The sequence below is a fragment of the Schaalia turicensis ACS-279-V-Col4 genome (genome assembly GCF_000296505.1).
In the GTDB taxonomy this organism is placed as follows: domain Bacteria; phylum Actinomycetota; class Actinomycetes; order Actinomycetales; family Actinomycetaceae; genus Pauljensenia; species Pauljensenia turicensis_A.
Map to the genome: position 1 here is coordinate 62,579 of NZ_JH815209.1, position 57,671 is coordinate 120,249.

The 57,671-nt window shown below is 55.1% G+C and carries 54 protein-coding genes, 1 tRNA gene and 1 riboswitch (2 of these 56 running past the window's edge); of the genes, 38 read left to right on the forward strand and 17 right to left on the reverse strand.

Features of this window, described 5'->3' with window-relative positions; genetic code table 11:
* The 29 genes from aroB to lnt form a co-directional block, all read left to right on the forward strand.
* Positions 1 to 746, forward strand: the end of a protein-coding gene (gene aroB, locus HMPREF9241_RS03960; protein WP_006680987.1) for a 3-dehydroquinate synthase. Its footprint begins 862 nt before the window's first position; 746 of the gene's 1,608 nt are visible here — the last part of the coding sequence; the start codon falls outside the window, past its left edge; its stop codon occupies positions 744 to 746.
* Positions 743 to 1,330, forward strand: coding sequence for a shikimate kinase (locus HMPREF9241_RS03965; RefSeq protein WP_006680988.1), 588 nt, complete (start codon positions 743 to 745; stop codon positions 1,328 to 1,330). The genes aroB and HMPREF9241_RS03965 overlap by 4 nt, the downstream gene beginning before the upstream one ends.
* Positions 1,331 to 1,352: 22 nt before the next feature.
* Positions 1,353 to 1,916 (forward strand): elongation factor P, encoded by a 564-nt coding sequence (gene efp / locus HMPREF9241_RS03970; protein WP_006680989.1) that lies wholly within the window; start codon positions 1,353 to 1,355, stop codon positions 1,914 to 1,916.
* Positions 1,916 to 2,515 carry a transcription antitermination factor NusB gene (nusB, locus tag HMPREF9241_RS03975; protein WP_006680990.1) on the forward strand — a complete coding sequence of 200 codons (600 nt, stop codon included), beginning with the start codon at positions 1,916 to 1,918 and terminating at the stop codon, positions 2,513 to 2,515. The genes efp and nusB overlap by 1 nt, the downstream gene beginning before the upstream one ends.
* Before the next feature lie 144 nt (positions 2,516 to 2,659).
* On the forward strand, positions 2,660 to 3,334 hold the full coding sequence (locus HMPREF9241_RS03980; RefSeq protein ID WP_006680991.1) for a GntR family transcriptional regulator: 675 nt from the start codon (positions 2,660 to 2,662) through the stop codon (positions 3,332 to 3,334).
* 132 nt (positions 3,335 to 3,466) lie between these two features.
* Positions 3,467 to 4,036, forward strand: coding sequence for a bifunctional pyr operon transcriptional regulator/uracil phosphoribosyltransferase PyrR (gene pyrR, locus HMPREF9241_RS03985; RefSeq protein ID WP_006680992.1), 570 nt, complete (start codon positions 3,467 to 3,469; stop codon positions 4,034 to 4,036).
* A complete protein-coding gene (locus HMPREF9241_RS03990; RefSeq protein ID WP_006680993.1) occupies positions 4,036 to 5,028 on the forward strand; it encodes an aspartate carbamoyltransferase catalytic subunit in 993 nt (330 codons plus the stop codon). Before pyrR ends, HMPREF9241_RS03990 begins: the two co-directional genes overlap by 1 nt.
* Positions 5,021 to 6,346 (forward strand): dihydroorotase, encoded by a 1,326-nt coding sequence (locus HMPREF9241_RS03995; RefSeq protein WP_006680994.1) that lies wholly within the window; start codon positions 5,021 to 5,023, stop codon positions 6,344 to 6,346. The genes HMPREF9241_RS03990 and HMPREF9241_RS03995 overlap by 8 nt, the downstream gene beginning before the upstream one ends.
* Positions 6,343 to 7,515 carry a glutamine-hydrolyzing carbamoyl-phosphate synthase small subunit gene (carA, locus tag HMPREF9241_RS04000; protein WP_006680995.1) on the forward strand — a complete coding sequence of 391 codons (1,173 nt, stop codon included), beginning with the start codon at positions 6,343 to 6,345 and terminating at the stop codon, positions 7,513 to 7,515. Before HMPREF9241_RS03995 ends, carA begins: the two co-directional genes overlap by 4 nt.
* Positions 7,515 to 10,814 carry a carbamoyl-phosphate synthase large subunit gene (gene carB, locus HMPREF9241_RS04005; RefSeq protein WP_006680996.1) on the forward strand — a complete coding sequence of 1,100 codons (3,300 nt, stop codon included), beginning with the start codon at positions 7,515 to 7,517 and terminating at the stop codon, positions 10,812 to 10,814. The genes carA and carB overlap by 1 nt, the downstream gene beginning before the upstream one ends.
* On the forward strand, positions 10,811 to 11,656 hold the full coding sequence (gene pyrF, locus HMPREF9241_RS04010) for an orotidine-5'-phosphate decarboxylase (RefSeq protein ID WP_006680997.1): 846 nt from the start codon (positions 10,811 to 10,813) through the stop codon (positions 11,654 to 11,656). Before carB ends, pyrF begins: the two co-directional genes overlap by 4 nt.
* 89 nt (positions 11,657 to 11,745) lie before the next feature.
* Entirely contained in the window at positions 11,746 to 12,057 is a 312-nt protein-coding gene (gene mihF / locus HMPREF9241_RS04015) for an integration host factor, actinobacterial type (protein WP_006680998.1), read from the forward strand.
* Positions 12,058 to 12,086: 29 nt separating this feature from the next.
* On the forward strand, positions 12,087 to 12,644 hold the full coding sequence (gene gmk, locus HMPREF9241_RS04020) for a guanylate kinase (RefSeq protein ID WP_006680999.1): 558 nt from the start codon (positions 12,087 to 12,089) through the stop codon (positions 12,642 to 12,644).
* Between the two features lie 50 nt (positions 12,645 to 12,694).
* Entirely contained in the window at positions 12,695 to 12,961 is a 267-nt protein-coding gene (gene rpoZ / locus HMPREF9241_RS04025; RefSeq protein WP_006681000.1) for a DNA-directed RNA polymerase subunit omega, read from the forward strand.
* A gap of 5 nt (positions 12,962 to 12,966) precedes the next feature.
* Entirely contained in the window at positions 12,967 to 14,211 is a 1,245-nt protein-coding gene (gene coaBC, locus HMPREF9241_RS04030) for a bifunctional phosphopantothenoylcysteine decarboxylase/phosphopantothenate--cysteine ligase CoaBC (protein WP_006681001.1), read from the forward strand.
* The gene (gene metK, locus HMPREF9241_RS04035; RefSeq protein WP_006681002.1) at positions 14,208 to 15,398 is read left to right on the forward strand and encodes a methionine adenosyltransferase; all 1,191 of its coding nucleotides are present in this window, start codon (positions 14,208 to 14,210) and stop codon (positions 15,396 to 15,398) included. Before coaBC ends, metK begins: the two co-directional genes overlap by 4 nt.
* A gap of 86 nt (positions 15,399 to 15,484) precedes the next feature.
* On the forward strand, positions 15,485 to 16,030 hold the full coding sequence (locus tag HMPREF9241_RS04040) for a vitamin K epoxide reductase family protein (RefSeq protein WP_243440785.1): 546 nt from the start codon (positions 15,485 to 15,487) through the stop codon (positions 16,028 to 16,030).
* A 46-nt stretch (positions 16,031 to 16,076) separates the two neighbouring features.
* On the forward strand, positions 16,077 to 18,056 hold the full coding sequence (locus tag HMPREF9241_RS04045) for a primosomal protein N' family DNA-binding protein (protein WP_006681004.1): 1,980 nt from the start codon (positions 16,077 to 16,079) through the stop codon (positions 18,054 to 18,056).
* 32 nt (positions 18,057 to 18,088) lie between these two features.
* A complete protein-coding gene (gene fmt, locus HMPREF9241_RS04050) occupies positions 18,089 to 19,033 on the forward strand; it encodes a methionyl-tRNA formyltransferase (protein WP_006681005.1) in 945 nt (314 codons plus the stop codon).
* Positions 19,033 to 20,523 (forward strand): transcription antitermination factor NusB, encoded by a 1,491-nt coding sequence (locus tag HMPREF9241_RS04055; protein WP_006681006.1) that lies wholly within the window; start codon positions 19,033 to 19,035, stop codon positions 20,521 to 20,523. The genes fmt and HMPREF9241_RS04055 overlap by 1 nt, the downstream gene beginning before the upstream one ends.
* Positions 20,524 to 20,544: 21 nt before the next feature.
* Positions 20,545 to 21,207, forward strand: coding sequence for a ribulose-phosphate 3-epimerase (gene rpe / locus HMPREF9241_RS04060; protein WP_006681007.1), 663 nt, complete (start codon positions 20,545 to 20,547; stop codon positions 21,205 to 21,207).
* 93 nt (positions 21,208 to 21,300) lie between these two features.
* Positions 21,301 to 21,425, forward strand: a riboswitch (FMN riboswitch).
* Positions 21,426 to 21,494: 69 nt separating this feature from the next.
* Positions 21,495 to 22,268 carry an ABC transporter permease gene (locus HMPREF9241_RS04065; protein WP_006681008.1) on the forward strand — a complete coding sequence of 258 codons (774 nt, stop codon included), beginning with the start codon at positions 21,495 to 21,497 and terminating at the stop codon, positions 22,266 to 22,268.
* Between the two features lie 12 nt (positions 22,269 to 22,280).
* On the forward strand, positions 22,281 to 23,300 hold the full coding sequence (locus HMPREF9241_RS04070; protein ID WP_006681009.1) for an ABC transporter substrate-binding protein: 1,020 nt from the start codon (positions 22,281 to 22,283) through the stop codon (positions 23,298 to 23,300).
* A 59-nt stretch (positions 23,301 to 23,359) separates the two neighbouring features.
* Positions 23,360 to 23,623, forward strand: a complete 264-nt coding sequence (locus HMPREF9241_RS04075) for a phosphoribosyl-ATP diphosphatase (protein ID WP_006681010.1) — start codon at positions 23,360 to 23,362, stop codon at positions 23,621 to 23,623.
* Positions 23,624 to 23,645: 22 nt separating this feature from the next.
* Positions 23,646 to 24,491 carry an ATP phosphoribosyltransferase gene (hisG, locus tag HMPREF9241_RS04080; RefSeq protein WP_006681011.1) on the forward strand — a complete coding sequence of 282 codons (846 nt, stop codon included), beginning with the start codon at positions 23,646 to 23,648 and terminating at the stop codon, positions 24,489 to 24,491.
* Between the two features lie 40 nt (positions 24,492 to 24,531).
* Positions 24,532 to 25,461, forward strand: a complete 930-nt coding sequence (locus tag HMPREF9241_RS04085) for a helix-turn-helix transcriptional regulator (protein WP_006681012.1) — start codon at positions 24,532 to 24,534, stop codon at positions 25,459 to 25,461.
* Positions 25,461 to 26,438 carry a helix-turn-helix transcriptional regulator gene (locus tag HMPREF9241_RS04090; RefSeq protein WP_006681013.1) on the forward strand — a complete coding sequence of 326 codons (978 nt, stop codon included), beginning with the start codon at positions 25,461 to 25,463 and terminating at the stop codon, positions 26,436 to 26,438. Before HMPREF9241_RS04085 ends, HMPREF9241_RS04090 begins: the two co-directional genes overlap by 1 nt.
* A complete protein-coding gene (locus HMPREF9241_RS04095) occupies positions 26,435 to 29,203 on the forward strand; it encodes a DEAD/DEAH box helicase (RefSeq protein ID WP_006681014.1) in 2,769 nt (922 codons plus the stop codon). Before HMPREF9241_RS04090 ends, HMPREF9241_RS04095 begins: the two co-directional genes overlap by 4 nt.
* Positions 29,200 to 30,774 carry an apolipoprotein N-acyltransferase gene (lnt, locus tag HMPREF9241_RS04100; RefSeq protein ID WP_006681015.1) on the forward strand — a complete coding sequence of 525 codons (1,575 nt, stop codon included), beginning with the start codon at positions 29,200 to 29,202 and terminating at the stop codon, positions 30,772 to 30,774. The genes HMPREF9241_RS04095 and lnt overlap by 4 nt, the downstream gene beginning before the upstream one ends.
* A gap of 136 nt (positions 30,775 to 30,910) precedes the next feature.
* Here lnt and HMPREF9241_RS04105 read toward each other — a convergent pair whose 3' ends face one another.
* Positions 30,911 to 31,276 carry an RNA polymerase-binding protein RbpA gene (locus HMPREF9241_RS04105; RefSeq protein ID WP_006681016.1) on the reverse strand — a complete coding sequence of 122 codons (366 nt, stop codon included), beginning with the start codon at positions 31,274 to 31,276 and terminating at the stop codon, positions 30,911 to 30,913.
* Positions 31,277 to 31,539: 263 nt separating this feature from the next.
* Here HMPREF9241_RS04105 and HMPREF9241_RS04110 point away from each other — a divergent pair, with 263 nt between their 5' ends.
* Together HMPREF9241_RS04110 and HMPREF9241_RS04115 are read left to right on the forward strand one after the other, a co-directional pair.
* A complete protein-coding gene (locus tag HMPREF9241_RS04110) occupies positions 31,540 to 32,319 on the forward strand; it encodes a phosphatase PAP2 family protein (protein WP_006681018.1) in 780 nt (259 codons plus the stop codon).
* A gap of 36 nt (positions 32,320 to 32,355) precedes the next feature.
* Positions 32,356 to 33,864, forward strand: a complete 1,509-nt coding sequence (locus HMPREF9241_RS04115; RefSeq protein WP_006681019.1) for an Hsp70 family protein — start codon at positions 32,356 to 32,358, stop codon at positions 33,862 to 33,864.
* 83 nt (positions 33,865 to 33,947) lie between these two features.
* On the opposite strand, the gene HMPREF9241_RS04120 is transcribed toward HMPREF9241_RS04115, so the two are convergent.
* The 7 genes from HMPREF9241_RS04120 to pepN all read right to left on the reverse strand — a co-directional run bounded on the left by HMPREF9241_RS04120 (position 33,948) and on the right by pepN (position 40,438).
* Positions 33,948 to 34,502: a MerR family transcriptional regulator gene (locus HMPREF9241_RS04120; RefSeq protein ID WP_006681020.1), complete on the reverse strand. Its 555-nt coding sequence runs from the start codon at positions 34,500 to 34,502 to the stop codon at positions 33,948 to 33,950.
* Between the two features lie 130 nt (positions 34,503 to 34,632).
* Positions 34,633 to 35,388: a transcriptional regulator FtsR gene (ftsR, locus tag HMPREF9241_RS04125; protein ID WP_006681021.1), complete on the reverse strand. Its 756-nt coding sequence runs from the start codon at positions 35,386 to 35,388 to the stop codon at positions 34,633 to 34,635.
* Positions 35,385 to 35,816, reverse strand: a complete 432-nt coding sequence (locus HMPREF9241_RS04130; protein WP_040318538.1) for an FHA domain-containing protein — start codon at positions 35,814 to 35,816, stop codon at positions 35,385 to 35,387. The genes ftsR and HMPREF9241_RS04130 overlap by 4 nt, the downstream gene beginning before the upstream one ends.
* Before the next feature lie 65 nt (positions 35,817 to 35,881).
* Entirely contained in the window at positions 35,882 to 36,703 is an 822-nt protein-coding gene (locus HMPREF9241_RS04135) for a DUF881 domain-containing protein (RefSeq protein ID WP_006681023.1), read from the reverse strand.
* Positions 36,704 to 36,708: 5 nt separating this feature from the next.
* Positions 36,709 to 37,041, reverse strand: a complete 333-nt coding sequence (locus tag HMPREF9241_RS04140; RefSeq protein ID WP_006681024.1) for a small basic family protein — start codon at positions 37,039 to 37,041, stop codon at positions 36,709 to 36,711.
* A gap of 2 nt (positions 37,042 to 37,043) precedes the next feature.
* Positions 37,044 to 37,880: a DUF881 domain-containing protein gene (locus tag HMPREF9241_RS04145; RefSeq protein WP_006681025.1), complete on the reverse strand. Its 837-nt coding sequence runs from the start codon at positions 37,878 to 37,880 to the stop codon at positions 37,044 to 37,046.
* 2 nt (positions 37,881 to 37,882) lie between these two features.
* Positions 37,883 to 40,438, reverse strand: coding sequence for an aminopeptidase N (pepN, locus tag HMPREF9241_RS04150; RefSeq protein ID WP_006681026.1), 2,556 nt, complete (start codon positions 40,436 to 40,438; stop codon positions 37,883 to 37,885).
* Between the two features lie 80 nt (positions 40,439 to 40,518).
* On the opposite strand from pepN, the gene HMPREF9241_RS04155 reads away from it, so the two are divergent.
* The 3 genes from HMPREF9241_RS04155 (at position 40,519) to HMPREF9241_RS04165 (ending at position 44,333) form a co-directional block, all read left to right on the forward strand.
* Positions 40,519 to 42,096, forward strand: a complete 1,578-nt coding sequence (locus tag HMPREF9241_RS04155; RefSeq protein ID WP_006681027.1) for a UDP-N-acetylmuramoyl-L-alanyl-D-glutamate--2,6-diaminopimelate ligase — start codon at positions 40,519 to 40,521, stop codon at positions 42,094 to 42,096.
* Between the two features lie 71 nt (positions 42,097 to 42,167).
* Positions 42,168 to 43,646, forward strand: a complete 1,479-nt coding sequence (gene der, locus HMPREF9241_RS04160) for a ribosome biogenesis GTPase Der (RefSeq protein ID WP_006681028.1) — start codon at positions 42,168 to 42,170, stop codon at positions 43,644 to 43,646.
* A gap of 114 nt (positions 43,647 to 43,760) precedes the next feature.
* Positions 43,761 to 44,333 (forward strand): methylated-DNA--[protein]-cysteine S-methyltransferase, encoded by a 573-nt coding sequence (locus HMPREF9241_RS04165; RefSeq protein ID WP_243440773.1) that lies wholly within the window; start codon positions 43,761 to 43,763, stop codon positions 44,331 to 44,333.
* An 87-nt stretch (positions 44,334 to 44,420) separates the two neighbouring features.
* Here the strand turns inward: HMPREF9241_RS04165 and HMPREF9241_RS04170 are convergent, their stop codons facing one another.
* Complete coding sequence (locus HMPREF9241_RS04170) at positions 44,421 to 45,701, reverse strand: DUF5692 family protein (protein WP_006681030.1); 1,281 nt, start codon at positions 45,699 to 45,701, stop codon at positions 44,421 to 44,423.
* Positions 45,702 to 45,977: 276 nt separating this feature from the next.
* On the opposite strand from HMPREF9241_RS04170, the gene HMPREF9241_RS04175 reads away from it, so the two are divergent.
* Positions 45,978 to 46,946 (forward strand): hypothetical protein, encoded by a 969-nt coding sequence (locus HMPREF9241_RS04175; RefSeq protein ID WP_373273800.1) that lies wholly within the window; start codon positions 45,978 to 45,980, stop codon positions 46,944 to 46,946.
* Entirely contained in the window at positions 46,946 to 47,971 is a 1,026-nt protein-coding gene (locus HMPREF9241_RS04180) for a DUF5692 family protein (RefSeq protein ID WP_006681032.1), read from the forward strand. The genes HMPREF9241_RS04175 and HMPREF9241_RS04180 overlap by 1 nt, the downstream gene beginning before the upstream one ends.
* A gap of 290 nt (positions 47,972 to 48,261) precedes the next feature.
* On the opposite strand, the gene HMPREF9241_RS04185 is transcribed toward HMPREF9241_RS04180, so the two are convergent.
* The 8 genes from HMPREF9241_RS04185 to xerD all read right to left on the reverse strand — a co-directional run bounded on the left by HMPREF9241_RS04185 (position 48,262) and on the right by xerD (position 54,299).
* Positions 48,262 to 48,335 (reverse strand) — tRNA-Pro (locus tag HMPREF9241_RS04185).
* A gap of 100 nt (positions 48,336 to 48,435) precedes the next feature.
* Positions 48,436 to 49,167: a (d)CMP kinase gene (gene cmk, locus HMPREF9241_RS04190; RefSeq protein ID WP_006681033.1), complete on the reverse strand. Its 732-nt coding sequence runs from the start codon at positions 49,165 to 49,167 to the stop codon at positions 48,436 to 48,438.
* Between the two features lie 21 nt (positions 49,168 to 49,188).
* Entirely contained in the window at positions 49,189 to 50,328 is a 1,140-nt protein-coding gene (locus HMPREF9241_RS04195) for a prephenate dehydrogenase (protein ID WP_006681034.1), read from the reverse strand.
* Positions 50,328 to 51,077 carry a pseudouridine synthase gene (locus tag HMPREF9241_RS04200; RefSeq protein WP_006681035.1) on the reverse strand — a complete coding sequence of 250 codons (750 nt, stop codon included), beginning with the start codon at positions 51,075 to 51,077 and terminating at the stop codon, positions 50,328 to 50,330. The genes HMPREF9241_RS04195 and HMPREF9241_RS04200 overlap by 1 nt, the downstream gene beginning before the upstream one ends.
* Positions 51,074 to 51,655 carry an SMC-Scp complex subunit ScpB gene (scpB, locus tag HMPREF9241_RS04205; protein ID WP_006681036.1) on the reverse strand — a complete coding sequence of 194 codons (582 nt, stop codon included), beginning with the start codon at positions 51,653 to 51,655 and terminating at the stop codon, positions 51,074 to 51,076. The genes HMPREF9241_RS04200 and scpB overlap by 4 nt, the downstream gene beginning before the upstream one ends.
* The gene (locus HMPREF9241_RS04210; RefSeq protein ID WP_006681037.1) at positions 51,648 to 52,487 is read right to left on the reverse strand and encodes a segregation and condensation protein A; all 840 of its coding nucleotides are present in this window, start codon (positions 52,485 to 52,487) and stop codon (positions 51,648 to 51,650) included. The genes scpB and HMPREF9241_RS04210 overlap by 8 nt, the downstream gene beginning before the upstream one ends.
* Positions 52,471 to 53,334, reverse strand: coding sequence for a ParA family protein (locus tag HMPREF9241_RS04215; RefSeq protein WP_040318539.1), 864 nt, complete (start codon positions 53,332 to 53,334; stop codon positions 52,471 to 52,473). Before HMPREF9241_RS04215 ends, HMPREF9241_RS04210 begins: the two co-directional genes overlap by 17 nt.
* 23 nt (positions 53,335 to 53,357) lie before the next feature.
* On the reverse strand, positions 53,358 to 54,299 hold the full coding sequence (gene xerD / locus HMPREF9241_RS04220) for a site-specific tyrosine recombinase XerD (RefSeq protein ID WP_006681039.1): 942 nt from the start codon (positions 54,297 to 54,299) through the stop codon (positions 53,358 to 53,360).
* A gap of 300 nt (positions 54,300 to 54,599) precedes the next feature.
* Here xerD and tkt point away from each other — a divergent pair, with 300 nt between their 5' ends.
* A complete protein-coding gene (tkt, locus tag HMPREF9241_RS04225; protein WP_006681040.1) occupies positions 54,600 to 56,681 on the forward strand; it encodes a transketolase in 2,082 nt (693 codons plus the stop codon).
* 593 nt (positions 56,682 to 57,274) lie between these two features.
* On the forward strand, positions 57,275 to 57,671 hold the 5' end (the start) of the coding sequence (locus HMPREF9241_RS04230; RefSeq protein WP_006681041.1) for a DUF418 domain-containing protein. It continues 560 nt past the right edge of the window; 397 of the gene's 957 nt are visible here — the first part of the coding sequence; its start codon is at positions 57,275 to 57,277; its stop codon lies off the right edge, out of view.

The window sequence follows — 57,671 nt, forward strand, 5'->3', positions numbered from 1 at the left end:
TTGTTGCAGCAACGTGGCTACGTGGGATCGGTTTGATCAACATTCCGACGACCTTACTGGCCATGGTGGATGCTGCAGTCGGTGGGAAGACGGGTATCAACTCATCAGCGGGCAAGAATCTGATTGGCTGCTTCCACCCGCCGTTGCGCGTGATCGTGGACCTCGATTATCTGTCCTCGTTGCCGGAAAAAGACTTCGTAGCTGGTCTCGGCGAAGTTGTGAAATGTGGATTCATTCGCGATACGGAAATTCTTCGCATTATCGAAGGAACCGACACGAACCTCCTGAGCGATTCGCGCTCCAACCAGATTCGAGAGCTGATCGAACGCGCTATCGTAGTGAAAGCGGATGTTGTTTCAGCTGACCTGAAAGAATCGGGATTGCGCGAAATCCTCAACTATGGGCACACGCTGGCTCATGCGATTGAAAAGTGCGAGAACTTTTCGTGGCGTCATGGTGAAGCGGTCAGCGTCGGATGCGTGTTTGCCGCACACCTCGGCGTTGTTCGGGGGCTTCTGACAGATGCCGACGTTGAACGTCATATCAATGCATTCTCACGAGTTGGCTTGCCGGTTACCTATTCCGGTACGTCCTTCGATGAATTGCTGGACGTCATGCTCTCAGATAAAAAGGTGCGTGCGGGTCAGCTCCGTTTCGTTTTGCTTGATGGCATTGGAAATGCGGCGACCTATCGGATATTGCCTGATGAAACGAGGCAGGTAGCTACGCGATTGGGGATCGCATGACAATCGAGTGTGTTGATACTTCTGTGGCGGGCACTGTCCGTGATAGAGAATCATCTGGGGTTCCCGGCCTCGTCCTTGTGGGAGTTTCCGGCGCGGGAAAGACAGCGGTTGGCCGCGCCATTGCTTCGCTGACTGGAATGCGCCTGGTTGAAACTGACGACCTTGTTGAACGCCAGAGTGGCAAAAGTGTTGCGCAACTGATCATTGCAGGCACAGGCGATGTGGAGCAGGTACGACAAGAATGTGCGCTTCGGGCGCTCGGTAGTGCAGGTGCAATCGTCACGGTTGGTGCCTCGCAAATTGAGAACGAGGCCGTGGCTAGGCGGCTTCAACGCTTAAACGATCAGGGAGCCGCAATCGTTGAGCTCTATGCCGACGTGAGTGAAGTGGCTCGACGCGAAGGACTGAATAAACCGCGTTCGGTTGGCCTGGGTGCACCACGTGCAATGCTCAGGCTGATGATTGCAAACCTGCATGAAAAATACTCAGAGATCGCTAATGTGTTAGTTGATACACGCGATAAAACCGTCGATGAGGTTAGTAGAACCGTTATCGAACAGTGTAAAATCGCGTTGATTCTTTGAAAAACCAAAGTGAGGTATATCTGTGGCAACGACGAATGATCTGAAGAACGGCACAGTCATGGTCATCGACGGCCAGCTGTGGCAGGTCGTTGAATTCCAGCACGTCAAGCCGGGTAAGGGCCCCGCATTCGTGCGCACCAAGATCAAGAACGTGATGAGTGGCAAGATCGTCGACAAGACCTTCAACGCTGGTCTCAAGATCGAAACCGCAACTGTTGACCGTCGCGATATGACGTACCTGTACCAGGACGGCACCGACTATGTTTTCATGGACGAAAAGACCTACGAGCAGATCAACGTTCCCGAAGAGATCGTCGGCGATGCCCGTAACTTCATGATCGACAACCAGTCCGTCATCGTTTCCCAGCACGATGGCACTGTCCTGTTCGTTGAGCTCCCGGCTACTGTTGTCCTGACCATCACGCACACTGAACCCGGTCTGCAGGGCGACCGTTCCTCGGCAGGTACCAAGCCCGCAACGCTTGAAACCGGCTACGAGATCCAGGTCCCGCTCTACATGGAAGAAGGCACTCGCATCAAGGTTGACACCCGCGATGGTTCCTTCTCGGGACGTGTCAACGACTGATGTCCAAGGCATTTCGTTTCACTTCACGAACGAAAGCTCGCAAGCGCGCTGCTGACGTCGTTTTTGAAGCAGATCAGCGAGGCATGGGGCGTAACCCCGATGTCTTGCGCGATCTTTTGCGTCAGCGCAAAGTGATCACGGCAGCAGAAACCCCGCTTCCGGAATACTCGATTCAAGCAATCGAAGGTGTCGCTGATAACCTGCGTCGCATCGATGATTTGATCGAAAAACACGCGAACGTAGCGGGCCTTGATCGAATCGCCGGTGTTGACCTGGCGGTTATGCGCGTTGGCGTTTGGGAAATGCTGGACAACGACGATGTTGCGAACATCATCGCGATCGATGAAGCAATTGCAATTGTGAAGTCGATTTCTGGTGACGGGGCTCCGCAGTTCGTCAATGCTGTCCTTGACGCTATTCGACGTGAACTCGAGGCATCCCCGTGGTCGCGTCGCAGTTGCGACAATGACGCTGACGTGTCGGCTCCCGGTGATGATGCGCCCAGCCTGGCAGGCTCAGATGAGGATACCTCCCCTAAGACGCATGATTTGAGTGTCGATGAGCTTGAAGAGCTTGACGAGTTGCTCGACGAATACTGAGCAGGTTGGCTTGTAGTGGCGGATTGTAGCGAAAGCTATGGTCCGCCACTTGCTTTCTGTGCTTATTAACCTTGATGAAAAGTGTTAATGTGACAGTGATATTTGTTGAGTGTTAACGACTGTCAAAGATGAGGAGTCGTCGCTATGCCCATGAAGGGGATTAACCGACTGACACTGCGTGAGCAGGTGTGGACGACGTTGCGCGCAGAGATCCTTGAGGGCAACTTGCCAGCTGGTTCGCGTCTGGGTGAGGTCGATCTTGCCGAACAACTGAACGTGAGTCGGGGCACCGTTCGCGAGGCACTGCGTAAGCTCCAGCAGTCTGGTCTTGTCGAAGGTGAAGACCGCATTGGTTTGCGCGTCGCTCAATTTACTCCCAAGCAACTTCGTGAGCTCTTTGCTGTACGCGCAGCTCTAGAGGGACTGGCGGCATCGACGATCGTGACCCAGGGGAGAGGCAGCGAAGTCGCCGATCTCCTTGAAAAGAATCTCCCTGCAGGGGCGGATGGCAAGAGTGCCGTGGAAGTTCTGGATGAAGACCTTGGTTTCCATCAGATTTTGTGTCACGAATCCGGCAATGAAGTGCTGTTGGAGATGTGGAACGACTTGCAGGATCGGATGCGCGTTGCAATCATGTCCGACGCATCTGCACAACGCGCTGAGCTGATGAGCGGCGTTTATCATCAACCGATTGTTGACGCCCTTCGCGCCGGAGATCCCGAAAAGGCACGCGAGACTCTGAATGAGCACATGCGCTATGCGGGTGAGGTTTGGGCAGTGAACAGGGAAAAACAAGCGTCTCGAGTCGACGAAGACTAGCTCAATCGCATTCTTTCATCGGTGATGATCAGCACGCCGTCAACTAGACAGATCCGCGGGGTAGAGCACTACACTAGTTGACGAAGCGTTCCTTTAAATTCCGTCCTGTGAGGCGGGGAAGGAGATTCACTGATGGGATCAGTGCACCCACACGCAGAGCGGGGCAGCTCTGCACGGCAGGTTTTAGATGCCGATGATATTGCCCGTTCACTCACGCGAATCGCGTTTGAGATTATCGAAAGAAATGGCGAAGACCAGATGCTGGTCATCGCGGGAATCCCGACTCGTGGCGCGACGCTTGCCAAGCGCCTCGTCGAAAAGATCAACGAGGTCGGTGGTAGGCGCACGCAACTTGCCATCATCGACACGACAATGTTTCGGGATGACCTTTCCTCTCAGCCCCTTCGCGAGCCAAAGGAATCATTTGTACCGGCCCATGGCATCGACGGACGCACCGTCGTTCTTGTCGATGATGTGCTCTACACGGGACGCACCATCAAGGCTGCCCTCGATGCGCTGACATCGATCGGTCGCCCGAAGGCAGTCCAGCTCGCAGTTCTCGTTGACCGTGGTCACCGTGAACTGCCTATTCGCCCCGACTACGTGGGCAAGAACCTTCCCACCGCTCGTGATGAGTCAGTGTCGATTTGGCTGAATGAAACTGACGGTGAAGACTGCGTTCTGATTGAGAGGAACAACTGATGTCCTTGAATCACCTCATTTCCATCCGTGACCTCGAATATCGCGAAGCCCTCTTGCTTCTAGATACAGCTGAACAGATGGCGGCAACGCAGTCACGTCGAGTGAAGAAACTACCAACACTTCACGGTCGCACTGTTGTCAATCTGTTCTTCGAGGATTCAACCCGTACACGTCTGTCGTTTGAGGCTGCTGCAAAACGCCTCTCGGCAGACGTTATTAATTTCTCCGCTAAAGGATCGTCGGTCTCCAAAGGCGAATCGCTCAAAGACACGGCTCTCACCCTCCAAGCCATGGGCGCCGACGCGGTGGTTGTCCGCCACTCTTCTTCCGGAGCGGCTCACCGCCTTGCACACGCTGGTTGGATGGACCTGCCGGTGCTGAACGCGGGCGATGGCACTCACCAGCATCCGACTCAGGCGCTTCTTGATGCCATGACCCTGCGTCGCCACTACAAACGCAACCCCTCAGACCCCGACGTTGAACCGCTGGCACCGGGCACCGATCTCAAAGGCGCGCGCGTCGTGATCGTCGGCGATGTTCTCCACTCGCGAGTTGCGAGGTCCAACGTTGATCTTCTGACTCTGCTGGGCGCCCACGTCACGTTGGTCGCGCCTCCTACGTTGCTTCCCGTGGGCGTTGAAAACTGGACCTGTGATATCGAATACGACTTCGATAAGGCTCTCGCCACCGACCCCGACGCCGTGATGATGCTACGCGTCCAGCGTGAGCGCATGAGCGCTGCCGGCGGCGGATTCTTCCCGTCACCGGGCGAATATCACACCGCATACGGCCTCGATAATCAGCGTTTCAACGTTCTCAACCCCGAATGCATCGTGATGCACCCCGGCCCGATGAACCGAGGCCTTGAAATTAGCGCGGAGGCAGCTGACTCAAAGCGTTCCGTTGTCGTCGAACAAGTCTCCAATGGCGTCAGCGTTCGTATGGCTGCCCTCTACCTGCTTCTTGCCACGGAAGGAAACACCAATGACTGAAAACACCTCGAAAACTTGGTTCATTTCCGGCGCATCGATTCTGGGAGAGCAATCCAGCGACATCCTGGTCCGTGACGGCGTCATTGTTGCTATCGGTGCCGAAGCAAAGGACGGCGCCACCAATGCCCGGCATATTGATGCCGACGGTCTGATCGCGCTTCCCGGCCTCGTCGATATGCACACGCACCTGCGGGAACCCGGGCGTGAAGACGCCGAAACGATCGAAACCGGCACGCGCGCTGCGGCGGTGGGTGGCTACACAGCCGTTCACGCGATGGCGAACACGACCCCGGTTGCCGATAGCGCATCGGTTGTCGATCAGGTGTGGCAGATCGGTCACGACCTGGGATGGGTTGATGTCCGCCCGGTTGGTGCCGTGACTCAAGGCCTCGCTGGCAAGCACCTGTCGTCGATGGGTGCGATGGCACATTCCCGCTCTCAGGTGCGCGTCTTTTCTGATGATGGCAAGTGCGTGTCGGATCCGGTTCTCATGCGTCGTGCCCTCGAATATGTGAAGACCTTCGGTGGCGTCGTTGCGCAGCACTCGCAGGATCCGGACTTGACTGACGGTGCGCAGATGAATGAATCGCCACTGTCTGGTGAACTCGGTTTGGCCGGTTGGCCTCCCGTCGCTGAAGAGGCGATCATTGCCCGCGACATTTTGCTGGCAAAGCACGTCGGTTCGCGCCTTCACGTGTGCCACCTTTCGACTGCCGGATCGGTAGACCTGATTCGTTGGGGCAAGCGCATGGGTGTTGACGTGACGGCAGAAGTAACTCCACACCACCTGCTCCTCACTGAGGAAATGGCCACGACTTACGATCCGCTCTACAAGGTCAACCCGCCACTTCGCACTCGCGAAGACGTGGAGGCAGTCCGCGAGGGCCTCGCCGATGGCACGATTGACGTTGTGGGAACCGACCATGCTCCGCATCCGCTCGAAGACAAGGACTGCGAGTGGCAGGCGGGCGCGTTCGGCATGACCGGCCTGGAAACTGCATTGCCGATCCTGATCGAAACAATGGTGAACACCGGTCGCATGACGTGGGCCGATATTGCTCGCGTGATGTCGACAAAGCCTGCGCAGATCGGCATGGTTGCCACTCAGGGGCAGGGTCTTGTGGTGGGCGCTCCGGCCAATATCACGCTGGTTGATCCGAGCGTGCGCCGGAAAGTGGATCCCACCCAGCAGTTCACGCGCTCAACCAATTCGCCGTACCGAGGGATGGAGTTGCCCGGCCAGGTTCTGTACACGCTGTACGCCGGTGATGCAACCGTCATGGGCGGAATGCCGATTGAAAAGGCGGACCGGCGATGACCCAATCAGAACTCGCACTGCTCGTCCTTGAAGATGGCACGGTATTCCCCGGATACGCCTGGGGCAAACGCGGGCGCACACTGGGTGAGATTGTCTTTTCCACAGGCATGACCGGATACCAAGAGACGCTCACGGATCCTTCATATCACCGCCAGATCGTCGTCATGACGGCACCTCACATCGGTAATACCGGTGTCAACGATGAAGATCCTGAATCCAAACAGATCTGGGTTGCCGGTTTCGTTGTGCGTGAGCCTGCACGTCGAGCATCAAACTGGCGATCGAAGCGCACCCTTGATGAAGAACTCATTGAGCAGGGGATCGTGGGAATCAGTGGTGTTGATACTCGCGCTATCACGCGCCACATCCGCTCACACGGCGCGATGCGCGCTGGAATCTTCTCCGGTGGTGCACTTCCCGCAGGCGCTGAGCACCTGACTAACCAGGTGCGCGATGCTCTGGTACGTATTGTCGTTGATCAACCGATGATGGCCGGCGCAGCCTTAGCATCCGAGGTTTCGACAAAAGACACCTACGTTGTTAAAGGCGAAGGTGAACCGGTATGTCGCGTAGTGGCCGTGGATTTGGGCATCAAATCGCGCACACCGGAGCAGCTTGCGCAAAGAGGGGTCGAGGTTCATGTTGTGCCCAACACCGTGAGTTTCGCGGATATTCAGGCTCTGAACCCCGATGGAGTTTTCTTCTCGAATGGGCCGGGTGACCCCGCGTCTGCTGACCTGGAGATTGAGCTACTACGTGCGGTCCTGGATGCTGGGCTCCCGTACTTCGGCATTTGCTTCGGACACCAGCTGTTCGGTCGCGCTCTGGGGTATGGAACCTACAAGCTCGAATTCGGTCACCGCGGTGTCAACCAGCCGGTGAAGGATCTGGTGACCGGTCGCGTTGAAATCACCGCCCACAACCATGGTTTCGCAGTGGACGCCCCCGTTGGGGCCCCCTCAGTCGCACCGTTCGACGCTGGTCGCTATGGAAAGGTTGAAGTCAGCCACATTGATCTCAACGATGGGGTTGTGGAAGGCCTGCGGGCACTTGATATTCCCGCTTTCTCGGTTCAATACCACCCCGAAGCGGCGGCTGGTCCTCACGATGGTGAGCATCTCTTCGATCGTTTTGTATCCATGATTCTGGCCTCGAAGGAGGCAAACTGATGCCTAAGCGCCAAGATTTGCGGTCCGTCCTTGTTATCGGGTCCGGTCCGATCGTTATTGGTCAAGCGTGCGAATTCGACTATTCGGGTACCCAGGCATGCCGTGTTCTCAAAGAAGAAGGCCTGCGCGTTATCCTCGTGAACTCCAACCCGGCCACGATTATGACCGACCCGGAGATCGCCGATGCCACGTACGTTGAACCGATTACCCCCGAAGTCGTTACGTCGATTATCGAAAAGGAACGACCAGACGCTCTGCTTGCAACACTGGGTGGTCAAACTGCACTGAATACAGCGGTTGCGCTGAACGAAGCTGGCGTTCTCGAAAAGTACAACGTTGAGCTGATCGGCGCGTCCATCGAGGCGATTAACGCAGGTGAAGACCGGGAAATCTTCAAGGAGATCGTTGAGACGTGTGGCGCCGAAGTCGCACGTTCCTATATTGCTCACACGATGGAAGAATGCCACGAAGCTGCAGCTCAACTCGGCTACCCGCTGGTTGTACGTCCCTCGTTCACGATGGGTGGTTTGGGTTCAGGCTTCGCCTACACCCCCGAAGATCTCGAACGCATCGCCGGTCAGGGACTTGCGGCGTCGATCACCACCGAGGTTTTGCTCGAAGAATCCATCCTCGGCTGGAAGGAATACGAGCTCGAGCTCATGCGAGACAAGGCGGATAACGTCGTTGTCGTCTGTTCGATCGAAAACATTGACCCGGTGGGTGTTCACACGGGCGACTCGGTGACCGTTGCACCCGCATTGACACTCACCGACCGCGAGTTGCAGCGTCTGCGCGATATCGGCATTGCGGTGATCCGTAAGGTCGGTGTTGATACTGGTGGCTGTAATATCCAGTTTGCTCTGGATCCGAAGACTGGTCGCATCATCGTCATCGAAATGAACCCGCGTGTATCGCGTTCATCCGCGCTGGCATCCAAGGCGACGGGCTTCCCGATTGCGAAGATCGCAGCGCGCCTCGCCACCGGTTACACACTCGACGAAATCCCGAACGACATCACGGGCTCCACGCCTGCGTCTTTCGAGCCCACGCTGGACTACGTTGTGGTGAAGGTTCCGCGATTCACCTTCGAAAAGTTCCCGGAAGCTGACCCCAGGCTGTCGACCTCAATGAAAGCAGTCGGCGAGGCCATGGCAATCGGGCGCAACTTCACGGAGGCGTTTCAAAAAGCGTTGCGCTCCATCGACAAGTCGGGAGTCCAATTCTCGTGGGCGCGGCCTCGTCCCACCACAGAAGAGACAAAAGCACTTGTCGCTCAGGCTGCACGAGGTACCGAACAGCGCTTTGTGCAGGTCATGGACGCAATCCGTGGAGGTGCGACGCTCGACGAGCTCTTCGATTCGACGAAGATCGACCCCTGGTTCCTTGACCAGTTCTACTTGCTTGACGAGATTGCTTGTGAAATCGCAGAGGCTCCCGCGCTCAACCGCGAGGTACTGAGTCTTGCGAAACGTCACGGCTTCTCTGACCGTCAGATTGGTGATATTCGAGGCCTGTCGGAGACGAGCGTGCGAGAAGTACGAGGTGCTTTCGAAATTCACCCCGTCTTCAAGACGGTGGATACGTGTTCGGCAGAGTTTGCAGCGAAGACTCCGTATCACTACTCGACCTACGACTTCGAGAACGAGGTTGCGCCCCGCGAGCGCGAAGCAGTCATCATTCTGGGTGCTGGACCGAACCGTATCGGTCAGGGCATTGAGTTCGATTATTCGTGCGTGCACGCGGCGATGAGCCTGCGCGAGCGCTACGACACGATCATGGTGAACTGCAACCCAGAAACCGTGTCGACTGACTACGATATTTCGGATCGCCTCTACTTTGAGCCCCTGACACTTGAGGATGTGCTCGAGATCTACCGGGCAGAAAGCGAGGCCGGTCCGGTCAAGGGCGTTATTGTTCAGTTGGGTGGTCAGACTCCGCTGTCGCTTGCGCGTGATCTTGAGGCTGCGGGGGTGCCGATTCTTGGCACGTCGCCGTCGTCGATCGATGTGGCTGAAGACCGTGAAGAGTTCGCTAAGGTGCTGGCGATTGCCGGTTGCCCGGCTCCGGCGCACGATACGGCTCATGTGGTCTCGCAGGTTCGCGAGGTTGCTGAGCGCGTTGGATATCCGGTGCTTCTGCGCCCCAGCTTCGTCTTGGGCGGTCGTGGTATGGAAATCGTGAATGACGAGGCCGCGCTCGATCGTTATCTCGATAGGCCGGATATTGGCGCGCTGTTCTCACGCGGTCCACTGTTGATTGACCGTTTCTTGGATGCGGCGATCGAAATTGACGTGGACGCGCTGTATGACAGTAATGAATTGTTTATGGGCGCCATTATGGAGCACATTGAAGAGGCCGGTATTCACTCCGGTGACTCGGCATGCGTGTTGCCACCGATGACTCTGTCGTCCAGCCAGCTTCACCGGATTGCTGCATCGACCGAAGCGATTGCACGTGAGGTGGGGGTGCGTGGCCTGATCAATATCCAGTTCGCCCTCTTGTCCGATGTCCTGTACGTGATTGAGGCGAATCCTCGTGCTTCTCGTACGGTGCCTTTTGCTTCGAAGGCGACGGGCGTGCCTCTGGCGAAGGCAGCATCTTTGATCCAGGTGGGCGATTCGATCGCATCGTTGCGTGAGCGTGGCATTCTCCCTGTCACGGATGCACGCGAGATCCGTGATGGTGCCTCGATTGCAGTGAAGCAGGTTGTTCTTCCATTCAAGCGCTTCCGTACAGCTCAGGGATTGGTCGTGGATACGATCCTCGGGCCTGAGATGCGCTCGACGGGCGAGGTTATGGGTATCGATCACAACTTCCCGACGGCATTCGCGAAGTCGCAATCCGGTGCGATCGGAAAACTGCCGACCGAAGGTACGGTCTTCATTTCGATTGCGGATACGGACAAGCGTGCGATCGTGTTCCCTGCGGCTCGTATGCGGGACCTTGGTTTTACGATTTTGGCGACAACGGGTACAGCTTCGGTGTTGCGCCGAAACGGGATTGAGGCCCAAGCTGTTCGCAAGCGCTCTGAGGGACGAGGCAATGAAGGTGAGCCCACCATCGTTGATTTGATCAACGATGGGATGATCGACATCGTTGTGAATACTCCGCAGAAGAGCGATAACCGCCACGACGGCTATCAGATTCGTACCGCTGCAATGACCCACGACAAGACGATTGTGACGACGCTCCAGGCGTTTAACGCGCTTGTTCAAGCGATTGAGGTGCGTACTCACGGTGCGTATCACGTGCGATCGTTGCAGGAATGGGATGCGCTTCGAAAGGAGAATGAACGATGACCATGCGAGGTTTCGGTGATCGTCTTGCCGACGCAATGGCTGAGCATGGGCCTGTGTGCGTTGGGATTGACCCGCACCCCGGTCTGCTTGACCAGTGGGGCTTAGACCATTCGATCGACGGGTTGCGTAGGTTTTCTCTGGGCGTTGTTGAAGCGTTGGGAGGCAAAGTTGCTGCATTCAAACCGCAGTCAGCCTTCTTCGAACGTTTTGGATCACACGGCGTCGGCGTATTAGAAGAAGTCATTGACGCCTGTCGAAATGCGGGTTCCTTGTGCATCGTGGACGCTAAACGCGGTGACATTGGTTCAACTATGAACGGTTACGCCGATGCGTATCTGGCTAATGGTTCTCCACTGGCCGGCGATGCTGTGACTCTTTCACCCTATTTGGGTATTGGCGCGCTCACCCCGGCGCTTGAAATGGCTAAAGAGACGGGCAGGGGAGTGTTCGTTCTTGCTCTGACATCGAACCCTCAGGGTGCTTCGGTTCAACACTGTGTGAACTCCGAGGGGCAATCGGTTGCCGGGGGAGTCATTCAAGCAGTGTCCGATTTCAATGCGACGTTCGACTTTGAGCACATGGGTCCTGCTGGAATTGTTGTGGGCGCGACCGTTGGGGATGCTCCACATCGCTTGGGCATCTCTTTCGATGCCTTCAATGGCGCAATTCTTGCCCCCGGGGTGGGAGCTCAAGGTGCCGGTCCGAAGGAACTGGGCGAGGTGTTCGGCCAAGCAGCTTTGAACGTGCTCGCCTCGTCATCTCGAGCGATTTTGGCCAAAGGCCCCGATGCTCTGGGCCTTCAACAGGCATATGCTCAAGCGGTCGCCGAATTAGCTGAGTGAATATTGCTTCCCACTTTCTTCACACAAAAGCCCTGTTAACACGATAAAATCGCCTGCAACAGTCACAATCTGTGAAGGAGTGGGAAGCAATGGCGCTACCTCATCTGACACCCGAACAACGTGCTCAAGCTCTAGAAAAAGCAACTGCAGCGCGTCGCGCGCGCGCGGATATCAAAGCACGCTTGAAGAATCGCGAAATTACGCTTTCAGAGGTTCTCAACCTTGCCGAAAAGGATGAGTCAATCGCCAAGATGCGTGTTGTCTCACTGCTTGAGTCAATGCCACGCGTTGGAGTCACAACGGCTGCGGCATTGATGGAAGAGTACGGTATTGCTCAATCACGTCGTGTCAGGGGCCTTGGGCATGTTCAAGCTCAGGCTTTAATCGAACGATTCGGCTAATAGCAGGTAAAGGTGGCACGATTGTCAGCATGGATAAACCACGACTGACCGTGCTTGCCGGTCCCACTGCTGTAGGTAAGGGGACCGTCGTTCAAGCTCTTCGTGAACGTCACCCGGAACTGGTTGTTTCTGTCTCTGCGACGACTCGTTCGCCCAGGCCGGGTGAAGTTGATGGCGTTCATTATCTGTTCAAGACAGATGAAGAATTTGACGCGCTTGTCGAATCGGGATTGATGCTCGAATGGGCGACAGTCCACGGTGTTCACCGCTACGGCACACCTGCGCCACCTGTCGACGAGGCTTTGAAAGCGGGTAAATCTGTCCTGCTCGAGATTGACCTTGATGGTGCCCGTCAGGTGATGAAAACGCGTCCTGATGCGCTCTTCGTTTTTCTTGCACCTCCGTCGTGGGATGAGCTTGTGAGGCGCCTCGTCGGTCGCGGAACCGAAGACGAGGAGGAACGCGTGCGTCGTCTTCAAACTGCCAAGGTAGAGATGGCTGCAGAGACGGAATTCAACGTAACTGTGACGAATGACGACCTCGACGACACCGTTACTGAACTGGCTCACCTTATGGGGCTGGAGTAGACTGGCCCCCAGTGTGGCTAGATGGCCACGTTTGAATCCAGGAGGACCGCATGGCCGGAATCGTCGCACAGCCCCAAGGCATCACGTCGCCACCGATTGATGATCTGCTTGAGCACGTCGATTCAAAGTACGCTCTCGTTATCGTTGCCGCTCGTCGCGCACGTCAGATCAACTCGTACAACCTTCAGCTTGAACAGAACATGATTCAGTTCGTTGGACCCGTTGTCGATGTTGAACCCGATGAAAAGCCCCTGGGTATCGCACTTCGCGAGATCAACGATGGCATGATCTCGGTCGAAGCCGAGCAGAAAGCCTGACGCGTATGCGCCCCACGGTGATCGTCGGGGTCAGCGCTGGAATCGCCGCCTACAAGGCGGCGATTCTTGTACGTGAGCTGATTCGCGCCGGATGCGATGTTCGTGTTGTTCCAACACCTGCCTCTTTAGAGTTCGTTGGAAAAGCAACGTGGGAAGGCCTGACTGGTCACCCGGTTCACACCGGGCTCACCGATCACCCAGGCTCTGATCATGTGGAGCTTGCTCGTATCGCTGATTTGATTGTTATCGCCCCTGCTACCGCGGATGTGATGGCACGCATTCGCGCCGGCTTTGCGAATGATCTTTTGACGACCACCGTCTTGGCATCTCGTTGCCCACTTGTTCTGAGCCCGGCAATGCACACGGCAATGTGGGATAACGCTGCCACTCAAGATAACGTTGCCGTTCTACGCCAGCGTGGAATAACCATCATCGACCCCGCGTCCGGTGCGCTTGGCTCCGGGGATCATGGAGTTGGTAGGCTCCCCGAACCTGAAGAAATTGCTCGTGTGTGCCTCGATACTCTCGCATCAACGCAGACTTCGTTCTCTTCCAACGAACAGATGCTTTTTGGACGTCATATTGTCGTGACCGCAGGCGGAACTCAAGAACCACTGGATCCGGTGCGCTTCATTGGCAACCGTTCGTCGGGACGCCAAGGCATCGAGATTGCTCGCTCATCAGCTCGAATGGGCGCGACAGTACACCTGATCGCATCGAACGTTGAAAAGTCGCTGCTGGACGATCTTGAACCTTCGATTAGCGTTTCCTTCGCACCCACGGCCCACGATGTTGAACTCGCGGTTCAGGCTCAGTGTGATGGCGCAGACGCGCTGGTGATGTGCGCGGCAATCGCCGATTTTAGTCCCACCAGCGTTGCTGATGCGAAGATCAAGAAGACGGATGATTCTTCAGACGTTCCCACCATTGAATTGGAACGTACGACGGATATTCTTGCCACCGTCGCCCACAGCGATTCAAGGCCCACGGTGCTCGTCGGATTCGCCGCTGAAACAGGTCAGGCAGACACCGTACTTGCCTATGGCAAAGAGAAGGCACGCCGTAAGGGCGCCGACTTCCTCGCGATTAACCGCGTGGGTGATGGGTTCGGTTTTGGTGACGTCGACAACCACGTCACGATCGTCGACTCGAAAGGCGAGCTTGTCGGTGAAGTCTCTGGCTCAAAAGCTCGCGTTGCGGACTTTCTCATCACAACAATCGCTCAAAGACTCGCTACTATTGATGGGTGACTTCTAATCGACAGCTCTTTACGTCAGAATCCGTGACCGAAGGTCATCCGGATAAGGTCTGTGACCGAATTTCGGATTCAATCCTTGATGCTCTTGTAGAAAAAGACCCGCATTCTCGTGTCGCGGTCGAGACTATGGTGACCACGGGCCTCGTGCACGTTGCCGGTGAGGTAACAACCGAGGCCTACGTTGAGATTCCTCAGATTGTTCGTGATGAGATTCTGAAAATTGGCTACAACTCTTCACAAGTGGGCTTTGACGGTGCCTCGTGTGGCGTATCGATTTCGATTGGACAGCAGAGCCCTGATATTGCCGGGGGAGTGGACCACGCGCTTGAAGAGCGTGAAGGTAGTGCAAGTGATGTCCGTGATAGTCAGGGCGCTGGCGACCAGGGAATCATGTTTGGTTATGCCTGCGCTGATACACCCGATCTGATGCCTGCCCCGATTTGGCTGGCGCACAAGCTGTCGAAGCGCCTGGCTGACGTCCGTCATAACGAAATCGCCACCGGTCTGCGTCCCGATGGAAAGACTCAGGTCACATTGGCGTACGAGGACGGCAAGCCTGTTGGTATTGATTCGGTTCTCGTTTCCACTCAGCATGATGAGGCTCTGAACCAATCCGATTTGCGCGACCTGATTGTGGCACACGTGATTGACCCGGTTCTTCGCGACGACGGCCTCGATCTCGACACGGCCGATATGAAGATCCTCGTCAATCCCTCCGGACGCTTCGTCATCGGTGGCCCCGCCGGCGATGCAGGCGTAACCGGGCGAAAGATTATAGTTGACACCTACGGTGGTATGGCACGTCACGGTGGTGGAGCGTTCTCCGGTAAGGACCCATCGAAGGTTGACCGTAGCGCCACGTACGCTGCGCGCTGGGCGGCGAAGAATGTAGTTGCAGCCGGTCTTGCTTCCAAATGCGAAATTCAGCTTGCCTACGCGATTGGCCGCGCTCATCCTGTCGGTCTCTATGTTGAAACATTTGGTACCGGAAATGTGAGTGACCAGCAGATTGCACGCGCCATTGAGACTGTTTTTGACTTGCGTCCGGCCGGCATTATCGCTGACCTGGATCTGCTACGCCCGATTTACGCTGCCACATCTTCCTACGGCCATTTTGGTCGTCCGGGCTTCCCGTGGGAAGAAACGAACCGCGTCGACGAATTGTTGAGTGTGAGCTGATGACCGCTCCCTCTGTTCTGATTGACGAGGCCGCCTCCACTGATTCGTCATTTGACTTGAAATGGCGACGACGAACAACAGTAGAGATGATCATTTCTGGGCTGATTGGGCTTTACGCTTCTTTCGTCCTTTCGATTGAAGCATGGCAGTTAGCTGCCGATTCAGCGAAGACATTCGCTTGTGATGTCTCATCGGTCCTGTCATGTTCTACGGTGGCGCAGACGCCTCAAGCTCGTATCCTGGGGTTCCCGAACGCATTCCTAGGAATCTTTTTCGAAGCGGTAGTTCTTGCCATTTCGGTCGCTTTGTTTAGCGGAGTGAAGTTTTCCCGCTGGTACATGGCGTGTGCCAATGTGCTGTACACAATCGCATTGTTCTTCGCGTACTGGCTTTTCAGCCAGTCTTTTTTCGTGATCCACGTGCTTTGCCCGTGGTGTTTGGCGATCACCGTGACAACAACCCTTGTCTTTGCGGGCTTGACACGGATTAATATCCGCGAAGGTGTTCTTCCGGCGCCTGCGTGGTTGAAACGCAGTGTGACCTTGGGGTATGACTGGTCGTTCTGGGGATTGTTGCTGTTCATCCTGATCGCGATGGTCGTAGCCAGGTACGGGGTAGCTCTGCTCGGCTAACCGATGTGCAGTTCAATTCCTCCATGGCTCATGGTGCAATAGAGCCATGGTTATTCAAGGTAACAGCGACGTTCTTTTTGGCTTAGAGCAGGTCGCCACCGCGCAGGCTATTGCCAGCGTGTGCGTGGATGTTGATGTCCCACACCTTGATCGCCCGCTGGACTATGCAATCGTTCCAGAGCTCGCCGATTCGGTTGTTCCAGGCGTTGCCGTAAAGGTTCATCTTGCCGGAAGAAGCGTCACCGGTTGGGTCCTCAGCGTCAGAACCGAGGTCCCCGAACATCGTTTAAGTCCGATCGATAAAGTTATCTCGCGCCTGCCCGTCCTTTCGCCTTCGATTGCGAAAGTGGCTCGGAAGATCGCAGACCGCCAGGTAGCAACGCTCTCACAAGCACTCTCGCTTGCACTTCCACAGCGTCATGTGGGTGCCGAAAAATCATTCTTAGCACAGGACGAAAGCCAACAGCTTGAGTGGAATGTAGACACTGATGCAGATGGGGGAGCCTGGCACGACAATCCCGTGGGATGTACGCTTCTTGCTCACCTGTCTCATGGTGATCCAGTCCGCAGCGTCTGGACAGCTTTGGGGCCAACGCGTGATGAGCGCCTCGTGGACTGTATTCAGGCCAACGCCGCCGCACACCGTGGAGCCATCATCGTCGCGCCCACACACTGGCAGGCATCGCAGCTGTATAGGCTGATCCAGACCCGCCTTGGGGTTCCAGCTGCACTGATGACAACGCAGACATCCGCGGAAGACCGATATCTGACGCACCTCCAAGCGATGGCAGGTGAACTTGGCATCGTCGTCGGTACTCGTTCAAGTATCTGGACGCCGTTGAAGAATCTCGGTCTCATTGTCATTTGGGATGACAGCGATGACCGTCTTGTCGAACAGCGAGCACCGCGTGCGGATGCACTCGACATTGCAATGGCACGATGCGCCGAAGAACACTGTTCGCTTCTTATCGCCTCTTTCTCGCGTTCTGTTAAAGCACAAGCACTTGTTGAATCCGGTTGGGCCGTTTCCTTAATGGAAGATGGTTCAAAGAAACGCGCACTTGTCCCAACCGTCCGCGTTGTTGATGATGCTTACATCGAGAGGGAAGGCCCCAGGGGAGCAATGCGCATTCCCTCAGCTGCTCTTGCCACTATCCGCACGGGTCTTGCCGCCGGCCCAGTGTTAGTTCAGGTCGCTCATGCTGGATATGTTCCTGTTGTTTCATGCTCCCAATGCAGGAGTGTTGCGCGTTGCCATCATTGTCACGGGCCACTAGAGAAAACAGACCAGGACACCATTTCGTGTTCATGGTGTCACCGACCCACGTCGGGATGGCAGTGCCCAACGTGCGCAGGAACGCGGTTACGACACGCACGCATCGGCTCTGAACGAACGGGAGAAGAGCTCGCCCGCGCAATGCCGACGGCGTCAGTCTTGGTTTCATCATCAAGCAATGCGTTGACCCGCACGATCAGTCATAAACCACAGGTTGTCGTCGCAACCCCCGGTAGTGAACCGCTGGCTGAAGGTGGGTATCACGCTGTGGTGATCTTGGATGCCCAAGCGATTGCTGGTCGACCAGAACTATGGGCCCCTCAAGAAGCAATGCGCCGGTGGTTCAATGCGTTGGCACTCGCTCGCCCCGAAGCACGTGCCCTCATTTGTGGTGGCATCACGCCTTCCATGGCACAGGCTCTTATTCGCTATAACCCTGTTTCATTTGCTCACGATCTGCTTGAAGACCGCAAAGCCAACGGATTCTTCCCTGCAAAAACCGTGATCGCGATCGACGGACAACGCAAAGACTCTCTCGGAGTTGCCGAGTCCTCCGGTGGCGAACTCCTGGGTGAGTACACGTATCAGGCGGTGAAGGAAGGGACGTTACCTATTGTGCGCTCCTTGGTCAGCGTTGAACGTGACCAGCTTCCCGAAGTGTTAGTCACACTGAAGAAGCTCCTGCAATATCGCAGTGCCCACAAGCTTCCTACCGTGAAGATCACGGTCAATCCGCCAGAGCTTTTCTAAAGCGATTCCTTTCGTTCGTTAGACTGATCCTCGTGCGTATTGTTTTCGCTGGAACTCCAGCTCCCGCTATCCCGACGCTTGAGCGTCTTGTCGAGTCTACTCATGAGGTCGTCGGTGTCATTACCCGTCCACCTGCCAGAGTGGGTCGTGGGCGCACGCTACACCCCAGTCCAGTTGCGCAGTTCGCACGTGAACACGGCCTACCTGTGATTGAAGCGTCTTCGTTTAAAGACCCTAAGGTATGCAACCAAGTCGAGTCACTACGCCCCGATCTTGGTGTCGTTGTCGCATACGGTGCACTCATTCCTTGCTCCGTTCTGGACATGCCTACTCATGGGTGGATCAATCTCCACTTCTCGTCTCTTCCGCGGTGGCGCGGGGCTGCTCCCGTTCAATGGGCACTGATCAGCGGGGATACCACTACGGCTTCCAGTGTTTTCCAACTTGAAAAAGGTCTTGATACCGGGCCTGTTTATTCCTCGATTCCGGTCGACATCACGCATGAAACAGCGGGCGAATTACTTGAACGCATGGCAATTCTCGGCGCTCCACAAGTTGTGGATGTGGTTGACTCGATTGCGAATGGAACCGCACAAGCTGTGCCTCAAAACGAAGATGATCCGCGGGCAAGCCACGCACGTCAACTGAGCTCCAGCGACGGGTTCGTTGATTTTCGTTCGTCTGCTCAGGCAACTGACCGGCAGATTCTTGGTCTTAGCCCCAACCCGGGCGCGTGGACACTTCTTCCAGACTCAAAGCGATTGAAACTAGCCGCGGTAACAGTCGTAGAGGGCGATGATCTTGAACCCGGTCATATTCGAGTAACGAAGAAGAGCGTTGAAGTCGGCTGCCAGGACGGAATCGTTCGCCTTGGACAGGTTGCTCCGGCAGGTAAAGGCTGGATGGACGCTGCCGCATGGGCTAGGGGAGCCAGGCTTTCAGAAGACACAGTGCTTGGCACGATGGAGGAAAACTGATGGCAACCCGTCGTTACTCCGATGGATATCGCAAACTTCAGGACGTCGATACGCCTAGGCGCATTGCTTTTGACGTGCTCATGGCAGTTGAAACTGAAGATGCCTTTGCCAACATCGCTCTAACGAAGGCGTTGCGTGACGCGCGTTCACATGAGCGCCTGGACTCGCGCGACGCTGCTTTTACCTCCGAACTTGTCAATGGAAGCCTGCGAGCCCAGGGACGTCTCGACTGGGTTTTGGGACGCTATCTGACCAGGCCCATCGATAAGGTCGATACCCCCGTTCGAGTCCTCCTGCGCCTGGGAGCCCATCAGCTTCTGAATATGCGCGTTGCCGACCATGCGGCAGTTGCTTCCACCGTTGATCTCGCTCGCCACTACCTGACCGAGGGGCCAACGCGAATGGTGAATGCGGTTTTGCGTTCAATCACTCGTGAAGCTCCTGGAGCAATCGAAGATGCAATCGCCCAGATCAGTGACCCGAACAAACGTCGTTCCATTGAGTTTTCGCATCCGCTCTGGATGGTCGATGCCTTCGAAGACGCCCTCATTAGCCATGGCTTCGAGGCTAGCGAATTAGATGACCTGCTAGCCGGCGACAACCAGCCTCCGCTGGTGACTCTTGTTGCGCGCCCAGGTCTGATCGAAGCAATCGATCTAGCTGATGAAGCTGAATCAGTGTTGGGAACTCGCGTCGCCCCAGGCGATGTCAGTGATTGCGCGGTTCTTCTCGAACACGGTGATCCGGGTAGTCTCGATTCGATCCGCTCAGGGCGCGCCGGTGTCCAAGACGAAGGATCCCAGCTTGGCGCAATGATCGCTGCTACCGCCCCGATTGAAGGCAAAGACGAGTGCTGGCTCGACCTATGCGCAGGACCGGGTGGCAAAGCATCGATGCTCGCATCGATCGGCGCTCTTCAAGGAGCCACACTGATTGCAAACGAGGTCCATCCTCACCGTGCTCGCCTCGTAGAACGCGCGTGTCGCCAGCTTGACAACGTTGAGGTCGTCTCGTCCGATGGTCGTACCTTCGGTGGGGGCAAGAGCCAGTGGCCTCTTGGAAGCTTTGACCGAGTTGTGATCGATGCTCCCTGCTCAGGCATGGGCTCAATGAGGCGCCGCCCCGAATCACGATGGAGGCGCACGCAAGCAGATGTTGGCGGCCTCGTCGATTTGCAGGCGGAACTGTTGGCACGCGGTCTCGAACTTGTTCGCGAAGGCGGAATCCTGACGTATATCACCTGCTCTCCGCACGTCGACGAAACGCTTGCTCAGGTGGAGAAGCTACTGAAAACTGGGAAAGTAGAGCTTCTCGATACAGTTGCACTTGGCGAAGCACTTGCACCGGAGTCTCTCAACGTCCCTGACGCTGCTGGTCGTATCAAGAAATACCCCGGTCGCACCCTCCAACTGTGGGAACACCGGAACGGTACGGATTTGATGTTCATTGCAGCGATGAAAAAGGTCGAAAAGCCCACATCAGCGCGCTAATCACCACGTATCATAGGGATCATGAAACCAACTATTTCTCCTTCGATTCTTAACTGCGATATCGGCGATCTGCGCGGCGAACTCACGAAGATTTCCAGCGCGGACGTTGCTCACGTTGACGTGATGGACAACCATTTTGTTCCGAACTTGTCGTGGGGCCTGCCCGTTGTCGAGTCCGTCATCGCATCGAAGATCCTTCCTGTTGATGCACACCTGATGATCGAAGACCCTGATCGTTGGGCGCCCGCATATGCGGAAGCTGGTTGCCATTCAGTCACGTTCCACGCTGAAGCTGCGGCAGCTCCGCTCCGCCTTGCACGCGAGCTCCACCGCATCGGTTCAAAGGTCGGTCTGGCGCTTCGTCCCGCAACCGATATCGCTCCGTTCGTGGACATTCTGTCGGAGTTCGACATGATCCTCGTGATGACTGTGGAACCTGGTTTTGGCGGTCAGTCGTTTATTGACTCGATGATCCCGAAGATCCGCCGTACCCGCGAAGCGATCAATGCTTCTGGTCTTGAGGTTTCGATTCAGGTTGACGGTGGTGTTTCTCGTCAGACCATCGAACTGGCAGCTGAAGCGGGCGCAGACAACTTTGTTGCCGGTTCTGCCGTGTTCCGTGCAGAAGACGCGTATGCAGAGGTCGCAGCACTCCGCGAGCTCGCATTGCATCACTGCCACTGATTTGTTGAGCTTCCAACCGGTGTGTGGTCGTAATTTGTAAGACCACACACCGGTTTTTATTTTCGCGCTTTGGGCGCGTTCGTGGCATGATTGAGGAAGCTCCGGGGTCGGTGAAAGTCCGAGCCGGCGGTGAAAGTCCGCGACCCGCCTGCTATCAGGTGGCTGAATCGGTGTAATTCCGATACCGACGGTGAAAGTCCGGATGGGAGGAGCGCGTCAAGCAGACGGACGTTCTGTGCCGTGTTGCTTGCCTCGCGACGCACCCGGATGCCAGAAAGGCTAGGGTCGTGGCACATCGCAAACGCGCTTCGCGTACGGTGACGCTCATTGCACCTGTCGTCTTCCTGCTCTTCCTACTTGGAATGTGGTGGGTGACCGTATCCTTTTCGGGCATCGAGTCGTGGCGTCTACCGTCACCTGCACAAACGTGGCAGCGTACATTGACGCTTGCAACAGGGTCGTCGTTCTGGAATAAAACGCTTGTGACGTCGGGGGAGGCGATTGCGGGGTCCGTTCTTGGCGCCCTTGTCGCACTGCCGCTGGCGTATCTCATCTATCGTTCGCCACTTGTCAGTGCTGCGGTCGAACCCTTCCTTGGAGCTACGCAGGCGCTTCCTGCTATTGCTCTCGCACCACTTCTTGTCTTGTGGATCGGCTACGGTTTTTGGTCGATCACTGCACTCTGTGCGCTTCTCGTTTTCTTCCCGATTCTCGTCTCTACGGTGGTGGGTCTACGGCATCTCGATTCTGAGATTCTCGAAGCCGCCCAGGTGGATGGAGCGTCGGGCTTAACAATGGTGATTTCGATGGAGCTTCCTCTTGCGGCCCCCGCGGTCCTTGGCGGTGTCCGCAACGGTTTTACTCTTTCGGTGACTGGCGCAGTTGTTGGCGAAATGGTGATGGGTGGCAATGGCTTGGGGCAGGTTCTTACACAGGCACGTTCAAACGTTGATACGGCAGGAATGTTCGTCACGATTGGACTCTTGTGTGTGATGGCAACAGCGATATACATCCTCGTGTATCGCATTGAGCGCTCGCATCGTTACATGATCTCGCAATGAAAGTGGTTCCCCATGTCTGTTCGTCTTCGCGCATCTATCGTGGCTTTCGCCCTATTCGGCGTTACATGTGTGGGAGCATGTGCTCCCGAGCCTTCGACCGCTGAGTCCGGTGCGTCGGCGTCAAACGCAGTGACCGTTGGTCTCACTTATATTCCGAACGTGCAGTTCTCTCCCGTCTATGTCGCCCATGATGACAGCTTGTATTCGAATGCTGGGGTGGATGTGACAATTCGTCACCACGGTTCCGATGAGGGACTGTTTACAGCCCTCATTTCCGGTGAAGAAGACGTTGTGATTGCTTCGGGTGACGAGGCAATGGTGGCGCGCGATTCGGGGATGGATCTGGTGTCGATTGGTACCTATTACCGTCAGTACCCCGGCGTTGTGATTGTTCCAGCGGATTCTGAGATCCAAACGCTTTCGGACCTTAAAGGACACAGCATCGGTATTCCCGGTGAGTATGGGTCGAACTGGTATGCGACCCTCTCGGCTATCTTCCAGGGTGGCTTGAGCGAGAAGGACGTCGAGATTGCGTCGATCGGCTACACGCAACGAGCTGCTCTTGCTCAAGGTGAAGTGGATGCTGTCCTCGGTTTTTCGAATAATGACCTGGTTCAGATGCTCCAGTCGGGCATGGATGTCAGGGCCATTAGTTTGGAATCGCAGACGCCTCTTGTCGCGGCGTCGATCATCACGACCCGTCAGTGGGCTGAGGCAAACCCTGAACTTGCGTCAGCGGTTGTCAGCGCAACAACTGCTGGTATTAACTCGGTGATTGATGATCCCGACCATGCCCTTGACGTCACGATGGCGTGGGATGAGACTCTCAGCGACGAGACCTCGAAGTCTAATGCGATGGCAGTGCTTCAGGCGACAATTCCTCTGATGATGAACGCTGGCGGCCCGGCTGTGGCGAGGCAGGATCTTGATCGCTGGGAGATGATGGCAGAGTTCTTGGGCTCTGTGCCGGGTGTCGTCTCTCAGAAGCCCGATGCTTCTTTGGCTGCTACTAACGAGTATGTGAACGAATAAGGCTGTCCGCTAGGCGGATAGGGTTTTATTTGTTGTCCGAGGCGTCGTAAAGTCAGGCCATGGCTACTTTTGAAGATCTCTTTGCCGAACTGTCCGAAAAGGCTCAGACCCGACCCGAGGGTTCTGGGACTGTTGCTGAACTGGACAAGGGCATCCATGCGATCGGAAAGAAGATCATCGAAGAAGCCGGCGAAGTGTGGATGGCTGCCGAATACGAGACTCTTGACGATCTCGCTCTTGAGATCTCGCAGCTCTTCTACCATGCGCAGGTCATGATGATTGCCAAGGGCCTGACCCTCGACGACATTTACAAGAAGCTCTAAGCATTTTCGTTGAAGGAACTCCATGCTTCGCATTGCTGTGCCCAATAAGGGCTCACTGTCTGACCCTGCTGTTCGTCTGCTTTCTGAGGCTGGCTACAACACTCGTCGCCACGGTCGTGAGCTTGTTCTTACCGACACCCTGAATGATGTCGAACTCTTCTTCCTGCGTCCGCGAGACATCGCGGTCTATGTGGGACGAGGCTCCATTCAAGCGGGTATCACCGGTCGCGATCTGCTGCTTGACTCTCAGACTCAAGCAATCGAGCATTTCCCGTTGGGTTTTGCTCGTTCAACGTTCCGTTTTGCAGCTCCTACAGGCACGATTACCTCGATTGAACAGATCAACGGTAAGCGCGTTGCTGCGTCATATGACCATCTGGTGAAGTCATATCTTGATGAGCGTGGTGTGGATGCTGAGGTCGTTCACCTTGATGGGGCAGTGGAGTCCTCGGTGCGCCTGGGTGTTGCTGACCTGATTGCTGACGTCGTCGAAACCGGCTCAACCCTGAAGGCTGCCGGCCTTGAGGTGTTTGGTGAGCCTTTGGCGAAGTCAGAAGCTGTTCTGATCACACGTCCCGATGTCGTTGACGATCCGGCGCTGGCAACGCTGGTCAAGCGCCTCGAAGGTGTTCAGGTTGCTCGCAAGTATGTGATTGTTGACTACAACGTTCGCGAGTCTGCTCTTGATGCGGCGATCGCTATTGCGCCTGGCTTTGACTCTCCGACTGTTTCTCCATTGCAGGATTCTGCGTGGCGAGCGGTTCGCGTGATGGTGGAAGCACACCAAGTGAATCCGATTATGGATCAGCTTCACGAGGCTGGAGCCCGAGGAATTATCGTCACCGAATTGCGTGCCTCTCGTCTCTAGAACAGGGCTTTTGCTCGCGAGCATAAGTAGGCTTATGCCTATGGGAAATGACAGCTCGCGCGATGCTCGGTTGCTTGCCTTATTGAATTGTCTGAGGCGTTCTGGACGCCCACTGTCTAAGCGGGAGATTCAGGAACAGGTTCTTCAGTATCAAGGACTGACTCACGATAACTTCGAGGGCCAATTCCAAGACGATAAAGAAACTCTTCACACCATCGGTATCGCACTGACAATGCGGGGAACGAATCCTGATTTCACTTATGAAATTGATCCGAAAGCTTCGGCTCAGTTCCAAGGAGAGAACGTTCGTTTTGATGCCAGCGAGTCACGGCTCATTTCGATGGCAATCAAAGTGTGGGACGATGACGCGAATACGACGGCACTGAAAAAGCTAGCGCTTTCGATGGATCCGCCTGAAACGTCTTTTTCTCACGTGAATATCGGCCTTGAGCACAGCGATGTGATTTGTACGCTGAGCGAAGCAATCACGCATGGGCGCTTTGTCAGCTTTGACTACACGTCTGAATCGGATTCGTTCCGACGTAGCGTTGCTCCCCGAAAGCTTGTGATGCGCTCGAACTCCATGTACTTATGGGGTTTTGATATGGATAGGTACGCACCGCGTTTGTTCAAGCTGTCGCGGATTGCTTCCGAGATTGAAATTATTGGCGACTCTTTCGACGCACTGGAACTTCCCGAGATCCCGGCAGATCCCTTCACTCTTCTAGAAATCGAGCCTCTTCTTGCAATTCGCGATGACGCATCGCTTGCGATTCGCGCCTACGTCCAACTGACAGGGCGCCTGATAACAGATGGTTGGTGCGAAGCCGTCGGGCTGCGAGCTTCCCGTCATACGTGGATGACGCGCGTTCTCACCGAAGGTGAAGATGTTGTTGTTCTTGCTCCCCAAGATTTGAGGGATGAGATCTATGCCCGAATTGACAGGGCCTCGTCGTGGGGAGTTCAGTGATGGGAGCACGATCTACTGACGCGCTTGTTCGCCTGCTCGCGATTCGTGATTGGCTTGCAACGAATGCATATTTCGAACCTGTGCCACTCGACGATGTGGTCCGCCAGTTTGGTGGAACGCGAGACAAGATGCTTCGCGATTTGAATACCCTGTCAGTAGCTGATGATGACACGTTCGATTTCGACGGTCGTTTCTGGGTTGATATTGATCTTCTTAACGACTCAGGTCTTGTCCAGCTGATGTCGCATATTGACGCCAATCAGCTACCGGGCCTTACTCCAAGCGAAGCGTTGGCGATTCGTATCGGTCTTGAGTCTCTGTCGAGTGTTCTTTCCCGAGACCTCGTCGAGCGTATTCCCGCCGTTCTGGACAAGATTGGCCAGCTGGTTGGGGAGCGTGGTGATGAGCAGATTCTGCTTCATCACCGGGATTACCAGTGTCAGAATGCCTTTGCTCTTCTTGACCGTGCCATCGGGCTTCGCAGACCGGTTGTGTTCACCTATACCTCAGCGAATGGGGCGACTCAGCGTCGTGAAGTGGAACCTCGTGAACTTCATTTGGAAGGAACCGGCTGGATGCTTCTTGGCTGGTGCATGATCCACGATGAGTGGAGAACGTTCGCTGTTGACCGGATGAGCGACCTCGAAATCAATATGTCGCGTAAGAATGCCCGGCGGAAGTCACCCAATAGACTGCGTGGCAACCAACAACCACTTGAGACACAACAACTGGTTGTTGGCCCCAATGGGCGTTGGGTAGCAGACGAATACCCGCAGGTAATCAGTCGTCAAGTCAACGATAAATTGACCGAACTGTTGATTCCGATCTGGAGCCGACAGTGGCTTTTGACGTTGCTTATTGATATTTCAGAGTCCCTGGAATCCGCTCCGCAGGACTCGCTCGTGCAAGCGGGTGAAGTTGCGCGTCAGATGAAGGCATCATGGGACGAGGTTCTAGCCAGCGTGGAGACATTGTGAGCCCAAAAAGAAGGCGTCAGGCAAGCAAAGCTTCCGGGGAACCACAGCCTGTTGAGCAACTGAGTCCGGCCCAGCGAATGCAGGCGTTTAAGAAGGATCAGCACATCCAACGATCCATGCGTTACGCATGGTGCGAGACCCTCGGTTTTCAGGCTGATGATTTCCAGATCGAAGCGATGGATGCTCTCGAAGCTGGACAGTCAGTCTTAGTTGCTGCTCCAACTGGTGCTGGTAAGACGGTTGTGGGTGAATTCGCGACGTACCTTGCTCTCCAGAAGGGAAAAAGAAGCTTTTATACGACTCCGATTAAGGCGTTATCTAATCAGAAGTTTTCGGATCTACGTCGTCGCTTCGGTGAAGACACTGTTGGTCTTTTGACCGGTGATACGTCGATCAACTCTCACGCGCCAATCGTTGTGATGACGACTGAGGTTCTTCGGAACATGATTTATGCGGGCGCGGATCTATCGGATCTTGATTCGGTTGTGCTCGACGAGGTGCACTACCTAGCGGATCGCTTCCGTGGCCCCGTGTGGGAAGAAGTGATTATCCATCTTCCCGCTGAGCAAAAGATTGTCGCTCTATCGGCAACCGTTTCGAACGCTGAGGAATTCGGTACGTGGATCGGTCATGTTCGTGGAGGATGCCGGGTTGTTGTTTCCGAGCATCGTCCTGTCCCGCTGTATCAGCACATGTTGGTCGGGCGACATCTCTATGACTTGTATTCGCCATCGAAGAAGGGCGAGTCAACGCGAATCAACCCGGAGCTACGTTCGGCTATCGGTCCGTCGATTCCTGGGAGAACGGGGCGAGGTGGAAGGAATTGGCATGAAACTGCTCGTGTCAGACCTCCACGCGAGTCGCGTCCGTCGACTTTGATTGAGCTGGATCGAGCTGGCCTATTACCGACGATCACGTTTGTTTTTTCTCGGGCAGGGTGTGAAGACGCTGTCACCCAGGTTGTTCACGCGGGAATTTGGCTGACCAATAAAGAAGAGCAGAAGCAGATTGCGACAGCGGTTGATGAGGTAAAAACTCAGGTTGGTGCACAAGACTGTCATGTCTTAGGGATTAATGCGTGGGGTGAGGCACTAGAACGTGGAATCGCAGCGCATCACGCGGGTCTTCTTCCCATTCAGAAAGAGACAGTAGAAAATCTCTTCACGCGCGGTTTGATCAAAATGGTGTATGCGACTGAGACGCTTGCTCTAGGCATCAATATGCCGGCTCGCAGTGTCGTCATCGAGTCGTTGCGCAAATGGAATGGAGCTGCCCACGTTCAGCTGACACCGGGGGAGTACACCCAATTGTCGGGTCGTGCTGGTAGGCGTGGCATCGATACCGAGGGACATGCAATTGTTCTTCACCGTGGCCAGGTTGCTCCTGAAGAGGTTAATGCTCTTGCCTCTAAACGAACATACCCGCTGATCAGTGCTTTCACTCCGACCTACAACATGGTTGTGAACCTGCTTCACCATTCGTCGCGGGCTGCCACGCGTGATGTGCTTGAAACATCGTTCGCTCAGTTCCAAGCCGATGGCGGGGTCGTTGAACTTGCACAGCATGCCCGTGCGCTCGCACGCCAGCGTGCCAAGTTCGAGCAGGATATGGAATGTGATCGCGGAGATGCGCGCGAGTATTTTGCGCTTCGTGACGATCTTGTTCTTGCCCAGAAGTCCGAATCTAAGCTGAGGGCTGCCGAAAAACGCAGTGCAAATCGTGTGGCGTTGGCGACCTGTCAGCCAGGAACAATCATTCGTTATGGATCTGGTCGTCGTAGCCTGTACGCGGTGGTTGCGTTCCATTCCGACACTGCTATCGGGCACGTTTCTACAACGGTGATTGGCACGGATGGGAAGTTCCATTCGCTGTCAGCTAAAGATGTCTCATCTTCTTTCGCTGTTGTGGGGTCGATGAAGATTGCCGGCGGATCTGCGGTGCGTCGGAATAAAGAACGAATGAAAATCGCTGATGAACTCAAGCGCCGTATTCGGGCGAAATCTCTTGAGATTCCGCTTGATACGCCGGACTTTGATGCGACCAAGAGCGCCCAGATCGAGAAGCAACTGAAGGCTCATCCTGTTCATCAGTGTCCTGAACGTGAACACCATGCGCGTGCAGGGCATCAGTGGGCCCGAATTAATCGCGAGTTGCGCACGGTGAACGAACGCATTGACTCTCGAACACATTCCGTTGCCCATAAGTTCGACCGAGTATGCCAGGTTTTGGAGGAGCTAGGCTTTCTTGACGGCGATACTGTGACCGACCAGGGTGAACGTCTACGTCATATCTTTGGCGAGCGCGACATCATCGTCATGGAGTGTTTGCGAAGCGGAGCGTGGAGCGGATTGGATGACGCGGAATTGGCTGCGATCGTGTCGACGTGTGTGTTTGAGTCGCGTCGTGAAGATGGTGCGCGTCCTGCACTCCCGGTTGGTCTTTCAAAGAATTTGACGCGCGCACTCAAGGCAACACTTCAGGCAAGTGCGAAGGTCGCAGATGTTGAGAAGCGAGCCGGACTTGAACCGACAACTGAGCCTGATTCGGGAATGATGGAAGCGTGTCTGGCGTGGGCTCATGGGGCATCGTTGGGAACCTCGCTCGATGGCGAAGAGATGCTCGGTGGTGACTTCGTTCGTTGGATTCGTCAGGTCATGGATCTGTTGGATCAGCTGCGTCATGACACTGACGAAGCGATGGCGTCGCAGGCGAAGCGTGCCCGACACCAACTTGTTCACGGCGTAGTAGCGTGGTCGGTGTTATGAAAAATACTTCTTTGATTGTTGATGTTTTTCTCAGCGCCCTTGCAGGCGTGGGAATGTGGGCAGCCTTCCCGTCCCTGTCGTTATGGTGGCTGATCTTTCCGTCTCTTGCTCTCTATTTTTCACGTGTGGATCATTCGACTCTTTCACGCGGACTGCTGAACACCGTTGTTTTTGGTTTTTCCTGGTGGCTTCCTCTGATTCACTGGGTGACGCTGGCGACCGGAGGATATTTACCGTGGGCCGCTCTTGCTACGACTCAGGTGATTGCGTTGTGCCTGTGGGCAGTGATCGCGCGTCTGTCACAGTCGATTCCAGTGGTGAATTCTCCGTTGGGACAGCCTTGTGTCTATGCATTGACGTGGGTGGGTGTCGAGCAGCTTCGTAGTCACTATCCCTGGACTGGTTTTCCGTGGGGAAATGTCGCGATGCCACAGGTTGATTCACCACTTGGTCACCTTGCCCCGTGGGGTGGGGAAGTGGTGGTGTCATTTGTGAGCGTTGCCCTCGCAGTTGCGCTTCGGAGAGTGTTCTATTTCCGCTCAGATTTGGGCGATGAGCATTGGTTCACGAGGCCGGCTCTGCTTGTTGGAAGTCTCGGCGTATTTTTTGCCGCGTGGATGATTCCGCTTCCTTTGTCGCAAGAGGCGGGCACGATTCGTGTGGGAGTTGTTCAGGGAGACGTTGAACTACCGGGAGCACACACCTTTGCTATCGAAGGTAAGGTCACAACGAACAATTCTGCGATGACTCAGGAGCTTGTGGCTCAGTCTGATCCTGTCGATCTGCTGATCTGGGGAGAAACCGGCGCCGATCGTGACCCGAGAGAATCCGGTTTGGTTGCCCAGCTTGTTGATTCTTCGGCCACGTTGGCTCATGCGCCGTTGCTCTTCGGTTTCGCGAACGTTAAAGATGACAAGCGTTGGAATTGGTTGGGCGTCTGGTACGAGTCCGAGGGACTCGATGAAGAAAGCCTCTATGCTAAGCAAAAGCCTGTTCCTTTTGGAGAATTCATTCCTTTCCGTTCGCTGATTTCGAAGCTTGCTACCCAGGCTGCTCAGATCAATATGGACATGGCTGCCGCTGATAATCTTGCATTAATGAATGTTCATCTCCATGATTCGCGGACGATTCCGATCGCTGTAGGGATTTGTTTTGAATCCGCTTACCCGGCGGTGATTGGTCCTGGTGTTATGGCAGGTGGACAGCTCATTGTCACTCCGTCGAATAACTATCATTTCCAATCTTCGTCGGAGTCTGCCCAGCAAAATCAGCTTCTGCGTTTGAGAGCAATGGAGTATTCGCGTTCAGCGATCCAAGCGTCGACTACCGGAATGTCGTCAGTGATTTTGCCGGATGGTCGTATGAAGGCGACAACCGATCCTCACAGTGCTGCGTGGCTTGCTGACTCGGTGCCTCTGAGGACGTCGATGACGAAGACTGCTGAGTTGGGGGAGTTGCCCGCTCAGATGGTTATGGGAGCAACGGGTGTGTACGGCGTTTTTGCTTTGCTCTATGCGTCGATTCAGGCTGTGGTGAACTGGAACTCTCTAAGGCGTCAAAATAGGATCTGACCTGCATAAATATGCTTTAAATTGTGCGTGAAACGTTCGATAGAGGGTATTATTATGTCAGATACTCCTCGCTTCGCTCAGGAAGTCAGGAGTATCTGGAGGCTTTATTGAGTTGAGCAAGCCAAGCCCAGGGGTGTCAGCCCTTACGATAGTGACCTTCGGGCTGAAGGCGCCCTTCGCGGTATGCGGTGAGCTGTTCGTTAAGGACAACTTCAAGTTCTTCAAGACTGCGGCGCTCGCGAAGCATATCCCAGTGGGTGCGAACAGCCTTGGCGGGCTTTGTTTCTTCATCTTCTGGCGCATCGCCAATCAGTTCAGCAGAACTACCGCAACGGCATTCCCAAGTTGCTGGCGGAGTTGCTTCGCTAGCAAGAGGAACCTCGAACTCGTGACCGTTCGGGCAGACGTACGAAACGGTGTAGCGTTCGGCAAAGACGACACCGTCTTCAGACTCCATAGACTTTGCGCCGATCTGCATTCCTCGGAGCGCGCGATCTGCCATGGTGATCTCCTTAAGGTCATTGAAGCTAGCACTCTATTTTAGCGGAGATATCAGCATTTGCATTACTAGCGGATCTCTCGCACACAAAGCTGAAGCCGATAATGTACATTATGTCAGAATTGTTGGGGTTTTGATCCATCTTCAATTCCATGCACTCCTCTCACAAATGGTTGCCAACACCACGATGAATCCACCGTGCAACCGGAAGAAAAGTAGACAACGATAGGTAAGGACATCTATGGAATGCGAAAGGAAGGGATGACATGAGTGTTGCACTGAAAACCGATCAGCGGACCGCCGTTTCTGGCGCTTCAGCGAATGTCCGAAAACCCCTCCCTGAAATTGCTCTTGTCGGAACCTGTGCTCTGCTCTATTCGCTGATGTGCGCCATTGCGCCCGTTACGCGAGTTGCTGCAGTTCGGCATGCACGTCAGATTCTGCGCCTCGAAAACTATCTCGGGATCAACGTCGAACTCGCGCTCAACACATGGCTCTCCCACCACCCGTGGCTCGCCAATGTTTCAGCGGTTTTCTATTCCGTTTCATTCTTTGCCGTGACATTCACAGCCTTGGCCATCGTGTGGGTGAAACGCCCAGACCGCTACGATTTCGTTCGCAACTCACTCTTCGTGATGACTGGTGGCGCAATGATCACCTATTGGGTGTATCCCCTGGCTCCTCCGCGATTCTTTCCCTCACTGGGGTACGTCGATGCCGTAGCTACCCAATCAACGCTTGGCTCTGGATACTCGACTGCCTTTTCTTATTTGGCGAACTCGTATGCTGCGATGCCATCCATGCACACGGGCTGGGCTGTATGGAGTGCCATTGTTCTAGGTACATTTGTCTTTAAGAGCTGGCGAGCCCGAGCAATTCTTGCCCTGCATCCCCTCTACACAATCTGGGTAATCCTTGCGACCGCCAATCACTACGTGCTGGACGCAGTGGGTGGCATTGTGTTCTGCTTACTTGGTTTCCTTCTGGCCAACCTCATCATTACTCGAGTATCACAGCGTCAATCACTTGAAGCCCGAGGTGTCTGAGCGGGGGCATTCGGCCTAGCCGATACTCTTGAACCTATGAAGTTCGGAGTAGATTTTGGCACCACCCGCACAACCGTTGCCCTCGTTGATCGAGGCAACTATCCCCTGATCTCATTCATCTCACCCGATGGCGACGCCTTTGACCACGTCCCTTCGGTTGTTGCTCTGGATGACAAAGGCTTGCTCTTTGGCTTTGAAGCTCACGAAGCAGCTCTCGGAGGCAGCGAACACATCCGATCTTTCAAGCGCCTTCTATCCGACCCTGACGTCACACCTCGGACAACTCTTCGCCTCGGAAACCGCGACTTCCTGATCATCGATGTTCTTACTCGCTTCCTGGAGTACGTCGCAGGTATGGTGCGAGAGAACTCATCCGCCGTTATCGAAGGCGATGAACCGCTTGAAGCGGTCATCGGTATCCCCGCGCACGCCTGGTCTGCTCAGCGTTTCATGACCCTTGAAGCATTTAAAGCAGCCGGTTGGCACGTCATCGAAATGATGAACGAGCCCTCAGCTGCAGGTTTTGAATACACCCACCGCCATGCTTCCAGCTTGAACGCAAAACGCACTCGGGTCCTCGTTTACGACTTGGGCGGTGGCACCTTCGATGCTTCTCTTGTCGAAGCGGTCGGGCGCGACCACGCTGTCCTCGATTCCGCCGGCGATAATCTACTGGGCGGAGACGACTTCGACATGGTGCTGGCACAGGTTGCACTTCGCAACGCCAACGTGATGCCCGCTTCTCTGAGTGATATGGAGTGGCAAGCGCTGATCGAAGAATGCCGCGTTGTTAAAGAATCGCTGAACCCCAACAGTCGCAACGTTGTCGTCACCGTTGGTGACACTCCGATCTCGTTTTCCGTCAAGGACTACTACGAGGCTGCAACTCCGCTTGTTGAACACACACTGGAGGTCTTAAATTCACTCCTTTCCCCCACAGAAAACGGTGGCGAACGCGTGATTCCAGAGGACGTTGCCGGTCTTTATGTTGTTGGTGGCGCTTCTGAATTCCCACTAGTCTCGAGGGTGCTCCGTCGTCGATTTGGTCGTCGCGTCCATCGTTCGACTCACAACGCCGGCTCGACGGCTATCGGCCTTGCCATTGCGGCCGATGAACAGGCCGGATACACCGTGTCAGAATGTCTTGCGCGCGGGCTTGGCGTCTTCCGTGAATACGATTCGGGCGCATCCCTCTCCTTCGACCCGTTACTTACCCCCGATGATCGATGGACACCGGGCGAAGACACCCTTGTTGTTCGGCGTTACATGGCTGCCCACAACGTTGGCTACTACCGCTTTGTTGAGTATCGCAGCGTGGACGAGCAGGGCGTTCCGCGTGGTCAGGTAAGCCCAGCCGGCGAAATCATCATGCCGTTTGATCCTGTGCTACAGGGTGAAGACGTTGACCTGAAACATGTTTCGGTTGAGCGCACTGACATCGGGCACCTTATCGAGGAACGCTACCGAGTAGATGAGAACGGAATCGTTGACGTTGAAATTGTTGACACTGAAACCGGTTACACGCGGTCTGCGCACCTGGGCTGAGCGACAAGCGATCAACGAAAAGAGGGGCGGTGATGAATAATCACTGCCCCCTGACATAGGCGATGACCTATGAAAGCAAAGCTTTAGGAAATCGAACGGAGCTTACGCTTGCGAAGTTCTGCCAGTTCATCAACGTGGTCGCTCAAATGCTCAATAGGAAGCTCAGCAAGAGAGCCTTCAACCTCGCGCCACACGCGACCAACGGCAATGCCGAAAACGCCCTGACCACCCTGAAGAAGGTCAATCACCTCATCCGTCGACGTGCATTCGTAGACTGACGCGCCGTCACTCATCAACGTGATGGATGCGAGGTCGTCCACTCCCCTGTTCTGGAGTTGCGAAACTGCTTGACGAACCTGCTGAAGAGAAACGCCGGTATCCAGAAGCTTCTTGACGATCTTCAAAACAAGAATGTCTTTGAACGAGTACAGGCGCTGCGAACCTGAACCTCGTGCGGCACGAACGGAAGGCTGAAGGAGACCGGTGCGAGCCCAGTAGTCGAGCTGGCGGTAGGTGATGCCAGCAGCTGCACATGCGACGGGACCACGGTATCCGAGGCCTTCACCGTCAATGCCTTCAAGGGGATCACCGAAGAGCATCGCTTGGCGCGATTCGGCCTCGTATGGTTCGGCGCTCACTAGGACTCCTGCAATAATGAAAGACGTATCAGTTGATGGTGATACCACGCTATGCGTTATTGAACGCAAGGTCAATGACACGACCGGCGAGCCTCAAGTTCAAGTTGAACTTGAGGGTTGAGATCCCCTCTTAGAGAATCTGACCAACAGAGATTCGCAAGAACTCTCTGTGCAGGTCAGCAATGATTTCGGCAGATTCAGTCACCTTCGCGTTCAAACGTTCATTGTCAGATGAACGTCCACGCGAACGAGTAGATTGAACAGTTTGATCAATCACGTCAGAACAACGATCCGCACTGAGTTTCACTGCGCGCAACAGACGAATATCGAATCCTTGGGATTCAAGAGTGGCAACGTGTCGCACAATCTGCAACGAGCGCACTGGGAAATAGCCCGCAATATCAGGGGCAATCAATCCCGCAGAAGAATAACGTTCCAGCGTTGAGATATCGACGCCGGCCAGATCGGTCAGTTCCCTAGCCGACAGATAGGGAGAAGACGGCGTGACGCTAACGCCCTCAGAAGAAACGATACGAGGCCGCCTGACTGCTTCAACCTGATGACCCGCATCAAGGGCGCGCAGGTGCTCACCGATTACTCGAAGAGGAGTAAAAGAGTCGCGCTGTTGTGTCAGAACATAACGCATACGTTCCACATCGGTCTGCGAGTACTTGCGATAGCCCGACTTCGTACGCGCAGGAGTGACCAACCCCTGGTCATCGAGGTAGCGAACCTTCGACACGGAGATAGCAGGAAACTCTTTCTTGAGTTCCTCGACGACCCTACCGATCGAAAGAACCGGGTCCCTGGATGCATCGTGTGGCCACGGCCCCGTAATACTCGTGTGTTCAGCCTCAGAGCTGAACTGTGCAGCCTGAGAACTCATGCTTGCAAGGGCGAAGGCTGGTATGTCAGGCGATACTTTCCAATCTGGACCTCGTCGCCAGCGTTTAAACGAATGGAGTCAACGCGCTCCCGATTCACATACGTGCCGTTCAACGAACCGGAATCACGCACAATATGACCGCCGTCTTCAGCCTTGAACTGGCAATGCTTACGGGAAACGGTCACATCGTCTAAGAAAATATCGGATTTCGGGGAACGACCAGCATTCGTTACCTCACTGTCGAGAAGGAAACGAGCACCCGAGTTCGGGCCACGCTGAACGATCAGCAGAGCAGAACCAGCGGGAAGTGAATTCACCGCTTCCTGGTCGCGTGCAGACAACACAAGAGGAGCATCAACTTGCTCTTCAACCGGCGAAAGTCCAAAGATGGAAGTTGCGGTTGGATCGAAATCGTTAGTGGATTCCATGATCTCCCCCTGTGATAGACGCATTCATTACCCTCAATAGTCTAAAGGGTACAGGGCAAACGTACTTACTCGTCAGAAGATTTGGACTCTTCTGACGTATCAACCACGGCGTATTGAGGCTGAGGCACAGAAGACACAGAATCAATCGAAATGTGCCCAACCACTGAAACCGTCACATTCGCGTCCTTTGCGCGCATCTGGGCAGCCGAACCAGCTTGAATCTCTAGAGCAGTCGCGATCGTCTGACCCTCGCCGATCACATGCCAATCATACGGTTGCGACAAGACAACGCCATCGACCGCAATCATATTATTGTCAGACGTAAACGCGCTCCGGGTGGAAAGACGCACGCCGTTCAACTCGATTGCCTCAGCCCCGGCATTACGTAACTCCCCTAGCGTCATCACGAACTCGGTAGCCGTTAAACGATTCGCTTCATCACCGATGTGTATGAGCACCCCGGGTCCCTCGACAGGAACTCTGCCTGCATTGATCTGAGCGAGCTGATTAATCTTCCGAGCCGTCTGAGCCGCCGCTTCTTGCTCCGACTCGTTGGCTTCAATCTCGGCAACCTGCTGTTGCAAAGCAGAACGCTCCTGACGAAGGTTATTCTCCTGAGAATTCAGCTCAGAAAGCAACGCAACCAAGTCTTGTTCGCTCAAGGCTTCCAAGGGATCTTCCCGTTGAGCACGAACGGTTGTCACCAGCGCAAAACCAAGAATGAAACAGATCAGAACAAGGACAAGGTGAATCGTGCGCGGAACGGCAAAAAGAGCTTGAACAAACTGCGCGCGACCCGGCTTCATGTCCTTTTCAGCGGACGCAACCTCGTCCCTTCGAGAAGCTCCATGTCGCCCATGACGCGAATTCTTCGAATCTAAACTCATGGACTTTACGCCTTAAAAATCAGACGACGAATCGACGCTGTATTCGAAAAGATACGAATACCCAACACGACGATGACGGCCGTCGTAATCGCGGACCCCACCCCAAGCTGAGTTCCCAACCACACAAGCAAACAGGCAACAACGACATTCCAGAAGAACGACGTGATGAACACGCGATCATGGAACACCCCTTCAAGCCAAGCGCGTGTCGCGCCAAAGAGAGCGTCCAAGCCCGCGATTACCGCAACCGGCAAGAACGGCTGAAGCCAAACCGGAATCGTCGGATCAAGGAAAAGTCCCAAGATAATGCCAGCCGCTAGGCCAATAACAACAACCATGACTATTCTCCTTGGGAATTCGACGCTACCGCATACTGCGGAGTACGGACATTAAGCGCTGGCATTTGAATTTCGGCGGTGCCCGCAACCGAGATTTCAATGCCGTTCATTGACTTCGCAGTTGAAAGAAAATCACCTGTTGACCCGCGCACAAGACCAACGGACAGTGTGTTCGCATCTCCGATAGCTCTCACCTCGTACGGAGATTCAACGGGAGTGACGTTCACAAGAATTGCCGAACCAGCAGTACGAATAAACGTGCCTGGGCCAATTCGTAGGTCATTGATTGAAATTGCCTCGGCTCCCCCAGCCCAGAGGGCATTCACGATCACATTCAAGTCAATGTCGCGGACCTGACCTCGGGACCCTTGTGTCAGCGTTTTTGCTGATGACGAGTCCTTGACCGTGACCGTAATTCCCGGACCAACCACGGGTTCCATTGCATTCGTCAGTGCAACCGAAGGATCAACGAGGACCTGAGGAGCTGTCGACGACGCAGCTTGGTTGACGCGGGTGGACAACGATTGAACGTTGTCCTGAAGTGAAGCCACGACGCTTTGACTAGATTGTGCCTGATCGCGAAGGCTTTGAGTAATGTCAGCGTCCTGAGCGGTACGCAATGACATCACTGCGATTGTGAGCGTGAAGCCGAGCGCCAGCGTGAAAACAAAAGCGATCGGGCGATGCCACCAATGTTTGGGATGCTGAGTATCGTCATAGCTTTCGTACCCAACATCGAGCGGATTATTCAGCAACGAGGTCAGCAACGACATCGACGTAGCAGGATCATTGCCTTGCGCCGGCGAAGAAGACGTTGTGTGCGTGTTGTATTCTTGCACGCCTACATCCAGGTGCGTTGTACGTTAATTGCACGAGATGCGTAATCAACATGCTCAATGAGAAGACGTCTTAACGGCCATGCTGCATTCTCGTGTTCGCCGAGCCAACGATTCACCCGATCAATATGGTCCTCGACGCTTTCGGGACTGTCGGCATAAACCGGGAGCGAAAGAAGGCCCTTGATGTAGCGAATCGACAGGGCAATCGAGTGCGTATTCCAGAAGTATTCAAGTGAGCCAAGACCGCGGTCAATGAAGCTTGAGCCTTGCCACGAGGATGCAGCAAATCCGTCGAGGATTGCGCTCAGTGTGTCGTTTGCGATCCCGTCAACGAAGAGTTTCGACCACGAGGCCTCACGTTCTTCTTCGTACGGCAGAGCTGCAATTGCGCGTTCTGATGCGGTCTTTGCTTCGCCTGTTGGGGAAGTGGCGAGCCATGCTTCAATACGATCGCGTCCGATCGAACCAGAAGCAGCAATGACAGTACGAGCTGTCCAAACGATCTCGCTGGTCAAAGTATTCGCATACGATTCCACGGTCTGACTAATCGCGGGATCATCGGTCATCGGATAGGTAAAGAACAGGGTCTTTAACCATGCGCGACTACGATCCGTGGCGTGCTCACGCGACAGACGTAGCGCAAGCCTTCCTACCGTTGTCGCAATCGCGGCACGCTGTTCCTTTGGCACGTAGGTGCCCAGGGTAATGCGACCGAGCTCCAACAAGCGATCCGCAAGTGTCTCGTCGACTTCGTTTTCTGCATGACGGAATGCTGCAAGAGCGAAGTCACTGGGGTTCAAGCGGCAGTCACGGACACCGTTGAACAGGGCACCCCACACGACGCATCGCGTCATCAGGTCGGGACATGCCGAAATGAAGGCAAGCGCATTGGATGCTGAGCGATCGTCGAGGTAGGTGACCGCATACGTCAGATCGCCGTCATTGACGACGAGTAGATCCATATCCGTAATACCGGCTGGTTGGCTAAGAAGCCCCGCGGGATCAACCTCTTGGGATCGACCTTCCATTGTCAGCTCAAAACGATGCGTCATCTGAAGCTGATCGCGTTTCATCGCCCACGTTGTGACATCGAAACGATGCGGGCGAGTCGTATCTGACTCAGACTCATCCGTGATCTGGAAATTGGTGACGCTACCAATACGGGAGATATCAAAATGAGGAACGAGTTTCGAAGGACCGGAGGTAGTAAGCCACGTGGACACCCAGTGGGATAAGTCTTTGCCCGTTGCTTCCTGCAAACAGTCGACGAGGTCCTGGAATGAGGTCGATCCGAAAGCATGGCGTTGGAAGTAAATTCGCGTGGCTTCAAAGAAGGCTTCTTCGCCGACGGTTGCTACCAACTGGTTGAGTACCGAAGCGCCCTTGGCATAGGTGATGCCGTCAAAGTTGGTCTTGGCTGCGCCAACGTCGGGAATGTCAGCAATGATCGGGTGAGTTGTAGGCATGAGGTCTTGCTCGTAGGCCCAGATTTTGCGACCTGCAGCAAATGTGGCCCTCTCCCCCGTGTACACGGTTGCTCGGCTTGCTGCCAGGGCACCCTGATTCTCGGCGAATGACTCCTTCAACCAGAGGTCGTCCCACCATCGAGGTGTCACAAGATCCCCAAACCACATGTGGCACATTTCGTGAAGAATCGTGTTTGCTCGACGCTGACGCTGGGCGAAGGTCGGGGTGTCACGTGAGAGGTATGAGTCGTTAAAGGTCACGCATCCCGGATTCTCCATGGCTCCCAAGTTGTATTCGGGAACGAAGATCTGATCGTACTTGCCCCAAGGGTATGTGATGCCATAGTGCTGGTGGTAGAAGTCCAAGCCAGCGCGCGTAACGGAAAGAATGTCGTTGGAATCAATCGCTTGAGCCAAGCTTGAACGGCACATCAAGCGCAGTGGGACGTCAATCTTCTGACCGTCGTTTGCTCCCCCACTCCACGTACCTCCGTCAATGACAGCCCAGTCACCGGCAACGACGGCGGTGATGTAGCTGGACAACAGGCGCGTTCGAGCAAAGACATGTCGTGTGCCGTTTTCAATGGGTTCGGTATGTAGCTCTGCTCCGTTGGAGGCAACAACCCAGTGTTCCGGTGCATCGACGATGAATGACCACTCGGCTTTCAAATCTGGTTGGTCGAAGCATGGCCATGCGCGGTGAGCGTCTTGGGGTTCAAACTGCGTGTACAGGTAAACGCGTCCATCTTCTGGATCAATGTATCGATGCAGACCTTCACCGGAGTGTGAATACGGGCACCGCGCCTGAACCTCAACCGTGCACTCAGTATCGACGGGCAGGCCACTGAGGGCCAGACACTCGTCATTTTGCGTGATCTCTCGCGCCTCGCCATTCACACTGAGCCGGGTAACCTGGCCTGCGATGTCGACGAAGGTGGAATCCGCGTGGGAAGTCAGGGTGAAGGTGGACGTAACCACAAACTCGGTATTGTCTTGGCTATCCCCACCGCGCACATCAAGATTGACCTTCATCGTCGAAAGGTCGATTGCGTGTGAACGTTGACGGGCTTCATCGCGGGATAGGACGTGCATAACCGTAGTTTACGGCGCGTTCTTAAACACTTCGAGAAGCGATTGTAAGCGTTTCGCTATCCGGCGCTACAGTATGAGGCATGAGCTCAGTCGTAGATATTCGCCCCTCAGTTGTGCCACTTAGTGTTCCGATTGCTCTGGCCAACGTTGGTTCCTATTCAGTGTGCGACGCCTTGGGAAATCCTCTCAGGGATCCAAACGGGCTTACCATCACGGGCATTACCGTTTCCTCGAACGACTGCGAAGAAGGCTGGGCGTTCGTCGCTATTCCTGGGCTCACCCAGCACGGAGTTCGTTTTGCCCACGCGGCAGCCGAGGCTGGTGCAACCCTCCTTGTCACGGATAGCGAGGGAGCGAAGCGAGCAATCGATCAGAAAGTCGGACTGCCGATCGTTATTCTTAAGGATCCTCGTCGATGCGCAGCGACTATAGCCGCAACTCTCTACGGCCAGCCTGCGACAAAGTTGAAGACGATGGCCGTGACCGGCACAAACGGGAAGACCACTACGTCGTTCCTCATGCGTGCAGCTCTGGGCGTTGAGTTTCCGAATCCCTCCATCTGCGGAACCGTCGAAACACGCATCGGTAACCTACGTTTCCGTTCCGATCAGACTACGGCTGAATCCCCTGTCATCCAGCGCTTCCTTGCCCAAACACTGGAAGAAGGACTTGGCGCAGCGGTTATTGAAACAAGCTCTCACGCTCTGAGCTTCGAGCGCGTTGACGACATTGTGTTTGACGTTGTCGGCTTCACGAATTTGCAACACGATCACCTCGACTACTACGGCGACATGGAGAACTACTTCGTCGCGAAGAAGTCGCTGTTTACTCAAGAACACTCACGACGCGGTGTTGTATGCGTCGATGACGAGTGGGGCCAGCGTCTTGCCCGCGAAGCTGAAGTACCGGTGACAACCGTTGCCGCGCTGAGCTCGAACGAAGCCGAGTGGCACGTTGAAAATACTCACCCCGACCGTTCGATCGGTCGCACGGTCTTTACGTTGGTGGATCCGAATGGCGCAGGGCATGATGTTGCAATGCCGATTCTTGGTGAAGTGAACGTTCAGAACACTGCCGTCGCCATTGTTGCTGCCGTTCAGCTTGGCTATGACGTGGATGCAGTCATCGCCGCCATTGAAAAGGCGGAGCAGGTTCCAGGGCGCATGGAAATGATTAATCCCAAGCCTCATAATCAACCACTCGTCATCGTCGACTACGCCCATACTCCCGAGGCTCTTGAGTGGACTCTGCGCTCAACAGCTGAGCTGACGAATGGAAAGCTTCATATCGTATTCGGTACCGATGGAGACCGTGACGCATCAAAGCGTGAATACCTTGCCGAAATCGCGGCACGAGAAGCTGACGTCTTGTGGGTGACCGACGAAAATCCACGTACTGAAGACCCGCAGTCTATTCGCGACTATCTGTTGCGCGGTATTACTTCGGTACGTCCGGACATGCACGATGTAACAGAAATTAAGACGTGCCGTCGCGATGCAGTGCGCAAAGCAATCTTGGCAGCCCAGCCAGGTGACACGGTGATTATCACCGGCAAAGGCTCGGAGTGGTATCAAGATTTCGAAGGCATTAAACACGAGTACAACGATGTTCCCGTATCGCGCGAAGTGCTCTACTACGACGTTCGTTCGCACATCTAAGAACGTGTGAGATTGCGCGTGAGCGCAAGGCTGACACCGCTTATGGGTGTGATGCCACGTAAGATGAACGGGTGAATGACGAGAACCTGAATCAGGACCTAGCCACCGAAGAAGAATCTGAGCTACGCGCTCAGCACATGCGAGCTTCTCTTGCTCAATTCGAGCTTGACGAGGACGATCTTGCACTGATCGACGGTGAAGCTTCTTTCGATGAGCGTAAAGAAGAACTCGCCGGTCTACCGGTTCTCGCCATCGTTGGACGCCCGAACGTCGGCAAATCAACGCTGGTCAACCGCATTATTGGTCGTCGCGAAGCTGTCGTTCAGGACACTCCCGGTGTTACTCGCGACAGGGTCTCCTACCCCGCCGAATGGGCAGGTCGCGACTTCACAGTCGTCGACACCGGTGGTTGGGAAATCGACGTTAAAGGTCTAGACCGTTCGGTTGCTGAGCAGGCAGAAATTGCCGTTGACCTTGCCGACGCCGTCGTTCTGGTTCTTGACGCAACCGTTGGCGTCACCGCTTCAGACGAACGCATCGTTACGATGCTTCGATCAAAAGGCAAGCCGGTGATTCTGGCAGCAAATAAGGTTGATTCTCCTCAACAAGAAGCCGACGCCGCTTACCTGTGGAGCCTCGGAATGGGTGAGCCCCACCCGATTTCTGCACTCCACGGCCGCGGTATCGGCGACTTGCTGGACACCATCATGGATGTTCTGCCCGATGAATCCGCCGTGGCAAGCGCACTGCCTCAGGGGGGGCCTCGTCGCATCGCACTTGTTGGACGCCCGAATGTCGGCAAATCTTCTCTGCTCAACGCGCTCGCGCAAGCCGAACGTGTTGTCGTCAACGAACTTGCTGGCACGACCCGCGATCCTGTCGACGAACTCATTGAGCTTGATGGGCGCCTCTGGTGGTTTGTTGACACCGCCGGTATTCGTCGCAAGATGCACCGTACGACCGGTGCTGATTACTACGCGTCGATTCGCACCCAGGCAGCAATTGAGAAGGCGGAAGTTGCTCTTGTCCTCTTCGATGGCTCCCAGCCACTGACAGAACAGGATATTCGCGTCGTTCAGCAGGTCGTTGATGCTGGTCGTGCACTGGTGATTGTCACGAACAAGTGGGATCTCGTTGACGAAGACCGCCAGAACGAACTGAAGAACGAAATCGAACGCGAACTTGTCCAGGTCCAGTGGGCTCCGCGAATCAACGTGTCCGCTCTGACCGCGTGGCATACGAACCGAATTACGCGTGCACTCGACACGGCTCTTGCCGGTTGGGAAACGCGTATCCCCACAGGTCAGCTGAACGCGTTCCTCGGCCAACTCGTTGCCGCCCACCCGCACCCGCTACGTGGCGGTAAGCAACCTCGTATTCTTTTTGGCACGCAGGTATCATCACGTCCCCCGCGTTTTGTCCTGTTTACAACGGGTTTCCTTGACCCGCAATATCGCCGTTTCATTGAACGCCGTTTGCGTGAGGAATTCGGCTTTGAAGGAACTCCGATTCAGATCGGTATGCGCGTTCGCGAACGCCGCCGCAAGTAACGGGCACTGAACCAACTCGTTTTACACGTCAACCCTGTGGATAACTACCACGGGGTTGACTTTGTGCATAAAGTCTGTTTCGTACCATTCGCTGTTGAGCTCACCCAAGGAGTAATGATGCTTCACTGGACAACACTTTCTTCCCCCATTGGCGACCTGATGCTCATCAAGTCTGGCAAAGGCATCGTCAGAGTTGCCTTCGAATGCGAAGACTTCGCCACAGTACGACGTAATGTCGCACACTCGTTGAATGATGAGATGGTCGAAGACAGTAAAGAACTGTTTGAGGCCATCGATCAGATTGAAGAGTATTTCGCTGGCCAGCGTAAGACTTTCGATCTTGCACTGGACTGGTCCCTGATCTCGGGATTCTATGCGCGCGCTACCCAACAATTGACGATGGTTCCCTTCGGTACGACATTGCCGTATTCAGGCCTGGCACTGCTTGCAGGTAATAAGAAAGCTCATCGCGCGGCTGCGTCAGCCTGTTCCCATAACCCGTTGCCTATCCTTGCTCCATGCCATCGGATCACGCGAAAAGACGGATCATATGGTGACTACGCTGGCGGGCGCGAAGCCAAAGAGTACCTTCTGACGTTTGAGAAAGAAATTGACGCAAAAACCTATGTCCCCCAGCCCGTACTCAGGCCTCGCTATGTCGGGATTCCTGCTCCAGCGTCAGACTAAATACACCACCATGAAATTCGTTTGGGGGTGTCATCAATGACGATAACACCCCCAAACTCTGCTGTAGCACACGAACGCTGATGATAGTCAGCGCTCGGTTCGAGCCTTCGGGTAGCGATGGTCCTTATTTCCCCACCACGGCATGTATGACACATAACCGTCAGCTGGAGGGTTTGGAGAATCGGGTTCGAAGCCGAGTTCTGCTGGGGTTTCAGGAATGCGATCAACAAGGAAGTACTTGTCCCTGTCATCGCAGTGGGTGCGAACGATCGTCTTGAATTCACTGAGCTCGGGGTACAAAACACCGGTGATCGGATTGCGGCGGTAGCGAACGATCTTGTAGAGCCAGTAGACGAACAGGGCAACGTTCGCGATCAATGCAAGGACTGCACAGATGATGTTCGCGTTCGGATCCATCGTGGAGAAGTTAAAGGTGGAGTTTGGTGGAACGAGGATTTCCGGTAGCAATGTGTTCATAGAAATCCAGAACACTAACGTGAAGCACCTGAACCAAATCCACTGGCCCTTTGCCCATGTGAAGGCGGGAATGGTACATGCCAGAAGAAGGGCTGCTGTGCAGTACCAGGTGTAGTCAGCGAGCGAGTTGTAGAGGAAAGCATGGTTCCACAGGTCGTAGGCAATAACCCACGGCCACACCATGTCAACCCAGATCAGGCCACGAACCTTCTGCTTGCCTGGCGATGTGGCGATGATCTTGCCTAGACCGGTAATTGTGATGATGTTGAGCAAGCCAGCTGCCGCGCTGATCAGGTTCCAGTAGCCACCAATAGTTCTAAAACCGGTTTCTGGATCAATACCGATATGGCGAGCGGAAAGATTCGACGCGACTGCTTCGTACCATGCTTGTGAATGGAGTTCGGCGGTCACGCCCCTGGCTTCCGGAAGGCCCGCGATCATATCGAGAGTGTGAGTGTCATTGACATGTTTCAGGCACTGCCAATCTGCTCCGCACGCATAGTAGGTGTCCGCGTTGAAATAGATGGTGAGGTCACGGATATTGGCTTCCATGATGTTGACTGCGAGACCGATCCAGAGTGCAACACCCAGCCAAATAGCGTATTTGTGCGCCTTTTGCGGATTTTTCTTCGCATAGACAAGGACGGTTCCGGTCATTGTTGCAGTAAGGATCATGATGGCGTATTTGCCGAATGGGAACCAACCGACCATTGGTGTGCCGTGAATCCAAGCATAGGGCATAAGTGCAATGCCACCGATCGTCCAGATAACGAAGATGGTCCAGTTCCACCGCCGGTTGATCTCAGCAACAAGCATCTGAGCGACGAATACCGCTAGCCAAAGTGCATAGACCTTCGGGGAGCCAATTTCCCACAGCCAAAGTGACTCCATCAGTTTCCTCCTTGAAACACAGACGGGATAGTAGTTATTCAGCTAGTCTAGTGAACAAGAAAAAACACGGAGCGAGATTGCCCCAAAGAGGGATTTATAATTCCGCAGAAAGTTCTTTTTAGCAAAGACGCTTAGGACTTTTGGCCGGGGTTTTATTTATCTCCTCCACTTGCCCACAACTGGGCCTTGACGAGAGGAAGAAAAATGTCAAAGAATTCGTCGAAACGTGGCCTTCGCACCGCTATCGGTCTGGGGGCTTTAGGGGTCCTGAGCGGGATGTATGGCTTCAGCCAGCTCAGCGGCAAAGCAACTCCGGAAGAACAAGCATGGCGTTATCCGGGCGACGATTTAATCGACGCAAATTACGATAATGGTTATTCTTCAACCTACGCTATTACAATTGAAGCCCCCGCTTACGCAGTATGGAGATTATTCAAACAAATCGGCGCGGAAAAGAGTGGTTCATTTTCTTCAGAATTCTTAGAAAGAACATTTGCTCGACTCCCCTTCTTTAATTCCTACGAAATTCAAGAAGAATTCCAACAGCCAGATTCCATGATGCCCGGCGATATCGCCGCCTTCGATTACCACGGAATGTCAATGGAATGGGCCGATATTGTCCCCGGCAAATACATGGTCCAGTGGGTCGACACCAAGAATCCGCCAAAGGCACCTGGCTCCTACGCATTCCGTTTCCCTGGAATGACCCACTTCGCAGCAGCATGGTGCTTCTACGTCGTTCCGCTTGAGGGCGGTCGCACGCGTCTGATCAATCACTGGCGTATCGGATACGAACCTGACTCAGTTGCCATGAAGGCCTTGAACTGGGTCAATATCGAGTTTATTGGCGGATGCATGACCCACATGCAGAACATCTACGTGAAGCGCGTTTTGGAGTTCCGTAAGAAGCAGCATCACACCGGCAAGTTCATGCGTGGAGTGCTTGGCGGCCAGTTCTTCAAGTCCGGTACTCCAGCTGGTCGCTACGACGGGACTCCCCTGTTCGACGAAACGTACACACAGTGGTTCCGATACGGCCGTAAGTCGCCTGCAGTTGCTGAGATTCGTATGCCCGTTACCGAAGATCCCAGCTGGCCACCAGTAGGACCGGGAACCCCATGGGAGCACGAGGTTGATGCCGAATACTTCGATGGATGGAGCGAACCCGCATTCGATTGGAACGAGCAGATCCGTCAGAAGATGGAAAAGACCTACTTGCCCAACTGGGGTAAGGAGGCCAAGTGATGGGTAACATCACGCCTCCCGACTATGCGACCCTCTTCTTCTTTGAGAAGGGAGAATGGTGGGACTATGTGATGTTGTTGATCGTCATCGCTGCCCTCGCATTCGCCGCCTGGCTTGCCCAGCGGAACATGTGGGTCGTTCTTGCTCTGTTCATCGTGGTGCCAGTATCGCTGAGTATCTTCTGGTGGCCTCATTCGACCGCTGGGACGAACTCCGCAGGCTGGTTCCCGATTGTGAAGCAGTATTCGGCTCTGCTTGGTAGCCTCTGCTTGGTTGCATTGCAGGTTTTCCCGAAGCTACGACACAACAAGTGGTATCTACTGATCCCCCCACTGTTGCTTAGCGTCAACATTGCCGAGGCTGTTGTTCGCGATTTCCAGTGCTACTTCATTCACGGCATTGATCCCTCTCAGGGAATGGTGACCTGGGGTGGTCCGTGGAACATCATGAATGGCATCGCTGGCATCTTGAACCTTCTCGCGATTTCCGGTTGGATCGGTATCTTCGTGTCGAAAGGCAAGGAACGGGGGCTAATCTGGGGCGATCTGACGATCGGTTGGATTATTGCGTACGACATTTGGAATGTTGCCTACGTGTACAACTGTCTTGCAGACCGAGCGTGGTACTCGGCAATCGCGTTGCTTGCCTCGTGTACGATTCCCGCGTTTATGAAGTTCGGTAAGGGCGCGTGGATCCAGTATCGTGCGTACACGCTGACGTTCTGGTCTGCGGTGGTGTTGACGTTCCCGCACTTCATGCAGGATTCGATGTTCGCTCACCGCAGTGCGCACAATCCATACGCGATGTTCATCATCTCGTTTGCTGCATTGGTTGCGAACATCATTGTGTTCGGTCGCCATGCCTATCGCATCGTGAAACTGCGTCGTAACCCGTTCAAGCAGGAGATTTACTCCGATACTCCGACCTACGTCGAATGGGTACGTGATCTTGCAACCGATGAGGACAAAGAACTGATCGCCCAGCGTATCGGTAAGACTCCCGCGGAAGTTGGGTACGTCAGCTGACGTTTCGGCTTACACGTGATGTGGCCGATTGGGTGGCACGAGGCCGCCGAGCCGGCCACATCTGTGTGCTTTGAAATCGAACGAGATCAGAAAGAACGTCACAGTCATGTGCTCGGCTTCGTGAACTTAAGCAACGAGGCCGACCGCGATGGCTGAGATCAAGCGAGAAGAAAAAGCCCGGAATTGCTATTAAACAATTCCGGGCGGAATCTCACCATGAGATTCAACATGAGATCGGGGAGGAAACGACGAAGCCCGGAACCTCAATCGTTGAGATTCCGGGCTTTTTGTCGGGCTAGCGGGATTTGAACCCACGACCCCTTGACCCCCAGTCAAGTGCGCTACCAAACTGCGCCATAGCCCGTATTCGGTTTTACTGTCATTTTATCGACCTGACGATCATAGCCCACTTGTGGAATTAAATTCCACTTGGGAGCAGTCCCACGACAATAAAACGGCTTTTGTCACATCCTCGACACAAGATCAGCGTCGATCAGCTTGAGGATTTCCTCCACGACACCATCAATTCCCAGACCAGTAGAGTCGACGACATCTACGCCTTCGGCCGGTGTCATGAACTCAGAAACCTTGGAATCGGCAGCGTCTCGTTTGCCCACTTGGTCGCGGACAGACTCCAAAAGTTCGTCAGTGACCTTCCCGTGAAGTTCCAATGTGCGTCGACGGAGGCGTTCTTCCTCGTCAGCAAGAAGAAGAACTCGCACGTCAGCATCGGGGCAGACAACGGTCGTAATATCTCGCCCTTCAGCAATCATGCCGGAACCGTTAGCGCGGGCCTCCATCATGCGTCGGCGCTGTTCGCTCGCCATCCACTTTCGAACCGGCAGGTTCGTCGACACCTTCGGAATGGCCAACGCAATACGAGGTTCACGGATCGCCGCTGTCACGTCCGTGGCGCCGACATGGAAAACTGGGCTGACCGGATCAGAGTCCATGATCAGTGGCATTTCGTCAGCCAGAGCGCGGACTCTCTCCTGATCATCAAGATCGATCTCACGATCAAGCGCATACCACGTGAGTGCGCGGTACATCGCGCCAGTATCGAGATAGCCAATGCCCAGACGTGAGGCAAGAGTTTTGGAGATCGTTGATTTACCAGATCCTGCGGGACCATCGATGGCGATAGTGATGCCAACGTGGCTAATAGCGTCGCGTCGAGAGTCATCAGTGAAAGTCATTGTGTCCTCCATACCCATGTTTCAGTTTGAGTAGTTGATGAGTCGCCATCCGCGACGTTCCAAGTCAGCCTCAGCTTCACCAACGCGCGCCGGATCAATCATGATTCGAGCTAAGCCCACCTGCTGACCAGCAGAGTGTTCGAGCACAAGGTCTTCAATGTTGATGTCAATCTCGCCAAGCTCGCTGAAAAGTCGGCCGAGAGCACCGGGCGTGTCGGGAATCAGCACCTCGAGTTCGCCGTAGCGACTGGGGGCTCCACCGTGTTTGCCAGGAATACGCGACACTCCCCTGTTGCCTGCTTCCATAACGCGGTTAACGGCTCCGACGATGCCACCGCGAAGGGGGCCGCGCTGGTTCGCAGCATCCAGGTGAACGATCAGATCATCGAGGTCACAGCGCAAAGCTGTAAGAATCGAGGCAACAGGTCCGGCATTACCGGCTAGAATCGCGGTCCACAGGCGAGGGTCCGAGGCAGCGATACGGGTTGTGTCACGTAGTCCCTGCCCCGCCAGGTTCATTGATTCAGAACGTGCCTCTTCAAGACGTGCGGCGATCAGGGACGACACCAACTGTGGTACATGCGAGACAAGCGCCACCGACTCATCGTGAGTCGACGCATCCATTTCGTAGGGAACAGATCCGACGTCAGTTGCCAGAGTGCGCACGGCGAGGACTGCTGTTGGATCCGAGGTTTCGTGTGCGACGACAACCCAGGGGCGACCGTAGAACAGGTCAGCATCGGCGGCGCCGGCGCCTGATCGCTCACGACCTGCCATAGGGTGCGAACCAACGTAGCGTGAAGCGAGTGTTGGATCGCCCTTTGCGGTGCCAGCTTCAAGCACCCCCTGTGCAACGGCCTTCTTTACTGAAGCAACATCCGTAACGAACGCGGACGGGAATCGTTGCAAGGCCCCGACTACGCAGACGTCTGCAACATCCGGTGGCGTAGCTACAACAACCAAGGCGGGTGTGACATCGCTGGCCTCGGAAAATGGGAAGCCAGCACCGATATCTTGCGCGAGGCGCAATGAAGTTGGTGAAGAATCCTCGAGATATACGTCGACACCTGCCGCGCGGAGATTCAATCCGAGCGAAGCGCCCAGCAAGCCCGATCCAATAATCAGGATCGGGCCGGTTGTGGCGATAGGCCGAGTGGGCATCAGAGACCCACGGAAGAGTACAGAGCGACCAGAGCGTTGCCCTTCACGCGACGTGTGGTGCCCGGTTGCAGGCGATCCAGGTGGATCGGGCCGAATGCGGTGCGCACGAGTTCACGAACCGGGAAGCCAACCTCGTCCATCATGCGACGAACCAGGCGGTTTCGACCTTCGTGAACAACGATCTCAACGGTCGTGATGTCACCGTAGGTGTCGACAACGCGGAAAGAGTCAACGGCAATCGGACCGTCTTCCAGCTCGATTCCGTCAAGCAACGTGCGACGAATGTAAGGCTTCACTTCACCGTGCAGACGGGCAACGTAGGTCTTCGGGACTTCGTACGAGGGGTGGGTCAGACGGTTCGCGAGTTCCCCATCGTTCGTCAGTAGCAGAAGGCCGGATGTGTCGATATCGAGTCGACCGACGTGGTACAGGCGCTCCGGGTAGTCTGCGATCAGGTCTAAGAGAGTCGGGCGACCTTCGGGGTCAGACATCGTGGAGACAACGCCGACGGGCTTGTTGATTGCCAGGACGATCGGCTTCGTGTCTGAGAAGAACACGCGCTCACCGTCAACGTGAATGACCTGCTTCGTTGGATCAACGCGCATGCCCTGGGAACGCACAACCTGACCATCGACCTGAACACGTCCGTCCGCGATCATCTCTTCGCCAGCGCGCCGCGAAGCGATTCCCGCCTGAGACAGTGCCTTCTGCAGGCGAATACCGCCCTCAATGTAGGGATCGTTCCTCACAGCTGTTCCTCCAGTTCGTCCAGCTCATCGCTGTCCGGCAAATACGGTGCCAAGGGCACCAGGTCATCCAGGGATTTAAAACCCATCTTTTCTAAGAATTCGCGCGTCGTTCCGTACAGGTGCGCGCCCGAATCTGTCTCACCGACTTCTTCGATCAGACCTCTAGCTACAAGCGTACGCACTACGGCGTCAACGTTCACGCCTCTAATGTGCGAGATACGCGACCTTGAGATTGGCTGGCGATAGGCAACGACGGCTAAAGTTTCCAGTGCTGCCTGTGACAGACGCGACTGCGCACTGCCCACAATGAAGCGCCCAACGAGGCTGGCCCAGCGCCTCGCGGAGTAGATTCGCCATGCTCCCCCAGTTTGGCGTAGTTCGAAACCTGCCGTTCTCTGCCCGTTTTCTCCGCGGTACGAGGCCGATAAGGCGCAAAGGGCGTCATGCACTGTTTGGGGATTAACGTGGAGAGCTTCAGCTAGGTCGCCAACATCCACGGGTTCTGGAGCTACCATCAGGATAGCTTCGAGCGGAGCGAAGAGTTCTTCGTAGCCTGACATTTCAGCGGTATCAGTCATTGCTCGTCTCCTGTTCCCTGTCGAGGTGAGCCCCATATTCTGCTTCGTCAATGTCAATGTCTGTATCGTCAGCGCCCGTCCAGGTCAGGATGAGTTCTGCAAGCGGTTCGTCTTGAGCGACCTCGAGCGCACGCCTCCTAAACAGCTCGAGAACGGCAAGGAACCTGGAAATGACGACGGCGCGCGACTCGGCGTCCGCCACCAGATCGGCAAACGTAAGGCGAGAGTAGTGTTTCAATTTGCTTGCAACAACACGTGCTTGCTCGCGCACCGGAACGACCGGGTCATGAAGGTGCGTGGTGACCACTTCAGGCTCGACGGTTGTAAATGCGCGGACCGCGGCGTTGAGCAGGTCGTTCGGACGAACCTCCCACTTTAATTCTGGGAGGAGGGCTGCGAACTGGGGTTCAAGCGGAACCTGGCGAGGAATGTAGCCGGCGTTGTCATCCAATACTGATTCAATGTCAGCTGCCACCATTTTGAAAGCACGGTATTGCAACAGGCGTGAGAATAAGAGGTCGCGTGCCTCTAGGTCTTCAGATGCGATATCTGGGTCAGCTTCAGTTCGTGGTAAAAGTGACGCTGCTTTGATATCGAGAAGTGTCGCCGCGACGACCAAGAATTCGGTAGTACGAGACAGATCTGGAAAGATCCGCATATGAGCGATGAACTCGTCGGTGACCTCGGCCAGCGATATTTGAGTAATGTCAAGACGTTTGCGCGTGATCAGCTGAAGGAGAAGGTCAAATGGTCCCTCGAAAACGTCCAGGGTGACACGGAAGTCATCTATCGCCCCCTGTTCGACTGCGCTGGGCTCAGGCGGCGTCACCACGGGCTACGACCTCACGTGCAAGACGACGGTATGCACGAGCACCGGGATGATTGGGCGCGTAGGTAATAATCGGCTCGGTTGCGACCGATGCGTCAGGGAACTTCACAGTACGAGCAATATGCGTGGTGTAGATAAGATCACCGAATCTCTCGTCGAGGCGAGCAAGAACCTCACGCGAGTGCAAGGTGCGCAGATTGACCATCGTCGGGATGATTCCATCGATCTTCAAACGCGGATTAATGCGGTCGCGGACAGTTTCAATGGTGTCCACAAGAAGGGCAACACCTCTAAGAGCGAAGAACTCGGTTTCGACGGGAATAATCACGCCGTGCGCGGCGGTCAGGGCATTTACTGCAAGCAGACCCAGCGACGGCTGGCAGTCAATGAAAATCACGTCATAGTCGTCTTCAATATGACGGATGACGCGAGCCAGCGCGGATTCGCGGGCCACTTCGTTGACCAGTTGGACTTCTGCCGCTGACAGGTCGATGTTGGCGGGGATAATGTCGAGGCCGTCAAGCAAGGTGTGGCAGATAGTGGAGCGGACATCTGCTTTGGGGTCAAGCAACAGGTTGTAGATCGTGCAATCCATGTCCAAGGTATTGATTCCAAGACCAACGGATGCGGCACCTTGGGGATCAAGGTCGACGATCAGTACTTTTCGACCGTATTCGGCAAGAGCTGCAGCCAAGTTAATTGTGGTGGTGGTTTTGCCGACACCACCTTTTTGATTGCATACGGCAATCACCCTGGCCGGACCGTGTCCGTTCAGGGGTGCTGGAATCGGAAAACCTTCGGTGTCATCTGCGATGTCACCGTTCAATGTTGGCTGCACGTCTTTCGTCACACCTCAATGTTAGTTCATGTTCGCTAGTTCGCGTGGGTGGCCTTTGCTCGCGGATGTGCCAGCTGGTAGACCTCTTTCAAGGTTGTTGGTGTGACTCGTGTATAGATCTGGGTTGTTTGCACTGATGCGTGACCAAGCAGTTCTTGGACGTCACGAATCGATGCTCCACCTTCCAACAAATGCGTTGCGAATGAATGGCGCAATGTATGGGGTGAAACGTCTTCATCAATCCCAGCCCTGTCTGCAGCGCGCTGGATTATTTCCCATGCGCTTTGACGTGAAAGCGCCCGGCCTCGTGAATTCAAAAACAGAGCGGGACTCCCCTGCCCGCGCTGGGCGAGCACAGGACGGGAGCGCACAATGTACGCCTCGATTGCCGCTTTCGCGTACGAGCCGAGGGGCACAATGCGTTCCTTACGCCCTTTACCAAAGAGGCGGATAACGGGAAGCTCTTCGTCAAGGTCAAGATCATCAAGTGCAAGACCGACAGCCTCTGAAACGCGCGCTCCTGTCGCATAGAGCAATTCCAACAGCGCACTGTCGCGCAGGCTGATCACGTCATCTCCGACTCGGGCAGCGTCAAGCAACGCGCTCACCTGCTCAACTGACAGTGCGTGAGGAAGGTGACTCCCCTGTTTCGGCGAAGTAATGCGAGCGGCCGGATTATGAATGTCGGGGCTGGTCGCCGAAACAAATGTGTGGAAGCTACGAATCGCAGCACTTGCCCGCGCAATTGACGAGGCCGCCGCTGGCTTGCCACTCAGCGTGCCTGCGCTCAGGTCGGCGAGGTGACGTTCGATATCAGCAGACGTGATCGTTTTCAGGTCGCTCAACCCGTGACTTTCAAGGTCTAAGCGATAGCGCTCAATATCGCGTTTGTAGTTGGAAACCGTGTTGATCGACGAACCTCGTTCAACCCGCAAATAGCCAAGCCACTCGTCAATGTACTCACCGATTTCGCTCACGCACTCAGCCTAGTGGCACTCCGACCCTAGATCCGCAAATACCCGCCCTACGAACGCCCGTGTGTTCCAACACCGATGGGCGGCCTCGTGAATCGAAGACGAGGGCGAGGCTCGAATGAGACACTATCGAGGCGTTGAGTCCATCTGCTCAGGTAGGCGCGTATCTGAGGGAGAACAATTGCCAGCGACACGTGCACATGTGAGCAGACTTTCCCCTCAACTGTTCGATTTTCTTTCGCTAAACTAGCAATCGTAAAAAGAATGCCCCAATGATGGGGCCTAACCCGGCTGGAGGCCGAAGTGACACTCAAGTGGGACGCAATTGATGACCGTGCAGTGACCACGGCAAAAATTCTTGCTGCAGACGCCGTTGAACAGGCAGGATCCGGACACCCAGGCACTGCGATTTCCATCGCACCGGCCGCATACCTGCTCTACCAGCGCCACATGCACATTGACCCGAAGGATGATCGCTGGCTCGGCCGAGACCGCTTCGTCCTGTCGGCAGGTCACTCCTCACTCACCCAGTACGTCCAGCTCTACCTAGCAGGCATCGGCCTCGAGCTCGATGACCTCAAGACCCTGCGCACCGCAGGCTCCCTGACCCCGGGGCACCCGGAGTACGGCCACACCAAGGGCGTCGAAATCACCACCGGCCCGCTCGGCACCGGCATTGCTTCCGCCGTCGGCTTCGCAATGGCATCGCGACGTATGCACGGCCTGCTGGATCCGGAAGCTGCCCTCGGCGAATCCGTCTTCGACACCAACGTCTACGTGCTCGCTGGCGACGGTTGCTTCGAAGAAGGCGTCTCCGCTGAAGCCTCCTCGCTTGCAGGCACCCAGAAGCTCGGCAACCTGACCCTCATCTGGGACGACAACCACATCTCCATTGAAGACGACACCAAGATCGCCTTCTCCGAAGACGTCCTAGCACGCTACGAGGCCTACGGCTGGCACGTCCAGCGCGTCAACTGGCTGCAGGAAGATGGCTCCTACACCGAAGACGTCGCAGCCCTCTCCGAGGCACTCGACGTTGCCAAGGCTGTCACCGACAAGCCGTCCATCATCGCAGTTCGCACCCTGATCGGCTGGCCGACCCCCGGCAAGACCAACACTGGTGGCATCCATGGCTCCAAGCTCGGTGGTGAAGCACTCTCCGGTCTCAAGGAAGCCCTCGGAGCTGACCCGGAGAAGATGTTCGACGTCGACGTTGAGGCAGTCGAAGCTGCACGTGCGAATGTTGCCAAGCGTTGCGCCGAATACCGCAAGGATTGGGACGCACGTTTCGAGGCATGGAAGGCAGCGAACCCCCAGCGCGCAGAGCTTCTTGAGCGTCTGCAGTCCGGCAAGCTCCCCGAAGGCTGGGAAGAAGCACTGCCGACCTTCGAAGCTGGCAAGGCAATCGCAACCCGTGCAGCATCGGGCACAGTCCTCAACGCGATCGCCGAAGCTATTCCGGAACTCTGGGGTGGTTCTGCTGACCTTGCAGGTTCGAACAACACCTACATGAAGGGCCAGCCCTCCTTCCTGCCTGAAGGCGCATCCTCCGACGCATTCCAGGGCAACGAATTCGGTCGCAACATGCACTTCGGTGTCCGCGAATTCGCCATGGGCGCCATCATGAACGGCATCGCAGCCGACGGCCTCACCCGCCCCTACGGTGGTACGTTCTTCGTGTTCTCCGACTTCATGCGTGGTGCTGTCCGCCTCGCAGCCCTCATGGATCTGCCCGTCACCTACGTGTGGACGCATGACTCCATCGGCGTTGGCGAAGACGGCCCGACCCACCAGCCAATCGAGCACCTCGCTTCCTACCGTGCAATCCCGAACCTCGCAGTGATTCGCCCCGGCGACGCAACCGAAACCGCAGCTGCATGGCGAGCAGTCCTCGAGCAACGTCACCCGGCTGCCCTGGTTCTCTCCCGTCAGAACCTGCCGAACCCGGCACGCGGTGAAGGCACCGAGCTTGCCACCGCTGACGGCCTCGTCCATGGCGCATACGTGCTCGCTGACACCGAGGGCACCCCGGACGTCATCATCATGGCTTCCGGTTCCGAGGTCTCCGTGGCACTCGAAGCACGCGAAGCACTCGCGGGTGAAGGCGTGAAGGCTCGCGTCGTGTCCGTGCCCTGCCTCGACTGGTTCGAGCAGCAGGATGCAGAATACCGCGAAGAGGTTCTACCGTCGGCCGTCAAGGCTCGCGTTAGCGTCGAAGCAGGTATCGCTCTGCCCTGGTACCGCTACCTTGGCGATGCAGGTCGCGCAGTCTCCATCGAACACTTCGGTGCCTCGGCACCCGGTGACTTCCTGTTCAAGGAATACGGAATCGATGCTGACCACGTTGTTGCGGCTGCTAAGGAATCGATCACAGCTGCACGGTGAAGCCACCTTTTAGTTAAGGTGTAACCCGCTGAAATACAACGGACGTAGCCACAGGGGAACATCCTCTGTGGCTACGTCCGTTTATATAGATAGCTGTGCTGTTCCGGCTTAGTCGCGTCCGGCAAGCTTCAACAATCACATAGCGCTGGGGCGTGCCTTTTGGCACGCCCCAGCTACTTTAAATATTCGCATTAGACGGGAGCTTTTAACTCCCCCCTCCCCTGGGTGTCTAACCGCATGAATGAAACCAACGGTTCGTATGCAGAACCTGAGGCGAAATCGTAAGCAAATCCATCACGGCATCACGCTTTCTTCCATGCCAAGATCAGCCTTGAATAGAAGCATCTTCTACGCATTCTCATAAGATCAAAAACTGAGTCTTGGATGGCAACCTCCTACTGGTGTCATGGAATCCCGCGTTCGATTTGCTATCGCAAACTGTCAAAATAAAATCCAGAAGACACTCAGAATTCTCTAAATATTTTGCCAGATTTGGCAGTTATTTATAGATAGTCATTTTTGACACGTCGGTTTTAGGGAGCATGTTTCACCAAAGAACAGTTCTCTAAAGTATGAGTAAAGGAGAGAACTGAGTGTCTAAACCTTCACGAATCGTGGGGCTTGATGTAGCGCGCTCACTCGCGATCATCGGAATGATAGTTATCCACATGGCCTCGCTACTTTGGAGTACCAAAGTAATACTCTCTGGCCTACCCGCATCATTATTTGCCGTCATCGCCGGCGTGACGATGATGATTATTGGACGAAACTACACCAGCACCACTTTCTTGCGGCTGATAGCCCGAGGCGCTTTAATTATCCTCATCGGCCTGGCACTACTGCCCGTGGGTGGACAAATCCAAGTGGTCCTCATCGTAATGGGCCTGGTAATGATCCTAGTTTCCTGGATGCCCGCATTGGGAACGTGGTGGAGGCTCGGTCTATTTATTGCCGCCACAATCGCCGCAACAATCGTGTACGCCCCCATCG

What these genes read in the sequence shown, in the direction of transcription:
- HMPREF9241_RS03965 (WP_006680988.1), top strand. Translation starts at nt 743, where the DNA reads ATGACAATCGAGTGTGTTGATACTTCTGTGGCGGGCACTGTCCGTGAT.
- nusB (WP_006680990.1), top strand. Translation starts at nt 1,916, where the DNA reads ATGTCCAAGGCATTTCGTTTCACTTCACGAACGAAAGCTCGCAAGCGC.
- HMPREF9241_RS03980 (WP_006680991.1), top strand. Translation starts at nt 2,660, where the DNA reads ATGCCCATGAAGGGGATTAACCGACTGACACTGCGTGAGCAGGTGTGG.
- pyrR (WP_006680992.1), top strand. Translation starts at nt 3,467, where the DNA reads ATGGGATCAGTGCACCCACACGCAGAGCGGGGCAGCTCTGCACGGCAG.
- HMPREF9241_RS03990 (WP_006680993.1), top strand. Translation starts at nt 4,036, where the DNA reads ATGTCCTTGAATCACCTCATTTCCATCCGTGACCTCGAATATCGCGAA.
- HMPREF9241_RS03995 (WP_006680994.1), top strand. Translation starts at nt 5,021, where the DNA reads ATGACTGAAAACACCTCGAAAACTTGGTTCATTTCCGGCGCATCGATT.
- carA (WP_006680995.1), top strand. Translation starts at nt 6,343, where the DNA reads ATGACCCAATCAGAACTCGCACTGCTCGTCCTTGAAGATGGCACGGTA.
- carB (WP_006680996.1), top strand. Translation starts at nt 7,515, where the DNA reads ATGCCTAAGCGCCAAGATTTGCGGTCCGTCCTTGTTATCGGGTCCGGT.
- pyrF (WP_006680997.1), top strand. Translation starts at nt 10,811, where the DNA reads ATGACCATGCGAGGTTTCGGTGATCGTCTTGCCGACGCAATGGCTGAG.
- mihF (WP_006680998.1), top strand. Translation starts at nt 11,746, where the DNA reads ATGGCGCTACCTCATCTGACACCCGAACAACGTGCTCAAGCTCTAGAA.
- gmk (WP_006680999.1), top strand. Translation starts at nt 12,087, where the DNA reads ATGGATAAACCACGACTGACCGTGCTTGCCGGTCCCACTGCTGTAGGT.
- rpoZ (WP_006681000.1), top strand. Translation starts at nt 12,695, where the DNA reads ATGGCCGGAATCGTCGCACAGCCCCAAGGCATCACGTCGCCACCGATT.
- coaBC (WP_006681001.1), top strand. Translation starts at nt 12,967, where the DNA reads ATGCGCCCCACGGTGATCGTCGGGGTCAGCGCTGGAATCGCCGCCTAC.
- HMPREF9241_RS04040 (WP_243440785.1), top strand. Translation starts at nt 15,485, where the DNA reads ATGATCATTTCTGGGCTGATTGGGCTTTACGCTTCTTTCGTCCTTTCG.
- HMPREF9241_RS04045 (WP_006681004.1), top strand. Translation starts at nt 16,077, where the DNA reads ATGGTTATTCAAGGTAACAGCGACGTTCTTTTTGGCTTAGAGCAGGTC.
- HMPREF9241_RS04055 (WP_006681006.1), top strand. Translation starts at nt 19,033, where the DNA reads ATGGCAACCCGTCGTTACTCCGATGGATATCGCAAACTTCAGGACGTC.
- rpe (WP_006681007.1), top strand. Translation starts at nt 20,545, where the DNA reads ATGAAACCAACTATTTCTCCTTCGATTCTTAACTGCGATATCGGCGAT.
- HMPREF9241_RS04070 (WP_006681009.1), top strand. Translation starts at nt 22,281, where the DNA reads ATGTCTGTTCGTCTTCGCGCATCTATCGTGGCTTTCGCCCTATTCGGC.
- HMPREF9241_RS04075 (WP_006681010.1), top strand. Translation starts at nt 23,360, where the DNA reads ATGGCTACTTTTGAAGATCTCTTTGCCGAACTGTCCGAAAAGGCTCAG.
- hisG (WP_006681011.1), top strand. Translation starts at nt 23,646, where the DNA reads ATGCTTCGCATTGCTGTGCCCAATAAGGGCTCACTGTCTGACCCTGCT.
- HMPREF9241_RS04085 (WP_006681012.1), top strand. Translation starts at nt 24,532, where the DNA reads ATGGGAAATGACAGCTCGCGCGATGCTCGGTTGCTTGCCTTATTGAAT.
- HMPREF9241_RS04090 (WP_006681013.1), top strand. Translation starts at nt 25,461, where the DNA reads ATGGGAGCACGATCTACTGACGCGCTTGTTCGCCTGCTCGCGATTCGT.
- lnt (WP_006681015.1), top strand. Translation starts at nt 29,200, where the DNA reads ATGAAAAATACTTCTTTGATTGTTGATGTTTTTCTCAGCGCCCTTGCA.
- HMPREF9241_RS04105 (WP_006681016.1), bottom strand. Translation starts at nt 31,276, where the DNA reads ATGGCAGATCGCGCGCTCCGAGGAATGCAGATCGGCGCAAAGTCTATG.
- HMPREF9241_RS04110 (WP_006681018.1), top strand. Translation starts at nt 31,540, where the DNA reads ATGAGTGTTGCACTGAAAACCGATCAGCGGACCGCCGTTTCTGGCGCT.
- HMPREF9241_RS04115 (WP_006681019.1), top strand. Translation starts at nt 32,356, where the DNA reads ATGAAGTTCGGAGTAGATTTTGGCACCACCCGCACAACCGTTGCCCTC.
- ftsR (WP_006681021.1), bottom strand. Translation starts at nt 35,388, where the DNA reads ATGAGTTCTCAGGCTGCACAGTTCAGCTCTGAGGCTGAACACACGAGT.
- HMPREF9241_RS04130 (WP_040318538.1), bottom strand. Translation starts at nt 35,816, where the DNA reads ATGGAATCCACTAACGATTTCGATCCAACCGCAACTTCCATCTTTGGA.
- HMPREF9241_RS04135 (WP_006681023.1), bottom strand. Translation starts at nt 36,703, where the DNA reads ATGAGTTTAGATTCGAAGAATTCGCGTCATGGGCGACATGGAGCTTCT.
- HMPREF9241_RS04140 (WP_006681024.1), bottom strand. Translation starts at nt 37,041, where the DNA reads ATGGTTGTTGTTATTGGCCTAGCGGCTGGCATTATCTTGGGACTTTTC.
- pepN (WP_006681026.1), bottom strand. Translation starts at nt 40,438, where the DNA reads ATGCACGTCCTATCCCGCGATGAAGCCCGTCAACGTTCACACGCAATC.
- HMPREF9241_RS04155 (WP_006681027.1), top strand. Translation starts at nt 40,519, where the DNA reads ATGAGCTCAGTCGTAGATATTCGCCCCTCAGTTGTGCCACTTAGTGTT.
- HMPREF9241_RS04165 (WP_243440773.1), top strand. Translation starts at nt 43,761, where the DNA reads ATGATGCTTCACTGGACAACACTTTCTTCCCCCATTGGCGACCTGATG.
- HMPREF9241_RS04170 (WP_006681030.1), bottom strand. Translation starts at nt 45,701, where the DNA reads ATGGAGTCACTTTGGCTGTGGGAAATTGGCTCCCCGAAGGTCTATGCA.
- HMPREF9241_RS04175 (WP_373273800.1), top strand. Translation starts at nt 45,978, where the DNA reads ATGTATGGCTTCAGCCAGCTCAGCGGCAAAGCAACTCCGGAAGAACAA.
- HMPREF9241_RS04180 (WP_006681032.1), top strand. Translation starts at nt 46,946, where the DNA reads ATGGGTAACATCACGCCTCCCGACTATGCGACCCTCTTCTTCTTTGAG.
- cmk (WP_006681033.1), bottom strand. Translation starts at nt 49,167, where the DNA reads ATGACTTTCACTGATGACTCTCGACGCGACGCTATTAGCCACGTTGGC.
- HMPREF9241_RS04195 (WP_006681034.1), bottom strand. Translation starts at nt 50,328, where the DNA reads ATGCCCACTCGGCCTATCGCCACAACCGGCCCGATCCTGATTATTGGA.
- scpB (WP_006681036.1), bottom strand. Translation starts at nt 51,655, where the DNA reads ATGACTGATACCGCTGAAATGTCAGGCTACGAAGAACTCTTCGCTCCG.